Source organism: Pantoea sp. MHSD4 (assembly GCF_021043305.1).
Lineage (GTDB): Bacteria > Pseudomonadota > Gammaproteobacteria > Enterobacterales > Enterobacteriaceae > Pantoea > Pantoea eucalypti.
Genome location: NZ_JAJNDH010000005.1, coordinates 56,769 through 114,439, shown reverse-complemented (window position 1 = coordinate 114,439; position 57,671 = coordinate 56,769). Strand labels below are relative to the sequence as shown.

Annotated in this window: 50 protein-coding genes, 1 tRNA gene and 2 pseudogenes (1 of these 53 only partly in view); 19 read left to right on the top strand and 34 right to left on the bottom strand. The window is 52.9% G+C overall.

Annotated features, from left to right (window positions below):
- From LQK91_RS15985 to LQK91_RS15955, 7 genes are all read right to left on the bottom strand, one after another.
- Nucleotides 1–757: the 5' portion of a siderophore-interacting protein gene (locus LQK91_RS15985; protein WP_004571232.1), read on the bottom strand. Its footprint begins 26 nt before the window's first position; the window shows 757 of its 783 coding nt (coding positions 1–757); it begins with the start codon at nucleotides 755–757; its stop codon lies beyond the left edge, outside the window.
- A gap of 320 nt (nucleotides 758–1,077) precedes the next feature.
- Entirely contained in the window at nucleotides 1,078–1,272 is a 195-nt protein-coding gene (locus LQK91_RS15980; RefSeq protein ID WP_004571233.1) for a hypothetical protein, read from the bottom strand.
- Nucleotides 1,273–1,490: 218 nt separating this feature from the next.
- Complete coding sequence (locus LQK91_RS15975; protein ID WP_105099895.1) at nucleotides 1,491–2,360, bottom strand: helix-turn-helix domain-containing protein; 870 nt, start codon at nucleotides 2,358–2,360, stop codon at nucleotides 1,491–1,493.
- Nucleotides 2,361–2,578: 218 nt separating this feature from the next.
- Nucleotides 2,579–2,752 carry a DUF2474 domain-containing protein gene (locus LQK91_RS15970; protein WP_004571235.1) on the bottom strand — a complete coding sequence of 58 codons (174 nt, stop codon included), beginning with the start codon at nucleotides 2,750–2,752 and terminating at the stop codon, nucleotides 2,579–2,581.
- A 1-nt stretch (nucleotide 2,753) separates the two neighbouring features.
- Nucleotides 2,754–3,758, bottom strand: a complete 1,005-nt coding sequence (gene cydB / locus LQK91_RS15965; protein ID WP_008925697.1) for a cytochrome d ubiquinol oxidase subunit II — start codon at nucleotides 3,756–3,758, stop codon at nucleotides 2,754–2,756.
- Nucleotide 3,759: 1 nt separating this feature from the next.
- Nucleotides 3,760–5,172 (bottom strand): cytochrome ubiquinol oxidase subunit I, encoded by a 1,413-nt coding sequence (locus tag LQK91_RS15960; protein ID WP_008925698.1) that lies wholly within the window; start codon nucleotides 5,170–5,172, stop codon nucleotides 3,760–3,762.
- 780 nt (nucleotides 5,173–5,952) lie between these two features.
- Entirely contained in the window at nucleotides 5,953–6,333 is a 381-nt protein-coding gene (locus tag LQK91_RS15955) for a winged helix-turn-helix transcriptional regulator (RefSeq protein WP_004571237.1), read from the bottom strand.
- 97 nt (nucleotides 6,334–6,430) lie between these two features.
- Between LQK91_RS15955 and LQK91_RS15950 the strand changes: the two genes are divergently transcribed.
- Together LQK91_RS15950 and treF are read left to right on the top strand one after the other, a co-directional pair.
- Complete coding sequence (locus LQK91_RS15950) at nucleotides 6,431–7,288, top strand: SDR family oxidoreductase (RefSeq protein WP_105099896.1); 858 nt, start codon at nucleotides 6,431–6,433, stop codon at nucleotides 7,286–7,288.
- A gap of 356 nt (nucleotides 7,289–7,644) precedes the next feature.
- Nucleotides 7,645–9,303, top strand: coding sequence for an alpha,alpha-trehalase TreF (treF, locus tag LQK91_RS15945; protein ID WP_050540840.1), 1,659 nt, complete (start codon nucleotides 7,645–7,647; stop codon nucleotides 9,301–9,303).
- Nucleotides 9,304–9,375: 72 nt separating this feature from the next.
- Here treF and LQK91_RS15940 read toward each other — a convergent pair whose 3' ends face one another.
- The 4 genes from LQK91_RS15940 to LQK91_RS15925 all read right to left on the bottom strand — a co-directional run bounded on the left by LQK91_RS15940 (nucleotide 9,376) and on the right by LQK91_RS15925 (nucleotide 12,754).
- Nucleotides 9,376–9,882 carry a ferritin-like domain-containing protein gene (locus LQK91_RS15940; protein WP_004571240.1) on the bottom strand — a complete coding sequence of 169 codons (507 nt, stop codon included), beginning with the start codon at nucleotides 9,880–9,882 and terminating at the stop codon, nucleotides 9,376–9,378.
- A gap of 10 nt (nucleotides 9,883–9,892) precedes the next feature.
- Nucleotides 9,893–10,375 carry a ferritin-like domain-containing protein gene (locus LQK91_RS15935; protein WP_004571241.1) on the bottom strand — a complete coding sequence of 161 codons (483 nt, stop codon included), beginning with the start codon at nucleotides 10,373–10,375 and terminating at the stop codon, nucleotides 9,893–9,895.
- A 503-nt stretch (nucleotides 10,376–10,878) separates the two neighbouring features.
- Complete coding sequence (locus tag LQK91_RS15930; RefSeq protein ID WP_004571242.1) at nucleotides 10,879–11,043, bottom strand: general stress protein; 165 nt, start codon at nucleotides 11,041–11,043, stop codon at nucleotides 10,879–10,881.
- A gap of 745 nt (nucleotides 11,044–11,788) precedes the next feature.
- Entirely contained in the window at nucleotides 11,789–12,754 is a 966-nt protein-coding gene (locus LQK91_RS15925; RefSeq protein ID WP_078804952.1) for a sensor domain-containing diguanylate cyclase, read from the bottom strand.
- A gap of 918 nt (nucleotides 12,755–13,672) precedes the next feature.
- Between LQK91_RS15925 and LQK91_RS15920 the strand changes: the two are divergent.
- The 5 genes and pseudogenes from LQK91_RS15920 (at nucleotide 13,673) to LQK91_RS15900 (ending at nucleotide 18,873) form a co-directional block, all read left to right on the top strand.
- Nucleotides 13,673–14,163: pseudogene (locus LQK91_RS15920) on the top strand (STY4534 family ICE replication protein).
- Nucleotides 14,164–14,273: 110 nt separating this feature from the next.
- Complete coding sequence (locus tag LQK91_RS15915) at nucleotides 14,274–15,485, top strand: hypothetical protein (RefSeq protein WP_105099897.1); 1,212 nt, start codon at nucleotides 14,274–14,276, stop codon at nucleotides 15,483–15,485.
- Nucleotides 15,485–17,209: an ATP-binding protein gene (locus LQK91_RS15910; protein WP_105099898.1), complete on the top strand. Its 1,725-nt coding sequence runs from the start codon at nucleotides 15,485–15,487 to the stop codon at nucleotides 17,207–17,209. Before LQK91_RS15915 ends, LQK91_RS15910 begins: the two co-directional genes overlap by 1 nt.
- A 315-nt stretch (nucleotides 17,210–17,524) precedes the next feature.
- A pseudogene (locus LQK91_RS15905) lies at nucleotides 17,525–18,052 on the top strand (TIGR03759 family integrating conjugative element protein).
- 197 nt (nucleotides 18,053–18,249) lie between these two features.
- Nucleotides 18,250–18,873 carry a hypothetical protein gene (locus LQK91_RS15900; protein WP_105099899.1) on the top strand — a complete coding sequence of 208 codons (624 nt, stop codon included), beginning with the start codon at nucleotides 18,250–18,252 and terminating at the stop codon, nucleotides 18,871–18,873.
- Nucleotide 18,874: 1 nt separating this feature from the next.
- Here LQK91_RS15900 and LQK91_RS15895 read toward each other — a convergent pair whose 3' ends face one another.
- Nucleotides 18,875–19,177: a hypothetical protein gene (locus tag LQK91_RS15895; protein WP_146257626.1), complete on the bottom strand. Its 303-nt coding sequence runs from the start codon at nucleotides 19,175–19,177 to the stop codon at nucleotides 18,875–18,877.
- A complete protein-coding gene (locus LQK91_RS15890) occupies nucleotides 19,155–19,445 on the bottom strand; it encodes a hypothetical protein (RefSeq protein ID WP_146257627.1) in 291 nt (96 codons plus the stop codon). The genes LQK91_RS15895 and LQK91_RS15890 overlap by 23 nt, the downstream gene beginning before the upstream one ends.
- 142 nt (nucleotides 19,446–19,587) lie before the next feature.
- On the opposite strand from LQK91_RS15890, the gene LQK91_RS15885 reads away from it, so the two are divergent.
- Entirely contained in the window at nucleotides 19,588–19,770 is a 183-nt protein-coding gene (locus tag LQK91_RS15885; RefSeq protein WP_231001646.1) for an RAQPRD family integrative conjugative element protein, read from the top strand.
- Nucleotides 19,771–20,097: 327 nt separating this feature from the next.
- Here LQK91_RS15885 and LQK91_RS15880 read toward each other — a convergent pair.
- A tRNA-Phe gene (locus LQK91_RS15880) sits at nucleotides 20,098–20,173 on the bottom strand.
- 223 nt (nucleotides 20,174–20,396) lie between these two features.
- On the opposite strand from LQK91_RS15880, the gene LQK91_RS15875 reads away from it, so the two are divergent.
- Nucleotides 20,397–21,716, top strand: coding sequence for a methyl-accepting chemotaxis protein (locus tag LQK91_RS15875; RefSeq protein WP_105099901.1), 1,320 nt, complete (start codon nucleotides 20,397–20,399; stop codon nucleotides 21,714–21,716).
- A 27-nt stretch (nucleotides 21,717–21,743) separates the two neighbouring features.
- Here LQK91_RS15875 and mrdA read toward each other — a convergent pair whose 3' ends face one another.
- From mrdA to prfC, 10 genes are all read right to left on the bottom strand, one after another.
- Nucleotides 21,744–23,615, bottom strand: a complete 1,872-nt coding sequence (mrdA, locus tag LQK91_RS15870) for a penicillin-binding protein 2 (RefSeq protein WP_105099902.1) — start codon at nucleotides 23,613–23,615, stop codon at nucleotides 21,744–21,746.
- A gap of 220 nt (nucleotides 23,616–23,835) precedes the next feature.
- Nucleotides 23,836–24,549: a purine-nucleoside phosphorylase gene (gene deoD, locus LQK91_RS15865; protein ID WP_003848553.1), complete on the bottom strand. Its 714-nt coding sequence runs from the start codon at nucleotides 24,547–24,549 to the stop codon at nucleotides 23,836–23,838.
- A gap of 26 nt (nucleotides 24,550–24,575) precedes the next feature.
- Nucleotides 24,576–25,799: a phosphopentomutase gene (deoB, locus tag LQK91_RS15860; protein ID WP_039659340.1), complete on the bottom strand. Its 1,224-nt coding sequence runs from the start codon at nucleotides 25,797–25,799 to the stop codon at nucleotides 24,576–24,578.
- Between the two features lie 95 nt (nucleotides 25,800–25,894).
- Entirely contained in the window at nucleotides 25,895–27,223 is a 1,329-nt protein-coding gene (deoA, locus tag LQK91_RS15855; protein WP_003848550.1) for a thymidine phosphorylase, read from the bottom strand.
- Between the two features lie 61 nt (nucleotides 27,224–27,284).
- On the bottom strand, nucleotides 27,285–28,064 hold the full coding sequence (gene deoC, locus LQK91_RS15850) for a deoxyribose-phosphate aldolase (RefSeq protein ID WP_008925705.1): 780 nt from the start codon (nucleotides 28,062–28,064) through the stop codon (nucleotides 27,285–27,287).
- A gap of 248 nt (nucleotides 28,065–28,312) precedes the next feature.
- Nucleotides 28,313–29,110 carry a TatD family hydrolase gene (locus tag LQK91_RS15845; protein WP_039659343.1) on the bottom strand — a complete coding sequence of 266 codons (798 nt, stop codon included), beginning with the start codon at nucleotides 29,108–29,110 and terminating at the stop codon, nucleotides 28,313–28,315.
- The gene (locus tag LQK91_RS15840) at nucleotides 29,107–30,159 is read right to left on the bottom strand and encodes a patatin-like phospholipase family protein (protein WP_003848541.1); all 1,053 of its coding nucleotides are present in this window, start codon (nucleotides 30,157–30,159) and stop codon (nucleotides 29,107–29,109) included. The genes LQK91_RS15845 and LQK91_RS15840 overlap by 4 nt, the downstream gene beginning before the upstream one ends.
- 219 nt (nucleotides 30,160–30,378) lie before the next feature.
- On the bottom strand, nucleotides 30,379–30,540 hold the full coding sequence (locus LQK91_RS15835; RefSeq protein WP_003848537.1) for a DUF1328 domain-containing protein: 162 nt from the start codon (nucleotides 30,538–30,540) through the stop codon (nucleotides 30,379–30,381).
- 99 nt (nucleotides 30,541–30,639) lie between these two features.
- Nucleotides 30,640–31,254 (bottom strand): molecular chaperone OsmY, encoded by a 615-nt coding sequence (gene osmY / locus LQK91_RS15830; RefSeq protein WP_039659344.1) that lies wholly within the window; start codon nucleotides 31,252–31,254, stop codon nucleotides 30,640–30,642.
- A gap of 258 nt (nucleotides 31,255–31,512) precedes the next feature.
- The gene (prfC, locus tag LQK91_RS15825) at nucleotides 31,513–33,099 is read right to left on the bottom strand and encodes a peptide chain release factor 3 (RefSeq protein ID WP_105099925.1); all 1,587 of its coding nucleotides are present in this window, start codon (nucleotides 33,097–33,099) and stop codon (nucleotides 31,513–31,515) included.
- Between the two features lie 308 nt (nucleotides 33,100–33,407).
- On the opposite strand from prfC, the gene LQK91_RS15820 reads away from it, so the two are divergent.
- The 7 genes from LQK91_RS15820 (at nucleotide 33,408) to LQK91_RS15790 (ending at nucleotide 38,608) form a co-directional block, all read left to right on the top strand.
- On the top strand, nucleotides 33,408–34,259 hold the full coding sequence (locus LQK91_RS15820; RefSeq protein ID WP_078804970.1) for a MurR/RpiR family transcriptional regulator: 852 nt from the start codon (nucleotides 33,408–33,410) through the stop codon (nucleotides 34,257–34,259).
- Between the two features lie 250 nt (nucleotides 34,260–34,509).
- Nucleotides 34,510–35,337, top strand: a complete 828-nt coding sequence (locus LQK91_RS15815) for a transporter substrate-binding domain-containing protein (protein WP_105099903.1) — start codon at nucleotides 34,510–34,512, stop codon at nucleotides 35,335–35,337.
- Between the two features lie 3 nt (nucleotides 35,338–35,340).
- Complete coding sequence (locus LQK91_RS15810) at nucleotides 35,341–35,970, top strand: DUF1989 domain-containing protein (protein WP_033761428.1); 630 nt, start codon at nucleotides 35,341–35,343, stop codon at nucleotides 35,968–35,970.
- Nucleotides 35,954–36,601: an urea carboxylase-associated family protein gene (locus tag LQK91_RS15805; protein ID WP_105099904.1), complete on the top strand. Its 648-nt coding sequence runs from the start codon at nucleotides 35,954–35,956 to the stop codon at nucleotides 36,599–36,601. The genes LQK91_RS15810 and LQK91_RS15805 overlap by 17 nt, the downstream gene beginning before the upstream one ends.
- Before the next feature lie 6 nt (nucleotides 36,602–36,607).
- Nucleotides 36,608–37,258, top strand: a complete 651-nt coding sequence (locus tag LQK91_RS15800; protein WP_003848526.1) for an amino acid ABC transporter permease — start codon at nucleotides 36,608–36,610, stop codon at nucleotides 37,256–37,258.
- The gene (locus LQK91_RS15795) at nucleotides 37,258–37,923 is read left to right on the top strand and encodes an amino acid ABC transporter permease (protein ID WP_003848524.1); all 666 of its coding nucleotides are present in this window, start codon (nucleotides 37,258–37,260) and stop codon (nucleotides 37,921–37,923) included. The genes LQK91_RS15800 and LQK91_RS15795 overlap by 1 nt, the downstream gene beginning before the upstream one ends.
- A 13-nt stretch (nucleotides 37,924–37,936) precedes the next feature.
- Entirely contained in the window at nucleotides 37,937–38,608 is a 672-nt protein-coding gene (locus tag LQK91_RS15790; protein WP_105099905.1) for a DUF1989 domain-containing protein, read from the top strand.
- A gap of 44 nt (nucleotides 38,609–38,652) precedes the next feature.
- On the opposite strand, the gene LQK91_RS15785 is transcribed toward LQK91_RS15790, so the two are convergent.
- The 3 genes from LQK91_RS15785 to LQK91_RS15775 are packed head-to-tail and all read right to left on the bottom strand — an operon-like array spanning nucleotide 38,653 to nucleotide 40,892.
- Nucleotides 38,653–39,756: a M20 peptidase aminoacylase family protein gene (locus LQK91_RS15785; protein WP_008925715.1), complete on the bottom strand. Its 1,104-nt coding sequence runs from the start codon at nucleotides 39,754–39,756 to the stop codon at nucleotides 38,653–38,655.
- Between the two features lie 4 nt (nucleotides 39,757–39,760).
- Complete coding sequence (locus tag LQK91_RS15780; RefSeq protein ID WP_003848518.1) at nucleotides 39,761–40,234, bottom strand: YjiG family protein; 474 nt, start codon at nucleotides 40,232–40,234, stop codon at nucleotides 39,761–39,763.
- A complete protein-coding gene (locus LQK91_RS15775) occupies nucleotides 40,224–40,892 on the bottom strand; it encodes a nucleoside recognition domain-containing protein (RefSeq protein ID WP_003848516.1) in 669 nt (222 codons plus the stop codon). Before LQK91_RS15775 ends, LQK91_RS15780 begins: the two co-directional genes overlap by 11 nt.
- 488 nt (nucleotides 40,893–41,380) lie before the next feature.
- Between LQK91_RS15775 and ftnA the strand changes: the two genes are divergently transcribed.
- Entirely contained in the window at nucleotides 41,381–41,887 is a 507-nt protein-coding gene (gene ftnA, locus LQK91_RS15770; RefSeq protein WP_003848509.1) for a non-heme ferritin, read from the top strand.
- A 60-nt stretch (nucleotides 41,888–41,947) separates the two neighbouring features.
- Here the strand turns inward: ftnA and LQK91_RS15765 are convergent, their stop codons facing one another.
- Together LQK91_RS15765 and LQK91_RS15760 are read right to left on the bottom strand one after the other, a co-directional pair.
- Nucleotides 41,948–44,311: a TIM-barrel domain-containing protein gene (locus LQK91_RS15765; RefSeq protein ID WP_105099906.1), complete on the bottom strand. Its 2,364-nt coding sequence runs from the start codon at nucleotides 44,309–44,311 to the stop codon at nucleotides 41,948–41,950.
- Nucleotides 44,312–44,321: 10 nt separating this feature from the next.
- Nucleotides 44,322–45,632: an MFS transporter gene (locus LQK91_RS15760; protein ID WP_105099907.1), complete on the bottom strand. Its 1,311-nt coding sequence runs from the start codon at nucleotides 45,630–45,632 to the stop codon at nucleotides 44,322–44,324.
- A gap of 223 nt (nucleotides 45,633–45,855) precedes the next feature.
- On the opposite strand from LQK91_RS15760, the gene LQK91_RS15755 reads away from it, so the two are divergent.
- On the top strand, nucleotides 45,856–46,920 hold the full coding sequence (locus LQK91_RS15755; protein WP_003848500.1) for a LacI family DNA-binding transcriptional regulator: 1,065 nt from the start codon (nucleotides 45,856–45,858) through the stop codon (nucleotides 46,918–46,920).
- A 41-nt stretch (nucleotides 46,921–46,961) separates the two neighbouring features.
- On the opposite strand, the gene LQK91_RS15750 is transcribed toward LQK91_RS15755, so the two are convergent.
- Entirely contained in the window at nucleotides 46,962–49,811 is a 2,850-nt protein-coding gene (locus tag LQK91_RS15750; RefSeq protein ID WP_078804974.1) for a bifunctional diguanylate cyclase/phosphodiesterase, read from the bottom strand.
- A 272-nt stretch (nucleotides 49,812–50,083) separates the two neighbouring features.
- Nucleotides 50,084–50,695: a cupin domain-containing protein gene (locus tag LQK91_RS15745; RefSeq protein ID WP_003848496.1), complete on the bottom strand. Its 612-nt coding sequence runs from the start codon at nucleotides 50,693–50,695 to the stop codon at nucleotides 50,084–50,086.
- A gap of 309 nt (nucleotides 50,696–51,004) precedes the next feature.
- Between LQK91_RS15745 and LQK91_RS15740 the strand changes: the two genes are divergently transcribed.
- On the top strand, nucleotides 51,005–51,487 hold the full coding sequence (locus LQK91_RS15740; protein WP_003848494.1) for a YlaC family protein: 483 nt from the start codon (nucleotides 51,005–51,007) through the stop codon (nucleotides 51,485–51,487).
- On the opposite strand, the gene LQK91_RS15735 is transcribed toward LQK91_RS15740, so the two are convergent.
- The 3 genes from LQK91_RS15735 to LQK91_RS15725 all read right to left on the bottom strand — a co-directional run bounded on the left by LQK91_RS15735 (nucleotide 51,484) and on the right by LQK91_RS15725 (nucleotide 57,399).
- Nucleotides 51,484–52,887 (bottom strand): PLP-dependent aminotransferase family protein, encoded by a 1,404-nt coding sequence (locus LQK91_RS15735; RefSeq protein WP_105099908.1) that lies wholly within the window; start codon nucleotides 52,885–52,887, stop codon nucleotides 51,484–51,486. The genes LQK91_RS15740 and LQK91_RS15735 overlap by 4 nt on opposite strands.
- 129 nt (nucleotides 52,888–53,016) lie before the next feature.
- Nucleotides 53,017–55,161 (bottom strand): putative bifunctional diguanylate cyclase/phosphodiesterase, encoded by a 2,145-nt coding sequence (locus tag LQK91_RS15730; RefSeq protein ID WP_039659357.1) that lies wholly within the window; start codon nucleotides 55,159–55,161, stop codon nucleotides 53,017–53,019.
- Between the two features lie 153 nt (nucleotides 55,162–55,314).
- Complete coding sequence (locus LQK91_RS15725) at nucleotides 55,315–57,399, bottom strand: putative bifunctional diguanylate cyclase/phosphodiesterase (protein WP_105099909.1); 2,085 nt, start codon at nucleotides 57,397–57,399, stop codon at nucleotides 55,315–55,317.
- Between the last annotated feature and the right edge of the window lie 272 nt (nucleotides 57,400–57,671).

The window sequence follows — 57,671 nt, the reverse complement described above, 5'->3', positions numbered from 1 at the left end:
CCCGCACAAAATCACTGCTGAGGCCGCGCTGCACCGTGAAGTAGTCAGCCAGCGCTTTCACAAACTCACCTTCGCCAGTCAGCCAGATAAAGTAATCTTCCGCCGGAAGTGTGAGCTGATCCAGCCGGGCAATCAGCTGGCTGAGCTGTGCTTTCTGCATCTGACCGCTGCCCAACCAGTTTGTCGTTACGCCAGTCGTATCCGATAAATAGCCGTGGCCCGTCGCGTCATCGGTAAAGGCATAGAGATGCAAAGACTGGGCACTTGCGTCACGCTGACGACGCGCAAACGCTGGCAGCCCGGTTTCATCACAGACGTAAAGCTGAAATGCATAATCGGTCGGCACCACCAGCGAACCGCGTGGCCCACCGATAATTAATTTATCGCCCACCTGTGCCTGCGTTGCCCAGTCACTCGCCACGCCCTGCTGGTGAATATAGAAATCCAGGGTCAGAGAAGAGGCACCATCGAATTCAAGCGGCGTGTAGTCGCGCGCCTGCGGACGCAAACCTTCGGGCCAGACAATGCCCGCGTCGGTCATCTGCGGCAGAGCCAGTGTTTCACCTTCAGCGGAAGGGAAAAATACCTTGATGTGGTCATCAAAGCCTGGCGATGTAAAGCCCGCCAGATCGCTGCCGCTGAACCGTATGCGCCAGAATTTACCGGCAATGTTAGTTTTACTGGCGACCTGAATATGACGGAAACGCAGTTCATTACGGACGCGCTGGGGTAAACGCTGATTAGCTGATGCAGTCAAAATATCTCTCCTCAAGCTATGCCCGTGATTCAGGGGCATGCGCACTGTCATGAAAATTTCATGGAATAACAATCATTCTCATCTCAAGCCGGGAGATTAGCTATGATATATCTTAAGCACAAGAACGAAAAATGCGATCGGACTTGTTAAGATATATTTTACAGAGATGCAGGTGTGCGTATCGCAGGCGTGAAGCGACCCTGACAAGCGTTCAGAGAGAGGTATTTGCGGGTTTTTAAGGCAGGCAGAGAAGGTTAAATCTGACCGACTCCTGACGAGCCGGTCATGTTGCGCCGCCGGGTCTGGCAGCGTATCAGCATTTACAGCGTGTCGTTAAATCCGGAGAGGGAAGCGTTACTGCTGGTGTGTTCCGGCAGCTCACCGTCACCCAGAATTTCATGCTGGGAGGCCTGAGAGTGCGGATGCAGTCCGGCAGGCGGTGAGAAAGGCTCAGCCTGCTGCGCCATTGCCATAACAGGCAATGCCAGAATCAGTGAAATCATTAAGCGTCGCATAATTATCTTCGTTTTTCGTTTTGGCCGGAAAAGGCCTGAAATGCAGATGAATGTTCCAGCCCCATCACGGATGCACGATGATTCCGGTATGACAGGGTTTCGGAAGAGGATTTTACGCCAGAACGGCGAGTTAGTTTATAGAATCGTGCGGTTTGTCACAGTTTACCGCACAAAATATGCATTAACGGGGCCGGGAATCACTCGCCCTGCCCTGCTGGCTACGCCTGCATCACCGGAATTGAAAATACGCCGCTCAGCCAGTCAGGCTTGCAATGTGCAAAGTCGAGACGCAGCAGGTCTTTGCCAGGACGCCGCGCTACACCCAGTGCTGGCAGATGTTGATAATAAATATCCTCAATAAAACGCGTCAGTTGTTCCGGTCTGCCGCTCCAGCGAATCGACGCATAGAGGCCCGCCGCTTCACTCCAACTGCTGGTGTGGTCACTCAGCAGATCGGCATATTGCGGCTCCAGCGCCTGAAACAGGCTGATATTCTGCTGGTCAGCCGAACTCTGGCCGGGGCCATACTGAAAGCCTAACCAGCCCTGCGCAACATGGCTGCCAGCAAGCGCGACCAGTTGCCGCGCCTGATCAGCCACCTGGTGATCGCGATCGGCAAAATAATCACCGAACTTACACTCCCACTCCTGCGTCTCTCCTCGCAGATGCAGCTCTTCCTCGCGTTCCACCAGCGTTGCGCGCTCTGCCAGCGACCGCACCAGAATGCGGCCATGGAAGTTTTTGACCGGCAAATGGGGAATACGCCGAAACGCGCCCGGCGTCAGCGCAAAGTGGCCTTTGAATACCCGGGTAAAGTTTTGCTGGTTATCAAAACCAAAACGCACGGCGATATCGATCAGCGTCATGCGTGTCAGACGTAGCGCCATAGCCGCCATCGTCAGACGCCGTTTGCGGGTATACGCCGCCAGCGTCTGTCCGGTCATCTCCTTGAACATGCGCTGCATGTGCCATTTCGAATAACCTGATTTCAGCGTAATTTGATCGATATTGAGATCGTCAGTGAGATGGGCTTCAATCCACTCGACCAGATCGTTGATGTGCTTTTTTTTAATGGCCTGACTGAGCATGATGGCGATTTACGACGCGGGTTAAGACTGGGATTATCGTCACAAAAGGATAACAAATATGGCGAATCAGTGTAAGGAAAGGGTAAGCCGTGCACGTCCGTTCGGGGCAATTCCGCATTAATTGCTTAGGTTACTAACTAAAAAAGGCTGACTGCCGTCAGCCTTTTGATTCCTGATAAAAACTGCGCCTGATAACGGTGAGGCGGAGTCTGCGACAATTAATGACTACGCATACCCGCTGCCGTCATCATCATGCGGAACAGCGAGGCGACCACGCCCAGCGCCAGTACGCTGGCGGCATAGATAAACACCAGCCACATTACCCGTTTCCACCACGGCGCTTTCGTCTCTTCACTGTGATTGTGGTCTTTCATGCTGCTGAGGCTTTTCATATCAATGATATCCTTCATCTGCTTTGATTTTTCCACGGAACACGTAGTAGCTCCAGAAGGTGTAACCCAGAATCATCGGGATAATCAGCAGGCTACCCACCAGCATAAAGGCCTGGCTCTGCGGTGGCGATGCGGCATCCCAGATGGTTACGGATGGCGGAATAATGTTGGGCCACACACTGATGCCCAGACCGGAGAAGCCCAGGAAGACCAGCGCCAGCGTCAGCAGGAACGGTGAATAGTGCGCCTCACGCTTAATGGCGCGCACAATGCCCCATGAACAGAGCAGCACCAGCACCGGAACCGGCAGGAACAGGAACAGGTTTGGCTTGCTGAACCAGCGATGTGCGATGTCCTGATGCGTAAACGGCGTCCACAGGCTGACAATACCAATAATCACTAACAGCGCGATGACCAGTGGCGTCGCCAGCGCGGACATCTTACGGTGCAGCTCATTCTCGGTCTTCATAATAAGCCAGGTGCAGCCCAGCAGCGCATAGGCCACCACCAGACCCACGCCGCAGAACAGCGGGAACGGTGCCAGCCAGTCCAGTGCGGAACCGGCGAAACGGCGTCCCTCAACCGGAATGCCATCCAGAAACGCGCCGACTGCGACGCCCTGACTGAAGGTCGCTAAAACAGACCCGGCAATAAAGGATTTGTCCCAGAATGCCCGATGACCTTCAACCGCCTTGAAGCGGAATTCAAAGGCGACACCCCGAAAAATCAGGCCAATCAGCATGGCGGTCAGCGGAATCGACAGCGCATCGGTAATTACCGCGTAAGCCAGCGGGAATGCCCCGAACAGGCCCGCGCCTCCCAGAACCAGCCAGGTTTCATTACCATCCCAGACGGGTGCGACGGTGTTAACCATCATGTCGCGCTCGCCGGCATCTTTATTGAACGGGAACAGCAGACCAATACCCAGGTCAAAACCATCCATCACGATATACATCAGGGTTGCGAAGACGATAATCACAAACCAGATAACGGAATAATCGATCATCTTAGTGGTCTCCATCCTTAAAGGTGGCAGCGGAAAGCGGACGCGCTGGCGTTTTCTTCTGACCCGGTCCACCTTCTTCGGTGATATGACCTTCGCCGACAACCGGTCCCTGCTTAATCAGGCGCATCATGTAGTGGTATCCCACACCGAACACCGAGCTGTAGACCAGAATAAAGGCCAGCAGGCTGATGCTCATATGCATATCGCCATGTGCCGAGACCGCATCAATGGTGCGCTGCACGCCATACACCACCCACGGCTGACGACCGATTTCAGTGGTAAACCAGCCCGCCAGAATCGCAATCAGACCCGATGGCCCCATTAACAGAGCAAACCACAGGAAAGGACGCGACTCGTAAAGACGGCCTTTGAAACGCAGCCACAGGCTGACCACGCCCAGCGTAATCATCAGCAGCCCCAGCGCCACCATCACGCGGAATGACCAGAAAATCACTGTAGAATTAGGGCGGTCCTCTTTCGGGAACGACTTCAGCGCCGGAACCTGTTTATCCAGACTGTGCGTCAGAATCAGGCTGCCAAGGTAAGGAACTTCCAGCGCATATTTGGTGCGCTCCTGTTCCATATCGGGAATACCAAACAGGATCAGCGGCGTGGCCTCACCCGGTGGGTTTTCCCAGTGTCCTTCAATCGCCGCGATTTTGGCTGGCTGATGCTCAAGGGTGTTCAGACCGTGTGCATCCCCAATCATCGCCTGAATCGGCGCAACGATCAGCGCCATCCACAACGCCATGGAGAACATCTTACGGATAGCAGGATTGTTATTCCCTTTCAGCAAATGCCAGGCCGCTGACGATCCCACAAAAAAGGCACTCGCCAGGAACGCCGCCACTGACATATGGAAAAGGCGATAAGGGAAAGAGGGATTGAAGACGATTTTCAACCAGTCCTGCGGCACCACAATGCCATTCTCGATGATGAAGCCCTGAGGCGTCTGCATCCAGCTGTTGGAGGCAAGAATCCAGAAGGTCGAAATCAGTGTTCCCAGAGCAACCATGCAGGTGGCGAAGAAGTGCAGACCCGGCCCCACGCGATTCCAGCCAAACAGCATCACGCCCAGGAAGCCTGCTTCCAGGAAGAACGCCGTCAGCACTTCATAAGTCAGCAGCGGGCCGGTGATACTCCCGGCAAACGCAGAGAAGCCGCTCCAGTTCGTCCCGAACTGGTAAGCCATGACCAGCCCTGATACCACACCCATACCGAAGTTAACGGCAAAGATTTTCGACCAGAAGTGGTAGAGATCGCGATAGGTTTGATCGCGTGTTTTAAGCCACATACCTTCAAGTACTGCCAGGAAGCTGGCGAGACCGATGGTGATGGCGGGAAAGATAATATGGAAGGATACAGTAAATGCGAACTGAATCCTGGCCAGATGAAAGGCATCTAATCCGAACATTGCTTACCTCTTTGCCACATAGAACACCATGTATTTACTTATAATTAACAACTTAAGCCTGATGCGCTGACTTCTCTGCGCTTATTGAAATTCCCGCCGCAAATTTAGAGCTATTTGCGACGAGGAAAAAGAAACAGTGGGGTTAATGAAAACTATAACAGTCTTTATTGATTTTGGTCATTGTTTTTGGCGGGAAATTTTTATTTAAAAATAAGGCCGAAAGGTTAATCAGAGGGTGCTTATGTGTCGTTAATGTTACGTATTTTCTCACTTTAAAAGTCGAACGCGCGAAAGCAATGCCTGCACGTAAAGTATCGTCAACGGCCTGTTTTCAGGCACTTTTTTGCTATAAAAATCGGAGTTATTTAAGGTTATAAGTGAGAAGCAAAGATCTAAATACCATTATATTTTAAGAGGTTAAACCCTTAAACCCACATCTCTGCCGGTTTGTTTTCTTTTTTGTTTAATGCTTACTAATCCTGAGGTGAGTATGGATAAAATAAAGTAGAAAACACGAAGTTAAACACACATTAAGATGTTAAATAAATGAGTCAAAAAACGCCTCACTATTAACAGCGCTCAACACACTCTCCTATATTGCGACCCGAAGATTGATAAAACGACTTAATAATCAGCAACAGGACGAAAAGCCTGAAGGATCTATTTCCATTGCTATCGCATGGCTGCGGCATCAGAGAGGCAGTAAACAAAAGTGGGCTCAGAAATTTTCAGGTAAAAATATCGATGCCGTCACATTCTGACGGCTGAGACGGGGTAGCTTTACTCTGCTGCAGATTTTTCGCGCTGCGCCAGAATCCGGCCCAGGTTTAGTTCCAGCCAGTCTGCCAGGCCCACAACCTGCTCACCGACTTCACGTCCAAGCGGGGTCAGGCGATATTCCACGTGCGGAGGCACCACGTCGTAAGCAATTCGCTGCACGAAGCCATCTTCTTCCAGGTAACGCAGATTCTGAGCCAGCATTCGCTCACTGACGCCCCCGACCGTGCGGCGCAATTCACTGAAGCGCAGCGTTTGATCCTGAAGGGCCAGCAGAATCAATACACTCCAGCGACTGGTCACGCGTTTCAGCACATCACGCGACGGACAATTAACGTTAAGTAATTCACCGCGACTAAATTTTTCACTCAATTTATCAGACATTTAATCAGCACACCTTAACTAACATTTCTGTAAGTACTTACTAAAAATTAGTTTATATCTTAGTCTGGATTTCAACAACAGCCACAGGAGTCATAGCATGATTGCAATAACAGGTGCCACCGGCCAGCTGGGCCGTTTCGTTATCGAAGCTTTACTGAAAAAAGTGCCGGCAGAAGAGATCGTCGCTGCTGTCCGTACACCCGCCAAAGCGGCCGATCTTGCGGCGCAGGGCATCACGGTCCGACAGGCCGACTACAGTCAGCCAGAAACGCTCAGGGCCGCTTTTGCAGGCGTCGATAAACTGCTACTCATCTCCGGCAGTGAGGTGGGTCAGCGTGAAGCGCAGCATAAAGCCGTTATTGAAGCGGCACAGGCGGCGGGCGTAGGCTTCATCGCCTATACCAGCCTGCTGCATGCGGACACCTCACCACTGGGCTTAGGCGTTGAACATCGCGCCACAGAAGCGCTGCTGAAAGCCTCCGGCATCCCCTTCGCCCTGCTGCGTAATGGCTGGTACACCGAAAACTATGCCGCCAGCATTCCACCTGCGCTGGCGCATCATGCATTTATCGGCGCGGCGGGTGAAGGTCGCATCGCGTCTGCAGCCCGTCAGGATTACGCTGAAGCGGCGGCTGAAGTCATGTCCCGTGAGGATCAGGCGGGCAAAGTGTATGAACTGGCAGGCGACGACAGCTACACGCTGGCGCAGTTTGCTGCAGAGATTGCCGCGCAGAGTGGTGAGAAGGTTGATTACGTCAATCTGTCTCAGGCTGATTTTGCCGCCGCGCTTAAGGGTGCTGGCCTGCCAGAGGGTCTGGCGGAGATGCTGGCAGACTCGGATGCCGGTGCAGAGAAAGGCGGTTTGTACAATGACTCCCGCCAGCTGAGCAAACTGATTGGTCGCCCGACCACGCCCTGGCAGACAGTCGTTCGCGCGGCGCTGGCGAACACCTGATTCTGCTGTCAACGAGCGGGCAACCAGGCCCGCTTAGTTCCCTGCTCCTTTCTGCGCGGCGTTCCGTTACGTATGCCATTTTCTGCACCCTTTTCGGCCCGGCTATCTTTTACAAAATGTGAATAAACGCCAGTTTTCTTCAGTTTGAATTTTTTTATCCATTCCGTTAAGAGATTCATCTGAAATGTATTTTTTGTGAACACTGCTATATTTGGTTGAATTGTCTGGGATTTATCAAAAAACCTAGATTAATAGACAATTTTTATTACGTTCATAGATATTCTGCATTGTTGTTCCGCTGAATGAGAGGTCTATAATTTGTCTTTTGTGCAACCACGACCGCTCAGGAGGCCGTTATTAATACCCATCGCCAGCAACAAAATGCACTTGAAGAGGTTCGTGCCGGGGCGGAAGTTGAGTATCAATACGATCCCCATGAACTGAAACTGGAACGCATGCAGGATTCTGAGCCCGAGCCGGAGTTGATTGAAGGCTTACCGGCTCCGGATGCACTCACCCCTGCCGATCGTTATCTGGAACTGTTTGAACATGTCCAGATGTCGCGGATTTTCGAGGATAGCAAAACCTTCCCCGACTGTTCGCCTAAGTACGATCCGCTGGATGTGCTGATGCGCTATCGTCGACAGAAACGCAGCAGTGATTTCGACCTGTCGCGTTTTGTCGCCGATCATTTTTATCTGCCTGGCGTAAACGAAAGCTTTTATGTCTCTAACCCGGATAAAACCCTCAACGAGCATATTGATGACCTGTGGCCGGTTCTGACCAAAATGCCGCAACAGCATATGCCGCACTCATCACTGCTGCCGTTGCCGAAACCTTATGTCGTGCCAGGGGGACGCTTTGGCGAAACGTATTACTGGGACTCCTACTTCACCATGCTCGGCCTGGCAGAATCAGGCCGCGATGATCTGCTCCGTCACATGGCGGACAACTTTGCCTGGCTGATCGATAACTACGGTCATGTGCCAAACGGCAATCGTACCTACTATCTCAGCCGTTCTCAGCCGCCCGTGTTTGCACTGATGGTAGAGCTGTTCGAAGAAGATGGCGTGCGCGGTGCGAAACGCTATCAGGAACAGCTGATGAAGGAGTATCAGTTCTGGATGGATGGCGCGGGCTCACTGATGCCGAACCAGGCTTATCGTCACGTGGTGCGGATGCCAAACGGCTCCCTGCTTAACCGCTACTGGGATGATCGCGATACGCCGCGTGATGAGTCGTGGATGGAAGATGTCGAAACTGCCCGCGAATCTAAACGTCCGGCCAGCGAAGTCTATCGTGATCTGCGTGCTGGCGCGGAGTCAGGGTGGGATTACTCATCTCGCTGGCTGCGAAATCCTAAACGCCTGTCGAGCATCCGAACGACTCAGTTTATCCCCATCGATCTGAACGCATTCCTGTACAAGCTGGAGCTGATGATCGCGACCCTGTCGCACGCCAAAGGTGAAGAGCTGACGGCGCTGGCGTGGCAGAAAAAGGCGGAAGCGCGTAAACGTGCGATTACCCGTTATCTGTGGGACAGCACCGCCGGTGTGTTCCGCGACTATGACTGGCGTCGTGAGCGTTTCGGTGCCTTTACCGTAGCTTCAGTGGTTCCGCTGTTTGTGGGCCTGGCGACGCCGCATCAGGCGCATCTGCAGGCGATCTCGTTGCGTCATCTGCTGCTGAGCAACGGCGGTCTGCTGACCTCAATGGTCGAAAGCGGGGAGCAGTGGGATCGGCCTAACGGCTGGGCACCCATGCAGTGGATGGCAATTGTTGGCCTGAATAACTATGGCGAAGAGACGCTGGCAACAGAAGTGGCTGTGAACTGGCTGAATACGGTCAATAACTTCTATCAGTTGCATCACAAGCTGGTAGAGAAATATGACATCAGCGGTGAGCGTGCGCGTCCTGGCGGCGGCGGTGAATATCCGTTACAGGATGGCTTTGGCTGGACTAACGGCGTGACGCGTAAGCTGATGACGATGTATGGACATTTAATGGCTGACTGAATATCACCAGCCTGAAAAGCACTAACGCAAAAAGCCGGGAATCCCCGGCTTTTTCATGCGCGCTATTCAGCACTACTTCTTCGCTTCCACGCCCGGCTGTGACGCACGCTGCAGAAACTGCTGAGTGATCTCTGGCAGGTTCTGCAGCAGCCACTCAGCCATCGCCACTTCCTGGTCACGGATCTCGTTAAGTATGCGTACGCCCTGCGTATCACCTACCTGCTCTGCCGCGGCAATCAGGCTGGTGTAGCTGGCGATCTCAGCATTCTCGAAGACATAACCACTGATAGCGCCCTTCACGACTTCATCCGAATTGAACATACCGCCAACAGCCTGACCGGCCGCCGCCATTTTGCCCATCGCATCTTTCATCACAGAGTGATCGATACCGTGAGTGTCGAGCAGCTGCTCCAGCAGTGTCAGCTGATGTTTAGTCTCTTCCAGATGCTGCGCCAGACGCTGTTCCAGCGCCGGATAGTGCTCAAGACGGCCAGCCATCTTGCTCAGCATACTTTCAGCCTGCTTTTCCATGGCATGCGCATCGCGCAGCCAGTCATGATAATGTTCTATAGCAGTCATGTATTACTCCTTAAGAGACGGTAATAGACTCGGCTACCTGGGTGAGTTTCTCATCCGTTTGCTTCTCTTCGTTCAGAGTAGCTTCCAGTAGCTCTGCCGCTTTGGTGTAACCCAGCTTCAGTGCCAGCGCATGCAGAGTGCCGTAGGTCGCGATCTCATAGTGCTCAACTTTCTGTGCAGCACCAATCAGCCCCTGATCGCGAATCTCACCTTTTTCAACCGAGTCGATAATTTCCTGTGCTTCTTCAACCAGACCTTCAAGCGCATGACATTTCATTCTTTTAATTTTGACTTCAGGTGTCACTTCCACCAGCTCGTCGAGTCGTTCAATCTGCGCACGGGTCTCTTCCAGATGCTGATTAAACGCAGCGATAAGATTTTCGTCACTGGCTGCACGCGCCATTTTAGGTAATGCACGGGTTATCTGTTTCTCAGCGCTGTAAACATCGGATAGGTCATGGATGAACAGGTCGTTTAACGTTTTCACTGTCATAAGATAGCCTCATTGTTTAAAACGCTGCGTCGGTAATAACGCAACGCCAGTCATATCGTTGACACCTGAAAAGTCTAGTGGAGATTTTTAATATCGCACGCTGCGTCAGTATGAATTTAAGACAAAAGTGGCATGTAAAATGCATTTTCCTTTTTACAGCAGACATTTAGCTGGGGAATGTTTTTATGTTTGCGGCTTCGCTAGCTGCATCGTAATTTGTACAAAGTAATAAAACACTGTATACATTTTTTCAGATTAACTGCATAAAAAAAGAACCAGTCAAAACTTAGTTGTACACGGTTTTATTAAATCGTATAGCTTTAACCTATCGGAAATAAAAAACCGGAAGAGTAAACTCTTCCGGTTCAATTAACAGCTCCCGCTATTGCCAATGATGGAGCAATGACATAATTCAGGGAGTAATTATCTTCGCGAGGAACTAAACAGATTCAAAATGCCCGGCTAACAGAGTAACCCTGCCGTCACAGCAGTGTTAAAGACTTTCAGCTCCGGCGGCTAACCTTACCTCCTTTGCGCCCCGCTTCAATGGCACGTTCAGGATCGTTCTTAAAGTTACCGCCGCTTTTCTGGCCTCCTTTGCGTCCTGCTTCAGCAGCACGCTCTTTGTCGGCCGCAAAATTCCCGGCCCCACCGCGATATTGAGTCATATGCGTCCTCTTTGAATATTAAAAATTGGAATTTGCACAGTTAACACTTCATCAGGCCGATTCAGCAACATAAATGTAGTCAGAAAAACGGACCAATCAAGTGAGATAAATAAAAAACCCGTCACAGTTCTGGTTTATTGCTCGTAATACCCTCAACCGGATTGATAGCGGATTTCAACCAATGCTCCTTTCTATTGATAAAAGAGCCGCGGCATGAAAAAGCTTTATAACTAAAATCGCCGCGCCCTATTAATCGATCATTTTCAAAAAATGTCCAATTGAAAAAAATATAAGCGAAGCGGTAAGTGGATAGTTTAATCAATATCAGGTAGTGAATATGATCAACAAACGATCAATTTCACTAAGCGAAGCGATAAATAGGATTTTAACTTCCCCTTCTTATCGTTGTAAATAAGCGAAGCGTAAACCTTGATCACGATAGCTGAAAACAGCCGAAATTGATCATTAAATGATCAATTATCCTGATTTGAATAAATTTTTTAATTTGAAAGAGACTCGGATTTAAGTCGGATATTGCACTTTAACCGAAGCGGTAAGACTTACATATTCTGGCAGTGAAATTGAATTTTCAGAATAGTACTAAAAGTGATTTTTGCAGCGATACGCGGAAATTGCACACGCAGGCGCAAAACAAAGTACAAAATGTTGTGGGTGAGAGTAGGCAGTAACTGAAGATAAAGTCTTTCAACAGGAGCTGGCAAAGCCTATGCCGGGTTAATCGGAGTCAGAGTGGATCCGGGAAAGCGTGATCAAACGCCACGCCGCGCTTGCCGTTTTTCTTAATGCGGTACATCGCTTCATCAGCGCGCGCAAGGGCAGTATCAAAATCATCTCTTCCCTGTACCTGTGACACCCCGACAGAAGCCCCTATCAGGGCGTGACCATTTGCCATATCAAATGGGGCAAGCACGGCGTCAAGGCAGGCATGGGCCAGTTGTCTGACCTGCGGATGGTCAATCGCAAACGGCAATAACAGTACGAACTCATCACCGCCGAGCCGGCCAATCATCACTTCTGCTGGCGCGAGTTCGGTAAACCGATGGCTTAGCTGGATCAGCACTTCATCACCGCTGCGATGACCCAGGGTGTCGTTGACGTGTTTGAAGTTATCCAGATCGATAAAGATGACACAGAGTGGCCCCTGTGCTTTCAGCTCACAGAAATAGTTCTGCAAAGCATGGCGATTGTTAAGCATCGTCAGGGGATCGTGAAGCGCCAGCAGGGCAAGCTGCTCTTCATATTGCTTCTCTTTGGTCATGTCGATATGCGTGCCAATGACTTTGACAGGCTCGCCATGGGCATTCCACTCACTGACCCGCCCCCGATCCAGCACCCACGTAATACTGCCGTTTTTGGCAATCATGCGGTGAAGTGCTTCGTAGTAAGGCGCTTTCCCGGCGATGTGATCGTTAAAGGCTTGCAAAACCTCATCGGCATCCTCGGGATGCAGACTCTCCTTCCAGGATTCGAAATTGGCGTCGGTCTCTTTCGGCTGGAACCCGAGCATCGCTCCCCAGCGCCGGTTGAAGATCACCAGCTTGCCACTGGGAATATCAAGCTGCCACAGGAACAGTCCGGTACCATCGAGCGCCGCGTTAAGCTTTGTACGGGCGTCATGCGCTATACGCTTCAGACGCGCATTATGCTTTTTCAGGTTCTGTATCTGCAGACGCAGCGCTTCTTCTGACATGACCGTGACGGAGCTGGAAAAAGGGCTATTGTGCCTGTCAGGTTGATTCTGTAAAGGGTGCCTTATAAAACACGATTAGCCCCGGTCAATTGCAGGCTGGACAGGATTTCAGGCGGCAACGCTCTTGCAATGCAGCACAGAGCCGGGACGGCAAAGTGATTTCGACGTGAAATCTATTTGTATTGCTACTGAATTAAGAACTGGAATGAGCGACTATAGACGAAATTCGGATTGTTCGGGGATGTTCCAGGATGTAGCGGGTATATCAAACCAGGAATCTGGGGATTTCTATCCCCTGCTACAAAGTTTAGGTATGATTTTACCGTCTTCAATGCAGCAACCTGACATTGACTAAAACTATCAGTTGTACACCCGAGCATGCCTTCGGATGCCCACAGAAAATACATCCCGTTACGGTGACAGAAAATCATCATCACGGCAGGCAAATTACCGCACATCTGATTTGGTCTGTAAGGTCCACGTCATTCGTGAAAAGCGCGCCGGAGTTTAAACTCCCGGAGTAACGAATAGACTAACGGTCTGCGTGCAGGCCCTAAGCGCTGGCAATTGCTGGCGCCTTTTTATTTTCATCTCTACAAAACTATTTTATCGCCGACAGCCGCTTTTAGCTGCAGGACACTAAAACATAGGCTTGTTGTTTCAACAACAAGCCTATGTTTTAGCTGCTTGAGAGAGAAGTTTACACAGTTGCCATTTAAACTTGGTGATCTGAGAGAAGGGCTGCTTTTGCAGTAGTGGAGCCGCTAAACCTCTTAATACGGATGTCACCAGTTTGATGAGGTTCTTTGTACTAACCAGCCAGTGCGGCATAGCTATCTGCGCTTCATGACGGAAAGAACTTATCCGTCAGGGATGAATGTTTCTCCGTCAGTATTTCTCACTCCTGGAGTAAACATCATGACTGCTACCACTACCAACAACGCTGCAAACAACACCAATACCACTGTTTCCAAAGCTCAATACTTCAACCTCAACATCAAGGATCTGGTTATCTGAGCAACATTCGCAGAATTGAAACCCGCACTGGCAGCTTCCTCAGCGTGGTGATTAATGCGCTGAGCGGCCCTACAGGCAACCCTGCCTATGTGCGCTTTGATGCCACTGTCGCTGGTAAAAAAACAACGCACCTTACAAGCCTCTGCCAGAAAGCAGTAGACGAAGACCAGAAAGTGCTGCTTGGATTTACTCTCAGCAACCTGACGTCTGACATTTTCACGCTCAACAAAGGTGATCATGCAGGCGAACAGCGCGTTAGCTTGAAAGCCAGACTGATTAAGGTCGATTGGATTAAGATTGGTCAGGCGATGGTTTATAAGGTTGAAAAGACTGAGTTTATACCACCTAAAAATCGAGACAATAGAATCGACTATGCTGCTAACTCGTTTTAAACATCAAGCCTCAACTAAGTTGAGGCTTTTTTATTGCGCCAACCATAAAAAAATGCTAATGGTTTTTATAAATAATAGAATCAACTTTTTGAAGCCTCAAGGAGATAGTCATGGAGGATGGTGGGTACTACGCAATTAAAGGCTTTAACTTTCAATTAGATAAGGCAATTAGCGAGATTTTACTAGCAAAATCAGATACGCAAGAGTTTTTTATTGAGAACATCCAAGACATCAATTCTTCTAACATAGTTTATCAAGTTAAGCATAAAGAAACACAAAACTTTAGTTACAGTAAAATTCGAGAACCTGTAATAAAGTTAATTAATGATCACATAGATAATCCTAATTGTGACTTTTCACTGTATTGTTACTTTGCAGATAAAGAACCAAATATTTTAAAACTATCAGATTCTGATCTTGATGAATTATTGAATATTAACTTAACAGTTAAATCGTCTGATAAGTTAAAAAAACTCGCTGGTTTTGTGGCTAATTTCACTCCAAAAATAAGAAGCGATTTTAACAAAAATTTTGAAATAGCATTTGCTCCTAATTATGACTCTCAATATGAATCCTTGATAAAAATATTAATTAAAATAGGTCTAGCAGCTAATGAAGAAGAAGCTCAAATCTATTATTGTTTAATGGCTGAGTATTTAAGAAATCTTGTGATCACTAATTCTGATCCTTCTACACGAAAGTGTAGTCGGGAAGGACTTATTCAAGGAGTAAAATTTGCACGTAAAACGATTTTCCATTCTCTAGCTGACTATCATCAGAAACGAGAAAGAATATTAAAAATATATAAAAAAGAATTGAACCTGCCAACAATTGATAAAGACATCCATGTCTTTTTAGGTCGTGAGTTATCAAAAGATGAAAGCGGACTTTGCAAGTTAATTACCAATGTTATAGAGGGGCACTATAATCGCGCTACGTATGATGTAAAACCCATTACATTTATTTTAGACTTCGAAATCCCTTTGTATTTAAAGAGGCATCTTCTACAACAAAAATTATATTACAATGATGGCTTTGAAAGCGTAGAATTTAATGTTGATTATTTTTCAAAGCAACATTTTTTTACGAGAAAAACGACATCGAGAGGAAAGGTTACTGAATCACTCGACCAAATCTCATTCAAAATGAAGTTAATCACCATGGATAATTATAAGAGCGCAAGCCATTTATTTTTACCTAGAATATCAATTGCATTTGATTGTTCCTCTGCTAATGAACAATTTAAAAAAAATGGAGGCTTAATCACTTCCTATTTTGGGCTATCAACTGAAGAAATAACTCACTTACTCAGGAGGAAATAATGGAGTCTGATAACTTCAAGATTGTTAGTGTCTCATTTGATAAAGTTTCAATTGAGATTTTAGAACCCTCATCATTCGAGGGAGAGTTTAGCATAGGGAGCTATGTAGCAATCCCATGCCGAAGTACGATAAAAAAAGATGCAATTGGTATTATTGATAACTATAAAATAAAAGACATGGGAGGTGGCGATGCCAATTCCTATTCCATAACATCATTTATCCTTGAAGTGAGTCTTATTGGGACACTAACCCATAAGACTGATAGAAAAATATTTCTTCGGGGTGGTCATGGCATCCCTTTACCACCAGTAAATGACATTAGAATACTTGAAAGTGACGACCTCAATATCATTTTTAATACCGGGTTAAATAAAAGCGATAAGTTTGATTTTTCGTCTTTATCCCAAAATACAGAAATAAGAACCCCAGTAAATGGGAATAAATTTTTCAACAAACACTTTGCAATTGTAGGATCTACGGGGTCGGGGAAGTCTCACACAGTTGCGCGAATCATTCAGTCTGCAACAGCTGTTAAATCAACTGACTATAGTGAATTAAACAATTCCCATATAGTTATATTTGATATTCATGGTGAATATCGTTCTGCATTTCCAAATTGCAACTATGTTGATGAAAAAAACATAAAAATACCATATTGGCTTTTGAATGATGAGGAGCTATCTGAACTCTTCATTGAAAGCTCAGAAAACAACTCACACAACCAAGTATCCCAGTTTAGATATGCAGTAACAAAGAATAAAGAACTTCACAACCCAGGGCAAAAGGTTTATTTCGACTCGCCTCACTATTTTGATATAAGAGAAGTGGTCACCTATTTAAAAAACATGACCAATGAACTCATCAGTAAGAAGGATGGAAAAAAACCTGTAGCGAATTCAACCTTAGTAATTAATGAGAGATTGCCATGTTACTTCAATGAGGAGTTTGATTTCGTCAAGGAAAGCAGTCTTGTTAATGGTCCATTCAATGGAGAGTTTGATAGATTAATTATTCGATTAGAAAACATCCTGAATAATGGACGCTTACGATTTTTATTTAATGATGTTAATTATATTGGGCTTGATGAAATATTAAAGCAATTCATCGGTTATATGGATAAAAAATCTAACGTTACAGTAATAAACCTTAGCGGCATTCCATTTGAAGTAATTAGTATAACGGTTTCTTTGATAACCAGAGTGCTATTTGAATTTGGGTATTACACAAAGCGTTGCTTACAAGAGAGCAAGGTTTCAGACGTACCTCTATTATTAGTTTATGAGGAAGCACATAAATATATCCCTAGAAGTGATTTGGGAAAATACAGAGCATCAAAATTCGCCATTGAAAGACTTGCAAAGGAAGGCAGGAAATATGGTGTAACTTTGGCTATTGTGAGTCAAAGGCCATCTGAAGTTTCAGAAACCATATTCTCGCAATGTAACAACTTCATTTCCATGAGATTAACCAACCCAGAAGACCAAAGAACAATAAAGAAATTAATGCCGGACACTGCTGGGAATATGGTTGATAACTTACCAATATTAAAATGTGGAGAGGCTTTGCTCATTGGAGACTCAATAACATTACCCTCTAGGGTTATTATTGATAGCTGTAATCCGGAACCAAGCTCGACTGATATACCATTCTATGACATTTGGTCAGAACAATGGAAGTTAGTGAATTTTGAAAAGATAATTCAGACTTGGAAGCCAAAAGAATAGTGTCACCCCCTCTGTTAAAGAGGGGGGAGTTTTCTATAAGGAAATCTATTTTAACGGTTAGAGTGTTCGCCATCTTATATACATATATATTTTTTTGCATGAACACTCTAACGGTGAAGTAATATGAAACCAATTGGATTGAAAAGCATAGTAACCTTCCTGATTACTATACCGTTTACCTCAAGCGCAGATTATCTAGAGCACAAAAGTAATAAGGGTGGAGTTGCATTACTCCAAGCGAAAAAATCCAACGCTGAGGATTCAAATTTAACTACATGACTTACTGAAGAAGAATATTCTCGATATAGATTACTAATGAACGGTGTTAGAGGAGCTCAGTCTCCTTCGCTTGGCCCATTAAGCACTCCAGGAATTGAAGCCCGCAACGACACCGAGCGCCGTCACTACGCAGAACATTGGGTAAAACAGGAATACGAGCGCACCGAAAAAGAACTTAAATTCCAGCGTGAAGTTGATGCTGCCTGGAAGCGCCTGATGCCCAACATGCTACCGGTTAACATGGGCAACGCCGCAGGTATCTCGCATGACTCCGGTGGTCGCTTAGCGCTGTTCGTGCGCGAAGCAAATTGCCAGCGCTGCGATGCATGACTCTCCGCTTTTCTCGCCGATAAACGCCCCGTTGATATCTACCTTGTCGATAGTGAAGGCAGCGATCAGAAACTCCGCAACTGGGCGCAGCAGCATCGCATTCCTGCCGAACAAGTCCGCGAACGACGCATCACCCTGAACCACGACGGAGGCCGCTGGATGCGCTACGGCAACGGCATCCTGCCTGTTCTGCTCCAGCAGGGGGAAAGCGGATGGCATATCGCTGTGTTCTAACCGTCGCTTTGTTGTTGAGTGCCGCCAGCTCTGTGGCGTCAACCAGCTTGCAAAGCGTGCCATCAGGTTATCAGAAAGTCGCTAAGTAGCATGACGTTCCAGCTGAGTCGCTTTACTCGCTTACTACTGGATTTTCCATTAAAATTTTTATACCTTTTTACAATCCTAACAAAATTCAAATGGAAGTTAAAAGCATAATGACACTATTAATATCTTTTGTATTACCTTTATTGGGTATATTGGTAAGTTATTTTGTGTACACTAATAGCGTGAGGAAAGACAAAAGTTCCATAGTTATTGAACTAGCTAAAGAAATTGAAAAAAGCACTCCTAATAAACTCCTTGTTGAATTTTTATTTTCTTCGGCATTTAAATGTGAACCAATGCCATTTAGTGATATAGCTGTATTACTAAAACACCACCATCCATATATGGCAACAGAGGAATATTTAAAAGTAAAAAGATATGTCAACGCATTCAAACTAAGATTTATTAATGGGATGGTTCGTGTCGATTTGAATGCCGGTTGGAATTCAAGCAAGAAAATAAAAAAGATGAGAGTGATGAATATGTCCTTTGCGCTTACCTGTTATTTCATATCGGCAATTTTTATTAATAATCATTGGGGAACTAACCCGCTAGCAAACATTGATGAAACCCTCCATTCAGGACAATGGTTTTGGATAATTATTAACGGCATTCTTGATGTAGGGTTTCCAATCATGCTTGTATTTTTCACATTTACATTTTTACGTACCTGGCATGCCATTGGCCGGATAGAGAGCTCAGTGATTTTTCTAAAAACCAGCAATTATGTTTGAATCACTTAACTCTTTTCATTAAAGAATCAAAATTGCTCCCATACGGATTAATAGTTCTAAAAGTTATGGAATCTTTTCTTTCCTCGACTACCTCGTACTGTTGGTTTTTTCCTGTAGCCCTCACGTCTTCTGGGTAATACTTCTTCATTGCCTCACTCTTTTCGATTATTTCTTTTGGGATTTCCTTGCCGTTCAATTGAAGCTTAATGGGGAATGACTTCATGTTATCCATTGAAGTTATTATTTTATTATCATATCTTACCCACGTACCTGTAGCATCACTATGATAAGTGACTTTCACCATGTCTCCCGCCCCCCCCTTCAACAATCAAATTTCCGGAAAAATTATATTTCCCATTGGCAAAGTATGATGTTATCCCTGTAACTCTTTCAGAGTATTCCCCATAACCATATTGATAATCAACTCGCCAGTCGCCAATCAAATTTCCGCCAATTTCACTACTTGGTTCTGTCGGGTGCAAATAACAATAAACCCCAAAGCCATTTGACAGAATAAAACTCAAGGTAAATATTCTTCTTCGACTTGATAAAACAGGCTTAAAAATATTCATGAATTTCCTCTTTTGATTTATCAGAAATATATACTATTTTAGGCTGTATGTAATACTCAGCCTTAATAATGATTGTAAATAAATATCGTTAAGAGGGTGAATACATGAAATTTTATCTTTATCTAAGGCCACACGAACTGTGGTGGGTAATTTTTTAATATTCACATCATTCTTTTCCGCAACTTCTGAACTCGACGAACTCGCCACCACCCAACGCCTACTCGACCAAGCCCAGCCCTCTCTCGACCGCGCCCGTACCGTCGCCGCGCAGTGCGATCCCAATAACCGTCGTCGTTATCTGTTCAACTACAAAAACGCCAATTAAGACCTCAACACCAAGCGTGCTGGCATCGACCACTACACGCAGCCTTCCCGTGCGTAGCCGCTGGATCACGGCAAGGTTAGCGGCGACTACACGCGAGGCCGTTCGCTAGGGCGATGACTGCCTTGCAGATCAACGCTTTTATAACGGTATCCGGCAACATCAATATTAGCGTTCTGTGTCCGTTGGGCTACTACTGTGCGTGCTGTTTCTTTGGGCAGTAAAGCCGTCGGCATTGATTGGATTAGTGGTTGAAGTAAATCAAACAGCGGATAAGCAATGGTGATTGCCATAAACGCAAAAACCCGCCAGAGGCGGGTTCTTTAAAGATGGTGCCCGAACCCGGAATCGAACCAGGGACACGGGGATTTTCAATCCCCTGCTCTACCGACTGAGCTATTCGGGCAACGGGCCGCATTAAACCAAAGCGGCCCGGCAGCGTCAAACGCTTTTCGCCGAAACTCACTCGATTGACCGCTTTTCCATCAACTCAATGACTGGTTTTGAGCCGCCGCAAAAACCTCACGGCCAGCCGGATAAATTTCACTCAGCGGAGCGAGTTAAGGCTGCATTGTGCCGCGATTTTGCCGATATAGGATGCGAGACCAACACTAATAATAAGGATCGCCATGTTTTCCACCATTACATCAGGCATCGCTTCGCGCCATAGCTGGCAGAAGCGCTCACACTCAGTTGCCACGCTGAGCTCTCTCAACGGCTCCATCGCCATGATTGAGTTCTCTCCCGATGGCACCATTCTTAGCGCCAACGCGCTGTTTCTGGCGCGCATGGGCTACACGCTGGCTGAGATTGAAGGCCAGCACCACAGCCTGTTTTGCACTCCGGAACAGCTGCAGTCGCGGGAGTATCAGGATTTCTGGCTGCGACTGAACCGGGGCGAAAGCTTCAGCAATAAGTTTCTGCGTATGGCAAAAAACAGCCGCCCAATCTGGCTGGAAGCCAATTATGTGCCGGTACAGAACCGTCATGGCCGGGTGATCAAAATCGTCAAACTGGCGACCGACATCACCGGTCATATTAACGATGCGCATGAGCAGCGCGCCATCACCACCGCCATTGAACGGTCAATGGCAGTCATCGCCTTTAACCTTAAAGGTGAAGTGCTGAAAGCCAATGACAACTTCCTGAAAACCATGGGATACCGTCGTGAAGAGGTGGAAGGCATTCATCACAGTCGCTTCTGTTCGCAGGCCCTGCGTGAGAGCCGCGAATACAGTGAATTATGGCAGCAGCTGAACCGGGGAGAATTTGTCTCGGGTCAGTTTCCCCGCGTGAATAAACGCGGTGAAACGGTCTGGTTGCGCGCCACCTACAATCCGGTATTTGACGAACAGGGCAGGCTCTACAAGATCGTGAAATTCGCCACCGATGTCACCGCGCAGGTGGAAAAAAACCAGCAGGAGCATGACGCGGCACAGCGGGCTTATCACACTGCGCTGCAAACCGATCAGAGCACAAAGCTGGGGGCGGATGTTATCGCCAGCAGTGTGCAGACCATGAACGCCCTGGCCGGTGAACTGCAGGGGATCTCGGGTGATATCACTGGCCTGAGTGAATCCTCCGATCGTATCGGCGCGATTGTGGAAGGTATCCGCCGGATAGCCGATCAGACTAACCTGCTGGCGCTGAATGCCGCAATCGAAGCCGCGCGTGCCGGAGCTCATGGCCGCAGCTTTGCGGTGGTCGCTAACGAAGTCCGCACGCTGGCGGCGAACATCAATCGCGCCACCAGCGACATTGAAAATCGGGTACAGCAAAACCACCTGCTGGCGAACCGGGCGCTGAAAGGGATTGAATCGAACCTGAAACGCGCCGATCAGGGCGTGCAGCTGGCCCAGGAGGCGGGCGGCGTGATTGCGGAAATCCGTGAAGGCGCAACCGACGTCGTGCGCGCCATCAGTCAGGTGACTAAAACACTTAAAGCCTGACACGTTGAGGGGGCAATCGCCCCCTTTTTACGGTGCAGGCTGAGCAGGTGCTTCGGGTGCTGAAGGAATAAAGATGTGATCCAGAATCGCCCGCATTACGGGTGCCGCAACAATCCCTTCATTACCGCCATTCTCCAGAATCAACGCCACCGCCACTTTCGGGTCATTAAACGGCGCAAAAGCGGTGTAGAAGATATGGTCACGCAGCCGCACCGGGATCATCTTCGCGTTATAAGTCTGGTTCTGGCGCAGGCTGAACACCTGCGATGTCCCACTCTTTGCAGCGATGCCATAAGGTGCCGTATGGAAATATTTATAACCTGTGCCATTTGGCGCGTTAGCCATGCCAAACATCGCGTGTCGAACCAGCGACCAGTAGGGTGAATGCGGATCGCCAATCTGCGCCTCGCGCTGCGCGGGATGGTAGTTCTCAACCAGCGTGCCGCGCTGGGTTTTTTCCAGCAGATGCGGTGCAATGACCCGACCATTATTAATCAGCGCCACCATCGCCTTCACCATCTGAATCGGCGTCGCAACCCAGTAGCCCTGCCCGATACCCACAGACACCGTATCGCCCTGATACCAGGTCTTTTTATGGACCTTCTGCTTCCATTCACGGCTCGGCAGTAAGCCGCTGTACTCTTCATTGAGGTCGATGCCGGTCGACTTGCCATAGCCAAACTGGCTCAGCATGGTGTGAATCCGGTCGATGCCCATCATGAATGCCACCTGATAGAAGAAGGTATCGGCAGACTCTTCAATCGCCCGGGTAACATCCAGCATGCCGTGCCCGCTCTTTTTCCAGTCGCGATAGTGCCGGTCGGTGCCTGGCAGCGTCCAGGTCGGCGCGCCAAAGAACTGCGTTTGTGGCGTAATAACATGGGTCAGCAGCGCCGACATCGCCATATAGGGTTTCACCGTGGAGGCAGGCGGATAAAGGCCCTGCGTGACGCGGTTAATCAGCGGCAGGTCTTTATCCTGCAGCAGCTTTTTGTAGGCCTGATAGCTGATGCCTTTTACAAAGGGGTTGGGGTCGTAACTGGGGCTGGAAACCATCGCCAGCACTGAGCCGTCGTGCGGATCTTCAACCAGCAGCGCCGCACGCTGTCCCGCCAGCAGACTCTCTATATATTGTTGCAGATGCAGGTCCAGCGTCAGCGTCAGGTTTTTACCCGCCACCGGCGGCACCTCTTTCAGCACCCGCACAATGCGGCCGTGGTTATCCACCTCCACTTCCTGATAACCCGGCTTGCCGTGCAGCAGCGATTCGTAATAGCCCTCAATCCCCTGCTTACCAATATTGTGGTCAGCGGCATAGTTTTCGGCGATGCCTTCTTCGTTCAGCCGTTTGTAGTCGCTGTCGTTGATTTTCGACACATAACCGAGCACATGTGCCAGATCCGCGCCATAGGGATACTGGCGATCCTGATAGGTTTCAAGACTGGCCCCGGTAAAGCGAAACTGATTGACCGCAAAGCGCGCGACCTGCTCTTCCGTCAGCTCCTCTTTTAGCATCACCGGCTTATAACGACTGGTCTGTTTCAGGGCGTGGCGGAACGTATCAATCTCATCGGGCGTCAGATTAATTAAAGGTGTCAGCGCCCGCAGTGTGGCGTCCATATCGGTGATTTTGTATGGGGTCAGCGTAATGGCGTACCAGCTGACGTTGCGCACCAGCGGAATACCGTTGCGGTCATAAATCAGCCCACGTGTCGGGGCGATGGGGATCATCTTGATGTCGTTCTGGTTGGATCGCGTCTGGTAGTAGCTATGATCGCGCACCTGCAGGCGATAAAGGTTTACGCCAAGAATGGTGAAACAGATACAGACCAGAGCAAAGGCTATTGCGGCACGACGGGCAAACAGCTTCTCTTCAGCATCAAAGTTACGAAAGTTCATCAGGAGGCATATCAGGCGATTAATTTTTATCTGTTATTGCGCACTATGATAAGGCCCGGATGCAGAGGTGCCAGCGCGAAGATGCACAAGCCTCAGCAAAAGTGTGTCATTTGATGTGAATGTTACCGGGACGGCGAGGCGGGAAAATCAGATCCTCCCGCAAAGGAGGATCTGAACAGGGGATCGGACAGCGGGCGGGAACGATTACCCGCCGCGCGGATTAATCACCCAGCAGGACAGACTCCAGCGCAATCTTAATCATGTCGTTGAAGGTGGTCTGACGCTCAGCAGCAGTGGTCTGCTCGCCGGAACGGATGTGGTCGGATACAGTACAGATGGTCAGCGCTTTTGCACCGAACTCAGCGGCCACACCATAGATACCCGCAGCTTCCATCTCTACGCCGAGGATGCCATATTTTTCCATCACGTCGAACATCTGCGGATCCGGGGTGTAGAAGAGATCGGCAGAGAAGATGTTACCCACGCGCGCTTCAACGCCCAGGTTTTTCGCCGCATCAACCGCGTTACGCACCATGTCGAAGTCAGCAATCGCAGCGAAGTCGTGATCTTTAAAACGCATACGGTTTACTTTGGAATCGGTGCAGGCACCCATACCAATCACGATATCACGCAGTTTTACGTCGGCACGTACGGCACCACAGGAGCCCACACGGATGATCTTTTTAACGCCGAAGTCCGTGATCAGCTCTTTGGTGTAGATGGAACAGGAAGGAATACCCATTCCGTGACCCATTACAGAGACTTTGCGGCCTTTGTAGGTGCCGGTGTAGCCCAGCATGCCGCGCACGTTGTTCACTTCAACCGCGTTTTCCAGGAAGGTCTCTGCGATGTGTTTTGCACGCAGCGGATCGCCAGGCATCAGTACGACGTCAGCGAAATCGCCCATTTCAGCATTAATATGTGGGGTTGCCATTGTTTAATCCTTATTAAAGTGCTGATTTACAGCATGTTCTTGCCATAGTCCATCTCGGACAGGCCAAAGTAGTGTGCAATTGTCTGACCAATATCGGCGAACGTTTCACGGTATCCCAGTGAACCCGGCTCCACTTTCGGTCCGTAGATCAGAATCGGAATGTGCTCACGCGTGTGTTCGGTGCCATGCCAGGTCGGGTCACAGCCATGGTCAGCCGTCAGTATCAGAATGTCATCTTCGCCAACCAGCGCCATCAGCTCAGGCAGACGGCGGTCAAACAGCTCCAGACCACCCGCATAACCGGCTACATCGCGACGATGTCCCCAGGTTGAGTCGAAATCAACGAAGTTGGTGAAGACTATCGACTGATCCGGCGCGATTTTCATCTCCTGAATCGTCGCATCAAACAGCGCATCCAGACCGGTCGCTTTGACCTTTTTGGTGATGCCCTGCTCAGCATAGATATCCGCGATTTTACCCACGGAGATCACATGACCGCCCTTCTCGTCCACCAGCTTTTTCAGCATAGTGGCAGATGGCGGCTCAACGGCCAGGTCGTGACGGTTGCCGGTACGTTCGAACTGACCCGCTTTGTCACCCACAAACGGACGGGCGATAACGCGGCCAATGTTGTAGCCACCTTCAGTCAGCTCTTCACGGGCAATTTCGCACAGCGCATAGAGACGATCCAGACCAAAGGTCTCTTCGTGACAGGCGATCTGGAACACCGAGTCGGCAGAAGTATAGAAAATCGGCTTGCCGGTTTTCATGTGCTCTTCGCCCAGTTGGTCGAGAATCACTGTACCGGAAGAGTGGCAGTTACCGAGATAGCCCGGCAGGTCTGCACGCTCAACCAGCTTGTCCAGCAGGTCCTGCGGGAAGCTGTTCTCTTTGTCGCTGAAGTAGCCCCAGTCAAACAGCACCGGCACGCCAGCGATCTCCCAGTGGCCTGACGGTGTATCTTTACCTGACGAAAGCTCGCTGGCGTACGCGTACGCGCCAGTGATCTTCGCTTCAGGATCCAGGCCTGGCGGGAAGCGGCCGGTAGACAGCTCTGCGGCTTTGCCCAGACCCAGCGCGGTGAGATTAGGCAGATGCAATGGACCTTTACGCCCCTTGTCTGCTTCACCGTTAAAACAGGCTTCGGCGATATGACCTAAGGTATCTGAACCCACGTCACCGAATTTATCGGCATCTTTACTGGAGCCAATTCCAAAGGAATCGAGCACCATAATAAAAGCACGTTTCATGCAAGTCTCCTGCGCTATGGCGCGTGACAAGTCAAAAAAAAGCGATCAGATCAGTATACCCGAATGCATCACGGCTGGCACCGGTTACTGGTCAGTTAGCTGATATCGCTCACACGGCGATAGACAACCGGCGTCTCAGCTGGCGCGGAATCCCCGAGTACCAGTGCGGCTTTAACCGCAGCGGCAGCCTGCTGCCATTTGTCTTCGCTGCTGGCGTGAATCATCGCCAGCGGACGCTGCGCATCGGCACGCTCGCCCAGGGTGATCATCTCACTGAAGCCAACGCTGTAATCGATGCTGTCGCTGGCACGCTGACGTCCGCCGCCCATCGCCACAACCGCCAGGCCCAGCGCACGAGTATCCATGCTGCTGACGATGCCTGGCTGGTCGGCGTAGACCGGTTTACTCAGCATCGCCTGGGGCAGATAAGTGTCATAGCGTTCAATGAAATCAGCCGGTCCCTGCTGGGCAGCCACCATGCGACCAAACACCTCGGCGGCTTTGCCGTTATCCAGCACCGTCATCAGCTTCTGACGTGCTTCGGCATCGCTGGCAGCCAGTTTGCCGGAGATCAGCATTTCACTGCAGAGCGCCAGCGTCACTTCCAGCAGGCGCGGATTGCGCTGCTCGCCGGTGAGGAAACGAACCGCTTCACGCACTTCAAGTGCGTTACCGGCTGAGGAGGCAAGAACCTGATTCATGTCTGTCAGCAGCGCGGTGGTCTGGCAGCCGGCACCATTGGCGACGCCCACAATCGACTGCGCCAGACCCTCTGATGCTTCATAGGTGGGCATAAACGCGCCGGAACCCACTTTGACATCCATCACCAGCGCATCCAGCCCTTCTGCCAGCTTCTTCGCCAGAATCGAAGCGGTGATCAGCGGAATGGAATCAACGGTGGCGGTTATGTCACGCGTGGCGTAGAAGCGCTTATCCGCCGGTGCTAGCGAGCTGGTCTGGCCGATAATCGCCACACCAACCTGCTTAATAATTTCGCGGAAGCGGTCATCGCTGGGGAAGATATCGAAGCCCGGAATCGCTTCCAGTTTATCCAGCGTGCCGCCAGTATGGCCGAGGCCGCGACCGGAGATCATCGGCACATATCCGCCGCAGGCGGCGACCATCGGACCTAACATCAGCGACGTTACATCGCCGACGCCGCCGGTCGAGTGCTTATCCACCACTGGCCCGTTAAGGTTGAGTGATTTCCAGTTAAGCACCGTACCGGAATCACGCATTGCCATCGTCAGCGCGACCCGTTCTGGCAGCGTCATATCGTGGAAGTAGATGGTCATCGCCAGCGCGGCGATCTGACCTTCCGAGACGGTGTTATCACGCACGCCATTAATGAAGAAGCGAATCTCCTCTTCAGTCAGCGCATGGCCGTCACGTTTTTTGCGAATAATTTCTTGTGGCAGGAACAAGGTAGCCCCCTGGTCAGGGAAAACAGGATGGGGAACAGGCGGTCACCGACCGCCTGAGGGATCAGTAACCCGCTTTGCTGGTGTCGCTGTCGTGACCCAGCGTGTTAAGCAGGCTCGCCAGCAGGCTTGATGCACCAAAGCGGAAATGGCGCGCATCGGCCCAGTCGGCACCCAGCGTATCTTCTGCCATTTGCAGATAGATCGCGGCATCTTCAGCGGTACGTACGCCGCCCGCAGGTTTAAAGCCAACCTGCTTACTGACGCCTTTGTCACGGATCACATTCATCATGATCTGCGCCACTTCTGGCGTAGCGTTAACCGGCACTTTACCGGTGGAGGTTTTGATGAAATCAGCGCCGGCATCAATGGCAATTTCGGAGGCCTGACGGATCAGCGATTCCTGCTTCAGCTCACCGGTTTCGATGATCACTTTCAGCAGCACGTCCGCTTCAGCACAAGCGGTTTTACAGGCTTTCACCAGATCGAAACCGACCTGACTGTTACCGGCGATCAGTGCGCGGTACGGGAACACCACGTCCACTTCATCGGCACCGTAAGCGATAGCGGCGCGGGTTTCGGCCAGTGCAATGTCGATGTCGTCATTGCCGTGTGGGAAGTTGGTCACCGTGGCGATGCGGATCTCCGGGGTGCCCTGCTCGCGCAGCGTTTTACGCGCGATCGGAATAAAGCGCGGATAGATACAGATTGCCGCAGTGTTGCCTGCCGGGGATTTAGCCTGATGACACAGGGCGATCACTTTTGCATCGGTGTCGTCGTCATTCAGGGTGGTCAAATCCATCAGTTTCAGGGCGCGCAGGGCAAGGTGTTTGATATCGGTCATGAGGCTCTCCAAAGGATTGGGGTGCAACCCACCGGCTTGCCGGCGGAATGTTATAATAATAACACTCTGAAGCGGCCTGATATGTGCCAGCAGTCACATTGGAATAAGAAAATGGTGCAATCCTGCCACATGAAACGTGACTGAAATCGTAAATTACACTACCTGAGGACGATTATACGCCAGCAGGTACAATGTTACTATTATCACATTTTAGCGCAAGGGGTCGCGTTCAGGCGAAAGGCGGACAGTCAGTTACGCAGCGCCGGGAAAGCGGGATCGAGCTGAAACAGCTGCTGGCTGTTGTGCCACAGCGCATCGGCAATCTCTTCAGGTGACTCATTCCGCAGGCTGCAGAGCACTTGCCACACCTGACGCGCCCGTTCCGGACGGTTTGGCTGGCCCTGGAAACCCTGCAGCGGCATATCGGGTGCATCGGTTTCCAGCAAAAGCGAAGAGAGCGGCAGTTGCGCCACGGTCTGACGGGTCTTGCTGGCGCGTTCATAGGTAATGGTTCCGCCAACGCCAATCGCATAACCCAGCTTAATAAAGGCCTGCGCCTGTTGCAGGCTGCCAGCGAAACCGTGCACCACGCCACGGCGCGGCAGATCGTGACGACGCAGAATCTGTGCCAGCTTGTCATGGGTCCGGCGCGAATGCAGGATCACCGGCAACGCATAACGCTTTGCCAGCTTAAGCTGTGATTCAAGAAAGCGCTGCTGCTTATCAAACTGCGGATCGTCGCGATAGAGATCCAGCCCGATCTCACCGATCGCCACCAGTTTACGCGGCCGCTGTTGCAGTAAGGTTTCCAGCTGATCGAGATGGGCGTTCTGATGATGTTCGATGACAATCGGATGCAGGCCCAGCGCCGCGTACAGCGGCGGATGTGCTGCGGCCAGCGCACAGACCCGTTCAAAACGGCTGGCATCAATCGCCGGGATGATGATCTTCTCCACGCCCGCCTCAGCGGCGCGCGCCAGACTGGCGGCGATATCCCCTTCGAACGGTGGAAAGTCGAAGTGACAGTGCGTGTCGATAAACCTCATGCCAGCGATCCTTTGTCGTAATCCGCATCATTGTCCGCCAGCGGAGGTGTGATGATCAACCGGGTATCGGGCGCATTCGCGACCGGCGCAGGCGGCGTAACGACCCGCGCTGAGACCATCGGTTCTGCATCACTCAGCCACTGGCCCAGCGTAGCGAGGAAATAGCGACCACAGCGCCGTCCCAGATGGTAATCCTGATTCAGTGCCGCGATGCTGCTGCCCAGCGCACTGCTGGCCAGTACGTGGGGCGGGAAAATTTCAATGATGCGTAAATCATCGGGGGGATTCTCAATAAACTGCTGAATTTCCCCATAGCTCTGCTCATGCTTATTCAGGACGTTAATCATCGGCTGCAGCGCGCCGGTGCTGAGCCAGCGCTCCATGCGCTTAAACCATTTCGGGGTATAGAACATCTGCGACGGCACGGTGCGGATCACCACAATCGTATCGGCCCCGCGTCGGGCGGCTTCACGCACCGGAATGGCATCGCTGATGCCGCCATCGTGATAACTGATCCCTTCCAGATTGACGCCCAGCCGGTAAAAACCGGGAATGGCACTGGAGGCTTTAATCAGATCCAGCCAGTTATCTGCCGTGGGATTAAAATAACCGGGCGTATAGTCATCGCTGCGGCAGGCGCACATATAGAACTCACGGCCGCTGGAGAACAACGGTTCCGCACTGCTCATCGCCAGCGGGAATTCACTGCGGGTGATATCGATCAGCCAGTCGAGATCGATCAGATTGCCCCCACGCACAAAGCGCAGCGGATCAAAAAAGAGTTTACTGGTTGTGTATCGGGTAATGACACGACGGGCATAGCCATGCTGGCCACAGACAAACGCTGAGAGATTTTGCGCACCGGCAGAGGTGCCAAGCATCAGATGAAAGGGATTAAATCGGGCGCGCTGGAATTCGTCTAAAACGCCTGCGGTGAAAATGCCGCGCTGACCGCCGCCTTCACACACCAACGCAATTTTCTGAGATTTAAAGGGTGTCAGGGCCAGAGGTTCAATGGTGCCGAGTGTAACAGGAATGCGTATACCCACTGTGCGAACCTCAAAAAGGGTTCCGGGTATGCTGGAGGATCGATCCGTTTATGACGGCAGCATGCCGGAGAACCAGTCAACTATTCCTTTAACCGGCAGGCCAGCGGTGCTGGCTTACCTTGCAGCGATGTGAAAGTGTCCCTCTCTTCACGTCAGTCGCTACAGATGACTGGTCTCCGCTCTATGCTTTGCGTTGCATTAGACTGCAGAACTCATCGGCTAAAGCTTTTTACGGCCGGTAAACAGGCTGATGAGGAACAGGATAATACCAACGACGAAGACAACTTTAGCTGCCCATGCTGCTGTGCCCGCTAAACCGCCAAAACCTAATGCTGCAGCGATCAGTGCGATCACCAGAAAAATAATGCCCCAACGAAACATAAGCCTCTCCTTACCCTATTTAAAAATCGAACTGCTTAGTTTATCCCCGGATGGGTATCTTTTATTCGTGTGGCCACCTGAGCGGCCACACGTTAGCTATTAAGATTTAACCGTCAGGTCATTCTTAACGCTTTTCACGCCTTCAATGGCTTTAGCGATGCTTTCTGCACGATCTGACTGTGCCTGATTAGCAACATGCCCTGAAAGCTGAACAACACCGTCGGTAGTCTCAACTTTTACGTTGCGCGACGGAACAATGTCATCTGCTAATAGCTTAGCTTTAATTTCGCTGGTCGTTGCGGCATCACCGGCATAACCTTTCACTGAAGATGATTTGCTGTCTCTGACGTGTAGTTTGTCGCTGACGGATTTAACACCTTCGATTTTCTGCACCACAGCGACCGCTTTTTCAGCCTGGTCCTGTGAGGTGACGAAACCGCTTAAGGTCACGACGCCGCTATGCGTTTTTACCGAGATATCCGTGCTTTTAATTGCGTCGTCATCTACCAGCGCTGCTTTAGCTTTGGCAGTGATGCCGCTGTCATCCATATAACCATCGACTTTTTTCATAGAACTATCGATTTTCGAACCCGCGTTGTCGGCTGTCTGTGACGCTTTCTGCGACATTGATTCGTCAGCCAGTGCGCTGCCGCTGATCAGTGCTGAGCCAATCATGGCGGCCATCAGGGTTTTAGCAATCTTAGTCTTGTTCATCGATATCTTCCTTCTATCAGTTAACTCACCCAAAACTGTGGGCGAAACAGAGGCAACAAAGGCCGCTGCGTAACAGGACGTAAGGACAAGAGAAGTCTCTTCCGCCGTCCGATAGAGTAATCATAGACGGCATTTTGCAATTTGCCTGGCTAACTGGTTGATCACACGTCAAAACAGAAGAAAAACAGGGTTTTTAGGAGGAGTCTGGAAGGGTGAAAACAGGGCCATTCCCAGCTGGAATGGCCCGGAAACAGGCGATTAGTGCTCGCGCGTTTTGCGGAAACGGACGTCAGGATAACGTTCCTGAGTAATATTAAGATTAACCATGGTTGGTGCGATATAAGTCAAATTATCACCGCCATCAAGCGCCAGGTTAACTTCATTCTTACGCTGGAAATCATCAAACTTTTTAGCATCGTCGCATTCAACCCAGCGCGCCGTTGAGACGTTAATCGCTTCGTAAATGGCTTCAACGTTATATTCGCTTTTCAGACGTGCCACTACCACATCGAACTGCAGTACCCCGACCGCGCCAACGATCAGATCGTTGTTATGCACCGGACGGAAGACCTGCACGGCACCCTCTTCGGACAGCTGAACCAGCCCTTTCAGCAGCTGTTTCTGCTTCAGCGGATCGCGCAGACGAATACGACGGAACAGTTCTGGCGCGAAGTTCGGAATACCGGTGAACTTCATGTTCTCACCCTGCGTGAAGGTGTCGCCAATCTGAATCGTGCCATGGTTGTGCAGACCAATGATATCGCCGGGATAGGCTTCCTCAACGTGTGATCGGTCGCCCGCCATAAAGGTCAGGGCGTCTGAGATCACCACATCTTTGCCGGTACGCACCTGACGCAGCTTCATCCCTTTTTCATATTTACCGGAAACCACGCGCATAAAGGCCACACGGTCGCGGTGTTTCGGGTCCATATTGGCCTGGATCTTAAACACGAAGCCGCTGAACTTCTCTTCTTTCGCTTCTACCCTGCGGGTGTCGGTGTCACGCGGCATCGGACGTGGCGCCCACTCAACCAGTCCGTCCAGCATATGGTCAACGCCAAAGTTACCCAGCGCGGTGCCGAAGAAGACAGGTGAGAGTTTGCCGCTCAGGAAAGCTTCCTGCTCAAATTCGTGCGAGGCGCCCTGCACCAGCTCCAGCTCTTCACGCAGCTGTGCGGCCAGCTCTTCACCGACGGCAGTGTCGAGATCCGGATTATCCAGCCCCTTCACGATGCGGACATCCTGAATGGTGTGGCCTTTACCGGTCTGGTAGAGATAGGTCTCATCTTTGTAGAGGTGATAAACCCCTTTGAACAGCTTGCCGCAGCCGATAGGCCAGGTGATCGGTGCGCAGGCAATTTTCAGCTCGCTTTCCACCTCATCCAGCACTTCCATTGGATCGCGGATATCACGGTCAAGTTTGTTCATAAAGGTCAGGATCGGCGTATCGCGCAGACGAGTGACTTCCATCAGCTTACGGGTACGATCCTCGACGCCTTTCGCGGCATCAATCACCATCAGACAGCAGTCAACGGCGGTCAGCGTACGATAGGTATCTTCCGAGAAGTCTTCGTGACCTGGGGTATCCAGCAGGTTTACCAGGCTATCACGGTAAGGGAACTGCATCACCGAGGTGGTAATGGAGATACCACGCTGTTTCTCCATCTCCATCCAGTCCGACTTGGCGTGCTGGTTAGAGCCACGGCCTTTTACGGTACCGGCGGTCTGGATAGCCTGTCCGAACAGCAACACTTTTTCGGTAATGGTGGTTTTACCGGCATCCGGGTGCGAAATGATCGCGAAGGTGCGGCGGCGTGCCACCTCTTCTAAAAAGGGATTAGACATGGAATTCTTCTCAATAGGCAGCGCAACGTACTGGCGCTGCTGATAAATCACGGTGGCCGGCAGAACCTTACCGGCGGGTAAACGGTGCCAAAAACGATCTTTTATCGTTGGCGGGTCAGCGCGACGTTACATTGGCGTGAAGTCCGGTTACCTGGTCAGCTTTAAGGCGGCATAGCATACAATATTTTGCGCGCGGCGGCGAACAGCGGCGGAGGAAATTGTTGCCTGCCTGCGCGCAAAGGTCAAAACAGATGACAACCCGGCACACACTGTGCAGGATAAGGTTTTTCATTTTCAGGGAATCCCCCATGAGCGCCAAACCGGTCCCCCTCGAGGGCCGTATTCGACAATACTGGGATGAGCTTTCCCTTCACGAACAACGGCTGGCGGAGGTGCTGCTCGCGGCTCCCGGCCAGCTGGCGATGAATACAGCCACAGAACTGGCGCAGAGCGCAGGTGTCTCCAAAGCCACCGCTACCCGTTTTTTTCGTCATCTCGGCTATGAAAGCTACGAGGCGGCGCGTCGTCAGGCGCGCGAGATGCAGAACAGCGGATCGCCACTTTATCTGCACTCCGGCGTCAGCGCTTCCCCACTCGACAGCCTGATGCAGCAGCATCTTGAAAAAGAGATTGCCAATCTGGTCAATACCTTCCGCTCGCTGGATGGGGAAACACTACAGGCGTGCGTTGAGGCGATAGCGCAGGCGCGCCGCGTCGTGGTGCTGGGCTGGCGTCACAGTCAGACTATTGCTGCCCTGATTTATCGCAATCTGCTGCACGTTCATCCCGGCGTTACGCTACTACCACGCGCGGGCGATTCTCTGGCCGAACAGCTTGCGACGCTCGGCCCGCAGGATATGGCAATCTGCGTCGGTCTCCGCCGCCGTATGCCCGCGCTGGATACGGCAATGGCAGCACTCAGCGTGCAGCAGGTTCCCATGCTCTATCTCTCCGATGCGCTGGCGGGAAAACCTGCACGCCACGCGTGCTGGACACTGCGCTGCCATACCGATAGCACTCTGATTTTTGACAGCACGGTGGCGCTCTCCGGCGTCTGTAATCTGCTTTGCTCGCTGGTAGCACGCCATTCAGGTAAGGCCGGTAGCGAACGCCTTGCCGCAATTGAGGTGCTGCACCAGCAACTCGACGAGCTGGAATAGTGCGCTACGCTGACGCATTTTTGTTCATCTGACGCCCTGTAAAGGTGCGCCGCTGTCCGGCGTGCCAGCCCTCTTAACCTCCTCACAGAAACAAAAGAAAAATAAATATCATTATATGAAACTCATGTTTCTCACTGATTCTGTTTACAAAAGCAGGTAGCGCATCAGCCATCTGCTTCATCACTGTTACAACGTGGCACAAAAACTGCTCAGGTACAGGTGACCTTCACCCATACCAGGGACCACCATAATGAAAAAAATTGCACTGCTCATCGCCGCACTGCTTGCCGTCAGTGCGGCGCAGGCTGATACGCTAACGGACATTAAAAGTGCCGGCAAAATCACGGTCGGCATCGACCCGACCTTCCCGCCCTATGAATACACCAGTGATAATGGCGAGGTCACCGGTTACAGCGTGGCCATCATGCGATCGTTTGCCGACGATCTCGGCGTGAAACTGGTGTTTCAGAAAACCGCCTTCAGCGGCATTCTTCCCGGTCTGATCTCAGGATCTTTTAACGCGGAAGGATCATCACTCAACGTCACCGCAGAGCGCGCAAAGAAAGTGCTGTTTACCGTGCCCTACAGCAAAACCGTTAACGGTGTCCTGATGCGTAAAAGCGACGCCGAAAAGATCAGCAAATCCGGACTCTCTCCTGAGCGCCTGTCAGGACTGCTTGGCGCAGTGAAGAGCGCCAGCGTGCCGGAGCAGTTGCTGAAAAGCTTGAATGAGGCGCTGAAGAAAGCAGGTAAACCGCCCATTACCATCATCAGTGTCGATACCCTGGATCAAACCGTCAGTACGCTGATGACAAAACGCGCTGACTTTGTGCTGGATGATATTGCGGTGCTGGCACCGATCGTGAAGAAGTATCCCGACAAATTAGTACAGGCCGGAGAAGTAGGCCCTTCGCAGTGGATGGCCTGGGCCACGCGTAAAGAGGATCTCAGCCTGAACAAGGCAATCAGTGATCATATTCTGGCCATGCAGCAGAGCGGTAAACTTGCCGCACTGCAGAAGCACTATCTCGGCACCACTTTTACCGTGCCCGCCACCAACTTCATTCCCGCGGAGTAAGCGATGAGCCCTCTCTCTTTCACCATACCCGCCGGGCACGGCCGCACTTTTCTGGTTCGTAAAGGCCAGCTGATTACCATCATCGACAGCGAGGGCCAGCAGGCTGCCGATTTCGTTGCGGTGAATGCAGCGAATCATGATGAGAAACTCTCGCCGGTGCATACCCGCCAGCATCTTCGCTCGCTTTTCTTCAGACCGGGGGATTCACTCTGGTCCAGCGAAAATCGGCCGCTGCTGCGCATCGTCTCCGACACCATTGGTATTCACGATGCCAACGTCCCGGCCTGTGATCGCACCCGTTTTAGTGTCGATTTCGGTGTGGAAGGCCATCGCAACTGCGTCGATAACCTGCTGGAAGGGATGAAGGCGCACGGCATCACCTATTACGCATTGCCGGAACCCTTCAACCTGTTTCAGAACGGCCCGGTGACGGCCGATGGCCGCATGGAAGTTACCGATCCCCACAGTCAGGCCGGTGACAGGATCGTCTTCGAGGCGCTGTGCGATCTCATCTGCGCCGTCTCATCCTGTCCTCAGGACATCATTCCCGGTAATGGCCTGCAGGTCACGCCGATCGCCATTGAGATCCATGACAGCGAACCTGCGGAGGTCACCCATGCTGCTTATGCGTGAAGGTTTTACAGAAGATGCACCGCGTTCGGTTGCCGCCCCGCTCACCGTCGCGGCGGGCAGTGTGGGTTCGATTCAGGTTCTGCGGGGCCAGCTGCTGCGCATCAGCGCGCTGGCACCGGGTGCTGTGGCATCGCTGTTCGGGTTCAGCCTTGTGGATCCGACGGTATGGCTCTCTGTTCATCACACCCGCGTATTCAGCAACAGTTATCTGCTCGGCTCCGGCATGCGCCTGGTAAACAATCGCCGCCGCCCGATGATGGTGCTGGGCAAAGATAGCGTAAAGCGCCATGACCTGCTGCTGCCCGCCTCAACGCGCGACTTCCTGGCCTCGCGGGGGTATCAGGATGAGGGGTGTGTGGAGGCAGTCAGTCGCGAGCTGTCGCGTCTCGGCATCCGGGCACCGAAGCTGCCAGACCCCATCAATCTCTTCATGCACGTCAGACTAACGCAGGCGGGAGAGATACTGCCCGAACCCAACCTGACCCGGGCTGGCGACGCGATTACCTGCCGCGTCACCATGGATATGCAGTTTGTCGTTTCTGCCTGCAATACCGGTATTGAGGGTAACGACCAGCCTGCGCCGCTTCGTATTGCCGTTGCGGAAAATCTTTTCGATTTTAACGAGGATTAGTGGGTGATGGGGCTGAATGAACAGGTGGTCAGCGCTCTGCCCGAACTGGGACATGGTCTGCTGATGACGCTCTCACTCACGCTGCTGGCGGCGCTGCTTAGCCTTGTGATGGGCCAGCTTGGCTGTTTTCTTCAGCTGCGCCGCTTCTGGTTGTGGCGCTGCGCAGGCCGCCTCTATATCAGCCTGATGCGCGGCACTCCCGCCATCGTGCAGCTGTTTGTGGTCTTTTTCACCCTGCCACGTCTTGGTCTTGGTGGACATCCCATGCTGGCGGCGGTGATCGCCATTGGATTCAATAGTGGCGCTTACGTGGCAGAGATTCTGCGCGTGAATCAGAGCCTGGTGACGCGCGGTCAGCGCGAAGCGGCACGCACACTGGGACTGAGCCGGTGGCTGACCTGGTGGTATGTAATCAACCCGCAGGTCGTGCGATCGAGCCTGCCGATGCTGGTGAGCGAATTTACTATTCTGCTCAAGACCACGCCACTGGCGTCGGTGGTGGCGCTTACCGAACTGACCTACGCCGGACAGATTGTGATCGCACGTACCTATGAGGCAACCCAGGTATTACTGCTGGTCGCGGCGGGCTATCTGTTAATCGCGCTGCCGCTGATGCGCATTGCCCGCCGGCTGGAACTCAGAGGGAAACGCCTATGATGGACTGGCAGGCGATTCTTACAGCACTGCCCTCACTGGGCGAGGGGATGGCGGTGACGCTGCAACTCTGCGCCGTCGCTGCATTATGCTCGTTATTGTGGGGCATCATTATGGCGATCGGTATGCTGCGCGCTCCCCATTTCTGGCGAAAGCTGTTGCGTTTATACAGTGCGCTAACCCAGGCGCTGCCGTTGCTGGTGGTGATCTATCTGCTCTATTTCGTGTTGCCAGACTATAACATCACCCTCAGCTCGCCGCAGGCAGGCGTGCTGGCGCTGACGCTCTACTACGCCCCTTACGTTGCCCAGGTTATACGCAGTGCGATTGAGACGCTGCCGCGCGGTCAGTGGGAGGCGTGTCGCGTGCTCGGGCTGAGCCGGATGGAGCAGTTGCGTGATGTGGCACTTCCGCAGACGCTGCCACAGATGCTCTCCCCGCTGGTCGGGTTGCTCATCGGTCTGATCAAGGATTCCGCGCTGCTCTCCATCGTCTCAGTACAGGAGTTTATGTACGCAGCTAAGGAAGCGATCTCCGAGACCTATGCTCCGCTGGAGATCTACCTCACCGTAGCGCTCAGCTACTGGGCACTCAACAGCCTGCTCGACGGGCTGATCCGCCGCATTGAATTTCGCATGACGCGCTACCGGCGCACCTTGCCACATTAGTCAGGAGAATCTTATGTCAGCTGAATATCCGCAGCGCGATACGCTGCTTATTCCCGCGCGTCACGGTAAAGCCGTTTTACTGCGCAAAGGCGAAGCGGTGCAGGTCATTAATCTGCACGGCACACAGGTCGTGGATTGCTGGGCGTATAACGCAAACGACCTGACTGAATATATGTCGATGGAGGCGACACGCGTCTGGAACCAACGCCTCAATCCTCACGTTGGTGACAGTTTTATCACCAGCCAGCGCCATCCTATCCTGACGCTGGTTGCGGATACCTCGCCGGGCGTACACGACACCTTTATGGCAGCATGCGATGCACGCCGTTATGAGCTTCTGGGGTGTACCGAACCGCACCGAAACTGCCATGACAATCTGTTTGAGAGTATGGCGGCGCTGGGCTTAAAGCTGCCGCACGGCAATCTGGCGTCGTTTAATATCTTCATGAATATTCAGGTGCAGCCAGACGGCATGACGCTAAAAACGCTGCCGGTTGTGACGCGTCCGGGAGACTACATCATCCTTCGCGCCGAGATGGATTGCTATGTCGCCTTTTCCGCCTGCCCGCAGGATATCGTCAGCATTCAGGGGGCGGGCGACAATACCCCACGTGATGCGGAACTGCGTATTCTCACAGGAGGATTTCCGCAACCCCAACTGGCCGGACCGTGGGTGCCAGCCTGACAGAATGATGTTGCCCGCCGCAAGGAGACGGGCAACGTTAATCTCTATCCCAGCACCTTTCTGACACAGGCTTTAAAGATCTGCACGCCAATTTCCAGTGAGCTGAGATCAAAACGCATATCAGGATGATGCAGTCCTGGCGTCAGGTTGGTACCCAGCCCCCAGAAGCCCGCTTTCACACCCGGACGCTTCACCGGATAGTAGAAAAAGTCCTCGCTGCCCGGCGTGGTGCGGGTCGACAATGCGCCCTCTTCGCCCAGCACCTCGACGATGGCGGCGCGGATCACCGCCGTCGCCTCATCATCAATCTCGGCGGCGGGCATCTCTTTCAGCACGCGGACCTCCGCGGTGGCACCCAGTGCCGCCACGCTGTGAGTGATGGCACGCGTAACCTGCTCTTTCAGCAGCGTCATCGGCCCGTTCTCCTGCGAACGCAGATCCCAGACTACGCGCGCTTCATCCGGCACCGAGTTGGTGACACCCGCATCGCACAGGAAGCGAGTCGCTTTGACGCTCCAGGTCAGGCCGGGCGAAAGATGGATAGCGTTAACCGCCTGCACTGCCTGTACGGCCGCATCCAGCGCATTCACACCCAGATGCGGACGCGCCGCATGGGCGGGCTGGCCTTTGATGGTGGCTTCGAGCGTGCTGCAGGCGGAGTACAGTACCGCAGGCACCGCCTGGCCGACGACACACTCCTCCAGCGGACGCAGGTGGAAGCCAAGAATCATCTCCACATCATCCAGAGCGCCACCTTCGATCATTGCCAGCGCCCCGGCACCCAGCTCCTCGGCGGGCTGGAACAGGATCTTCAGCCGGCCACGTTTCACCGTGCCCTCCTGCAGCAGCGCCGTCGCCGCCGTCAGCACGACCGATGAGTGGCCGTCGTGACCGCAGGTGTGGCGCGCGCACGGCACGCCATCAATGATGTGGCCCAGTGCATCCATATCTGCGCGCAGTGCCAGCACCGGCCCCGGAACACCACTGTCGATCTCCGCCACAATACCAGTGGTGTTATTGATGTTACGCGTTACCTTCAGGCCCGCTTTCTCCAGCTGGTCCGCGATATAAGCCGAGGTTTTCACCTCCTGAAAACCCAGCTCCGGAATTTCATGCAAATAGTGGTAATGCTCTAAAACCTCAGACACAGCGTTACTCCTGAATAAACAGACGCATAACAGACATTGCGATCAGCGCGTTAATGATGCTCACCAGCATCAGCAGCGGCCAGTATTTTTTGGGCACATCAGCCACGCCCAGCAGCCGCCCCATATATTGCAGCTGCGATCCCATCAGGAAAATCGCCGGGGCCAGAATCGTAATATCCGCACCGGTCAGCAGTCCTTTGGTCAGCAGGCTGACCGCGACACCCGTGCCTGCCGACGACGAGAGCCACGCGGTGAGCAGCACAGTAATCGCCTCACCCGGCAGACCAAACAGCCCCATCACCGGCGCAAAAACATGCCCGAGAAACTGCATGATGCCGAGCAGATTCAGCACCTCAGCCAGCACATACGCCATCACCACATTCGGCATGAGATTATGAATGGCGATGTGAAAGCCTTTACGCGCGCCGGTTACAAACACATCAAAGGGATTACTGCTGGTTGCGATTTTATTTTCCATCAGCGAAATCCTTCTTATAAACACTGTTTAACACAGCGCGCGTTATCGCCGCACCGACAAATTTAAGAACAAACATTAATAACAGCGGAATAATAATCGGCAGGGTCATGGAGGCGAACAGCGCTGAACCGATGGCGAAGTAATTATTGATTAACCCGGCACCGGAATATTGCCAGGCACTCATGACGACCACCTCTTTTTTGCTGATCTGCTTTTGATCAGCCATCTCTTTGGTTAATGCCGCGCCCGCATCTGTGCTTTGCAGGTCGGTGATTAACGCCAGACCGCAATGGCCAGGTAATCCCATCAGCGGTTTAAGCAAAGGTGTCAGCAACCGGTGCGCTGCGCGAATCGCGCCATAGTGGGTGAAGATTTCCAGCACGCCCAGCGCCAGCATCACCGTGGGCGTCAGCGACAGCGCAAACAGGAAACCCGCTTTGGCGCTGAGTCCGCCTGCGCCCAGAAAGGTGTTACTGGCGGGATCTTTCATGGTACCAAAGCTGCCGCCCAGGGTGGTGAAGTCGAACGCACCCAACCATGAAAGGCCCTCGACGTGATAAAACAGCCCTGAAAAAAACAGAATGGCAAAAATTAACGACACATAACTGCCTTTGGTCGCCGTCATTTTCACCGGATTAACCACACTCTCGTCTGACATTTCTTTCTCCTGATAACTGCCTTGCCGAAAATTCCCTGGCATTGCAAATTTCAACGTTGGGAAGTGAGTTTCAAGCAGGATTTATGCCAGAGCAGTTGTGAATATGATTATTAGTGTCTCGTCTGTCGCGATGGGACGTTTTATTCATGCCGGCTATATACTTTTATTCAGAATAACGTTGTTATACCGCAACGTTATATTTTCGGGTCGTCATCAGAATGCGGTTATTTGACCTGTTGCTGCAGCGCCTGCACCAGCATGAACACCCCCGGTCGCACTATCATGGTGCTGATTACCCTGAATTAATTGGCCAGCAAAGTATGATGCAGGATGAGAATTGGTCGCATTCAATTTCCGAAATAATTCTATTTAAATCAATCAGATAAAATAGCTTATTTTGCCGAAAAGGCTTCACATTACGCACATGTTTGATGCATAATTCACCGACTTTACATCTGTATTTAACATCTTCTTAAAAGGACTCGGCCATGCTGACTGCTGAAATGACTGGGCGTTTAAACGACCAGCTGAACCTGGAATTTTTCTCTGCCAATCTTTATCTGCAAATGAGCGCCTGGTGCAGCGACAAAGGCTTTGAGGGTGCCGCTTCCTTCCTGAAGATGCATTCACGCGAAGAGATGCAGCACATGCAGCGTCTGTTTGACTACCTGAGCGATACCGGCGGCATGCCGGTGCTGGGTACCATTGCCGCACCACCCGTCGCCTTTACCTCGCTGAATGAAATTCTGCAGCAGGCGCTGGAGCATGAGCAGCTGATCACCAGCAAAATCAATGAGCTGGCCCACGCTGCTATGACTTCACAGGACTACTCTACTTTCAATTTCCTGCAGTGGTATGTGGCTGAGCAGCACGAAGAAGAGAAGCTGTTCAAAACTGTGCTGGATAAACTGGCGCTGGTCAGCAACAGCGGCAACGGTCTGTTCCTGGTCGATAAAGATCTGGGCCGCATGAGCACCGAGAATCACGCAGAATAATGTTTATCGGCCCCTTTTCGGGGCCGATCTTATTTCCGTCTTGCTGACACTACTGCACCGCTATTCCAGCCGATAACTTGCCGCTTTCTCGCCATTCACACACAGCTCACGATGTTCGCCTTCAGGCAATAACAGCGCGATCTCGCGCCAGGCGGGCTGGTAATCGCCACGTTTTTCCACCGTCAGGTCGATTCGGCTAGCGCTGCTGCACAATGTCCAGCTCAGCCACAGTGCATTGCCCTGCTGCCAGCCATGGCTCTCGCCATCATCATCAAACATTTCGCCCTGAGTCGTTATGCCTTCTGGTGCTGGCCACAGTTGCCACTGCCGTACCGTGTCGCGGCGGGCATCCGTCGTGGTTTCACACTCGCCCAGTGGGATGATCGCACCAGCCCGCACCAGCAATGGCAGCCGATCCAGCGGTGCATCCAGCGTGATGGTTTCGCCGCCCGCAAACGCTTTACCGCTGTGCCAGTCATACCAGCCCCCACGGTTACGCGGCAAATAGACATCGCGGCTGCGCGCACCCTGCTCTACGACGCTGGCAACCAGCAGATCGCGACCCAGCATAAAGTCATCACACTCCTGATAAGTCTGCGGGTCCTGTTCATGATCGAGGAAGGTCGGGCGCAGCATTGGCTCATCTTCTTCGCTGGCCTGCCACGCCAGATTGTAAAGGTAAGGCATCAGCCGATAGCGCAGGCGGACCGCCTCGCGGATCATCGGTGTCACTTCCGGATACATCCACGGCTCGTTCACCGTGTGATCGTCATTCCATGAATGGATGGTAAAACGCGGATGCATCACGCCATTCTGAACCCAGCGCACAAACAGCTCGGCATCAGGCTTATCGCCAGAGAAGCCGCCGACATCGTGTCCGACGTTAAACAGCCCGGACAGGCTCATGCCCAGCCCCATGCGGATGTTGTAGCGCAAAGTCTGCCAGCTGGTGCGATTATCGCCGCTCCAGGTCTGCACATAGCGTTGCATTCCGGCACAGCCGGAACGGGAGATCAGATAAGGGCGTTTGTCTGGCGCAAACTGCTGCTGGGCTTCCATCGAGGCGCGCATCATCAGCAGCGGCATTACCGGACGGATATGCTTGATAGCAATCGGCTGACCGAAACCGTGACAACGCGCTTCGCCATCCCATACCTCATATTCGTTGTTGTCGTTCCAGGTGGAATCGATGCCCTTTTCCAGCAGCTGTTGAGTCACATTCTCCTGCCACCAGCGCACCGCCTGCGGATGGGTGAAATCAAGGTGCGATCCCTCGTCATCCCAGAACACCGATCGCTCCGGGCGATCCTGCTCAGAGTCACGAATAAACAGCCCCTGTGATGCGACTTCCTGATAGCGAGGATGATCCTGCAGCAGACAGGGCTTGATGTTGGCCGCCAGCTTCATGCCGGCACGATGAAACGCGTCGCTCAGCGCATTGGGATTCGGGACTTTGTCGTAGTTCCAGTTGAAGACGTAGCGCTTGTTATTAATCGAGGTGTAACCGGATGAGAGCTGGAACGAGTCGCAGGGAATCTCATGCTCGCGACACAGACGGATAAAGGATTGCAGCTGCTGCTGTGCGTCCGGCGCGTCGGTGTAATGCATGGTTGAACCGCTGTAACCCAGGCTCCACTTCGGCTGAAACAGCGTGCGTCCGGTCAGGCGTACAAAAGCTTTGGTCACGTCGAGCAGCGTCGGGCCGAGCATCATGTAGTAATCGAGATCGCCCGCCTCGGCGCGGTAACGGCGATAAGGCAGATGGTAGTTATCCAGCTCATTCCCCAGATCGAGCCAGCTGCTGCTGAGATTGTCGTAAAACAGGCCGAAGCTGACGCCATCGCGCTGCGTCAGGGTAAACGGAATATGTTTGTAGAGCGGATCGGTACTGGCGGCGTTGTAGCCCATGGCGTCGAGATTACGCATCTCAAAGCGACGGTTAACGCGGTTCAGGTCGCCACTCTTCTCACCCAGACCATACACCCGATCCTGCGGCTGACGACGCTGATAGTGCTCGACCCCGTCGCCGTGTGCATTCAGCAGATAAGCGCCGGTGTGCCGATCGGCTGTCAGGGGCTGCCAGCTCGCGCCGTCAAACTGCTCCCAGCTCAGGCAGAGCGGCTGATGCACGGTGACGCGCAACTGTTGCGTGCTGAGACGCAGTTGCTGCGCATCGTGCTCCACCTGAAACGTCGGTAATGTAAAACCATCCAACGCCTCGCGGTCACGTCCTTCCCAGGGCACATCCTGACCGGGCGCAATACTCCAGGTGCGGTTCAGCGCCAGCTCACCGTCGCGTTTCAGCAGCACACGCATCAGCTTCTCTTCCAGCACATAAAGCCGCAGGAAATGACGATCGTTGACCTTGAGCTCAACAAAATGATCGGCCTGCTGATGCAGCGTCCAGTTCTTCAGGGTTTTCATCGCGATATCCTTATGGGTTAGCAGGGCGCTGGCGGCGTTCGGCGATCAGCATCACCAGGAAAACGGCACCAATCAGGTCAAAGAAGCCCATCGCCACAAACAGCGGATTAAAGCCGATGGTATCGGCGGTGACACCGATAATCAGCGAGAAGATAAAACTGGCGATCCAGGCGCAGGAGCCGCGCATGCCGTTGACAGTGGCCATCTGGCGGCGATCAAAACGCTCGACCACCAGCGCACTCAGCATGCAGGAGATCACCTGATGGCCAAAGCCACCAACGGAAATCAGGGCAATGGCCAGCCAGGGATCTTTCACCAGCGTCATCAGCGCCAGCGAGACCATCAGCAGGGCGCCGGTCACCGAACTGGCGACGATCGAGTTGACGCGGGTCATGCCAAACCAGCGCACATAGATTTTGGTCAGATAACCGCTGGCGACGCTGCCGAGGTCGGCAGCCAGGAATGGCAGCCAGGCGAACATCACGATCTGCTTGAGATCCATGCCGCGCTCATTGGCCAGATAGAGTGGCACCCAGAAGCTCAGCACCGCCCAGGCCGGTTCGGCCAGAAATGCAGGAATCGCGATGCCGTAGAATTTCTTCTCTTTACCAATCACTTTCAGCGCGGTGAAAAACGGCAGTTTTTCACCGATGGCTTCATTATCCTGATTAATAAAGGCACGCTCTTCATCAGAGAGACGAGGATGGCTCTCCGGCGAGTGATAGCCCCACCACCAGAGTCCCACCCACAGCAGGCCCAGGCCGCCGGTCAGCAGAAACGCGCCCTGCCAGCCAAAAGTAATATGCGCGACATAGATAATCGGGGGAGCCAGCATGGCACCAATCGAAAAGCCGACGCCCGCCCAGCCCGCCGCAACCGGACGCTCCTTTTTGGGAAACCAGTCACCAATCGCTTTGGCATTAGCCGGTGTGGCCGCCGCTTCCGACGCACCCATGACGAAACGCAGCAGCGCCAGATGCAGCCAGCTTCCCGCACCGGCGTGCAGCAGACAGGTCACCGACCAGATAAGCGCACAAATCAGGAACCCCATCTTCAGTCCGATCACATCGATCAGCCAGCCGCAAACAGGCTGAAACAGGGTGTAAGCCAGCTGAAACGCAGCGACCACCCAGGAGTACTGCTCGGTACTCATATGCAGACTGTTTTTCAGTTCCGGTGCCAGAATGCCGAGCGAGTTGCGGGTGATGTAGTTGACGGTCACACCCAGCAGGAACATTCCCAGCATCCACCAGCGTAAATTTTTAATCACGCGCGCCGTGCGTGACGCACTGATGGGTTTCGTTGTTGATTCGAGGCTCATTGTGCCACTCCTGATTACCATTGATGACGCACACCGCCAGCTGGCGTACCGCGTGTCCTTTTCACGAACTTAGAAAAGTGCGAAACGTGGGTACAGCCACTTTTTTGCAACGATTTTCATGGCAGGCTTTAACCCGACAGAAATGGGCACTGAAACGCTTATCTGACGCGATTCAGCAGACTATGAAAAATTTTTCATTAGCAGATTTGAAGGCGATCACAGAATGAAACAAAGGCTGAAAGTGGGTGAAATTGCGGCACTGAGCGGCGTCTCGATCAGCACGGTGTCGCGCGTACTGGCGGGTAAAGCCAATACCCGGCCCGCCACCCGCGATAAAGTGCTGGCCGTGGCGCAGCAGCAGGGCGTGCTGACCAATCTGCATAGCGGTCGCCTGCTGCTGAATAACCTGATGGTCTTTGCCCCGCCCCGCGCCTTCGATGTACGCAGTGATATTTTTTATTACAAGGTCATTCAGGGGATCAGTCAGGCGGTGGAGCCGCATGAAGTGCGGCTGCGCTACTGCCCCCTGGAAGAGGTGGAAAGTGATGCGGCATTGTTTATCGATAAGATGCAGCAGACCGAAGCGGCGCTGCTGATTGGCATTGATGATGAGCATATTCATCAGCTGGCGGCAGAGATGAACAAACCCTGCGTGCTGATTAACGCCCGAGATCGTCGTATGCGCCTGCCCTCGGTCTCGCCGCATCATCAGCTGATCGGAGAGTTTTCAGCGCGTTATCTGTTTGAGCAGGGACACCGGCAAATTCTCTCGCTGCACTGCCTGCGCCGCTACACCATGGAGCAGCGACTTCAGGGCGTCCGGGACGCCTGGCACGCCATGAACCTGCGCTTTGACAGTCGTCAGCATCTGCTGACCCTCAACAGTTTCAGCAGCAATGAGGCAGCGGAACGGCTGGGTGAATATCTGCGCCATTGCCCTGATGCGCTGCGCCCTACGGCGATTCTCGCCAGCGGCGATTACATTGCAGCAGGTGCCGTCACGGCCCTGGAGCAGGCTGGTTTACGGGTACCGCAGGATATTTCGGTGATGAGCATGGATGGGTTTAACCTGGCCGCTATCCACGATATTCCGCTGACCTCGGTGCAGGTGCCGCGTGATGAGCTGGGTGCGGCGGCAGTGAGAATGCTGCAGGAGATGCGGCTGAATCCCGGTACGCCGACCGGCAGTCTGCTACTGAATGGCAGGCTGGTGGTGCGTGAGTCGGTGCGACGCATCCGCGATAATCTCAGCCATGCGCCGGTCCAGCAGCATGGCCTTTATGATTGATCCAGCATTGATTATCCCAGCGTCGACTCATTCCGCGCGGGTTAACCCAGCGTTTTCAGCCGCAGTTCCGATGGCTGAGGCCGTCCAAACAGGAAGCCCTGGAACAGCGTACAGCCTTCGTCGCGCAGCTTAGCAAACTGCTCATCGCTCTCTACCCCTTCGGCGGTGATCTGGATATCCAGACTGCGGCTCATGCCGGTGATGGCGCGGATAATCGCCAGCGCCTCGCGGCTGTCGCCCATATCGTTGATAAACGATTTGTCGATTTTAATTTTGTCGAACGGGAAAGAGCGCAGATAGCTCAGCGACGAATAGCCGGTGCCGAAATCATCCAGTGCAATCTGTACGCCCAGCGCTTTGAGATTTTGCAGCGTCCGGATGTTTCCCAGTGAGTCATCCAGCAGCACCGATTCGGTAATCTCGACTTCCAGCCGCGCCGGATCAAGACCCGACTCCTTCAGCGCACCTTCCACCACCGGCACCAGCGAGCTGTTTTTAAACTGCAGCGGAGAGAGGTTGACCGAAACCGACTGCTCCCCTTCCCAGCTCGCCGCTTCACGACAGGCTTCATAGAGTGCAAACGCCCCCAGCATATGAATCAGGCCGGTCTCTTCCGCAATCGGGATGAAGTCATTAGGCATGATCAAGCCACGAATCGGATGATGCCAGCGCATCAGCGCCTCGTAGCCAATAATGGTGTGATGATCGCCGTTGGTGATGGGCTGATAGTAGAGCCGAAGGTGTCCGCCGCTGATCGCATCACGCAGATCGTTTTCAATCAGGCGCCGACTGCGCGCCACATCATCCATCTCCAGCGTAAAGTGTTCATAACGATTGCGGCCATTGCGCTTGGCTTCATACAGCGCCATGTCAGCACAGCGCAGCAGCTGCTCCGGCGTATTAGTGATGGTGGTGCTAAGCGCAATGCCCACGCTCAGCCCCACCGACAGATTATGGCCTTCAATGTTAACCGGTGGACGAATCGCCTCGATCAGGCGCTGAGCTACTGCGCTCGCCTCATCATTACCGGCGACGTGAGGCAGCACGATGGCGAACTCATCGCCACCAATACGCGCCAGCGTATCCTGATCACGCAGCGCGTTGCGCAGACGCTTAGCCACGCTGCGCAACAGCTCATCGCCAATCTGGTGACCCAGCGCATCGTTCACATTTTTAAAGTTATCAAGGTCAAGGCAGAGCGCAGCAGTCTGGCGTTGCATCTGTCCAGCGGTGCGTAAGGCTTCGCTCAGACGCTGGCGGAACAAAATGCGGTTAGGCAGGCTGGTCAGGTTGTCATGATGCGCCATATGGTGAATTCGGGCATCGGCTGCGCGCTGGTCGGTGACATCTTCCACTAGCAGCATTAAGTAGTTACGACGTGCATCCTGACCATTAATCGCGGTCGCGCGGGTATGCAGGATACGCTCGCCGCTGGCGGTCATCAGCAGTTGCTCACGCTCATGCATGCCCTCACTGCGCAGCGCAACATCGGCCAGATTATTGAAGTAGTCACTGAGTTCAGGGGACATGCATTCGTGCGGGCGCTTGTTGACGATCAGTGATTTCGACAGGCCGAACAGCTGCTGAGTGCGGTCGTTAACCAGCAGAATTTCACGTGTGATCGCATCTTCCACAATCACGCAGGAGGGAATGTTCGCGATGATGTTATCGAGAAATTTGGACAGCGCGGTTTTCTGAGTGCTCTGAGCTTCAGCCAGATCGCGGGCGCGCAGAATCTGCTGCTCCTGCTCACGGCGTTCGGTGCGATCACGCGTGATTTTGGCGAAACCGACCAGCTTACCGTCATCATCGTGGATGGCGTCGATCACCACATGCGCCCAGAAAGCGCTGCCATCTTTGCGGTAACGCCAGCCCTCATCTTCAAAGCGGCCAGTTTTGAGCGCGATACCGAGGTTAGCTTCCGGCGTCCGGTTCAGCCGCTCATGGGAACTGTAGAACAGTGAGAAGTGCTGACCGACCACTTCTTCTGCCTTATATCCTTTGGCGCGCTCGGCACCGGCATTCCAGTTCACCACCACGCCGTCGACGTCGAGCATATAGATGGCGTAATCAGTGACGCCCTCTACCAGCAGACGGAAACGCTGCTCCTGCTCCCGCTGCTCACTGCGAATGCGCTGCTGTTCGGTGCAGTCACGGGTGATTTTGGCGTAGCCCAGCAATTGGCCCTGATCGCCGCGGATCGTGTCGATCACGACATGCGCCCAGAAGGCGCTGCCATCTTTGCGATAACGCCAGCCCTCATCTTCAAAACGGCCGGTGCGATACGCGGTTTGCAGGTTCTGCTCCGGGACATGGTTCAGCCGATCCTGCGCGCTGTAAAAGCGGGAGAAATGCTGACCGACGATCTCTTCTGCCACATAGCCTTTGGCCCGCTGTGCACCCGCGTTCCAGTTCACCACGTTGCCGTCATGATCGAGCATGTAGATGGCGTAATCGGTGACGCCTTCCACCAGCAGACGGAAGCGCGACTCCTGCTCCCGCTCTTTGTGTTGCTGCTCCTGCTGCCGGGTACAGTCACGGCAGATAGCGGCGAATCCGACCAGCCGGGCCACTTCATTGCGGATCGGATAGATCACCACATGCGCCCAGAAGGTGCTGCCATCTTTACGACAGCGCCAGCCTTCGGTTTCAAACCGTCCGGCGTTCGCCGCAATATCGAGTTCACGCTGCAGCTGACCGCGACGACGATCCTCTTCGTTGTAAAACAGGGTGGCGTGCTGACCAATAATTTCGTCTGGCCTGTAACCCAGGACGTGCAGGCCTCCGCCGTTCCAGCTGGCGACGGTTCCGTCCGGTTTAAGCATGGTGATCGCATAATCGATCACGCTTTGTACCAGCATGCGATAGATGACATCAGAGTTATTATCCATTGTTATTTGCCTGCTGCTCGATAGCCGGGTAGTGGCTTAGGAATGTTCTTAATAAACTGGCCGAGACTAAAGCGGAAAAGGTCTGCAAACACAAGCGCATTAAGAAGAATAACTAATATTAGCAGGTGATATATCGGCAGCGGCGGACAAATATTCAATGGAATGACAACAGGATTAGGCCCATGGCATTAACGTTTAAAAGAGATTTCAGGCCAGAAAAGCAAAGCGCGAGCCGTGCTCGCGCTTAACCATTTCACGACGGACGCAGGTCTCTACAGGTCCATCTGTTGCTGTAAATGCATGGCGGCAATCGGCTGCCAGATCTCCGTCAATGCGCCCTCTTTACCGGTGAAAGGGTCCTGCGTCGGCAGTGGCACTTTTTTTACCTGTTCCTGGGCCATTTTCAGCTTAGCCGGTTCATCACGCAGCGTCTCCGGCGACATGCCGTGCGGATAGGCACCAATCACCATGAAGTCGTCGCTGGCGCTGACCTGACGATGGCCGACGCCTGCCGGAATCAGCACCGCATCACCGGCGCGCAGCGTCACCATCCGGCCACTGTCGCCGCCAAACAGTACTTCTGCCCAGCCCTCCGCCACGCCCAGCAATTCATGGGTGTTGGGATGAAAGTGGGTGTAGGGAAAAATCGGATAGCGCCAGGCGGGTGGCCAGCCGTTCTCTTCAAACGTTTTCTCAAACCACGTCGCGATTTCCTCATCTTCCGGCACCACGCGCGGCCAGATAATCAGAGGTAACGGGTTATTCGGGACGCCACCCGACGGGATGCCAAGCATAAGATGCTGAGGATTATCAGAAGCCCCTGCCGAGAAAGTGCCTGCGGCAAAGGACATCATTAACATCAGGCTGGAGGATGAGGCACACATACAGGTTCTCCGGTTTTTTATTAAGTGTGGCAAACCCGCGGCACAATGCAATGTGCGCCAGACAACACATTTTGGATAATTGACTGATATTGCTGCCTAAAGCCAAATGTGTCGTTAACAATAGGGCAAGAGTGTGCATGGGTGGCAGAGGGTAGCGGTTTTTACTGCGGCAAAGTGTTGCAAAATGTCAGGTGGGAGGATGGCCAACAACTGTTTTATCAACTGTTATATAAAAAATGCACGAATCTGTTTCTGATATGCTTGACTGTTATCTGTTGTAATAGCTAACAGATGACAGTGAGGTAACAAATGGACGCTATTAAACAAATCCTGATTGACGAGATCGCTACGCTTAATCGCGAAGAACGTCGCGACAATTTGCCGCGCTTTAGCCTCTCGTTTCTGAAAAAACACCCCGGCCTCTGGGCAGTCATGTATCTCTGCTACGGCCTGTGCGTGGCGCTGATTTTCTCTACCGAGATGCTCGGCTGGCCCGCATTCTGGTTTGCCACCGCATTTGTGCTGGTCATGAGTGTTCTGATGCTGCTGGATATCAATCCGAAATATCGCTTTGAAGATATTGATGCACTCGATCTGCGCGTCTGCTACAACGGCGAGTGGTATTACATTCAGCCCGTGCGCGAGCAGGCTATCTCTCGCATTCTGTCGCTGCCTGAAGCACCGGAACGGGTGAAGACAGGCATCCAGCGTCTGCTGACGCAAAAAGGGGAAGTGGACTTCTATGATGTCTACTACCTGACCTGGGGTCACCAGGAAGCGGCGCAGGTTTAATCTGCCAGCGGCTTCGCCATCAACTGACCCAGCGTTTCTATTGCCGCCTCGGCCCGGCTATCCCACGGCCAGGCGGTATTCAGCCGAAAACAGTGGCTGAACTGCTCTCCTGCCGAAAATAACTGCCCCGGTGCAATGCTGATCCCCTTCGCCAGCGCCTGCTGATAGAGCCGGGTCGTATTAATATGGTCCGGCAGTGTCACCCAAAGAAAATAGCCCCCGCGCCCTTCACTGACCGTTGACTGCGGTGGCAGTACTTTCAGTAATGCCTGGCGCACCATTTGCTGTCGTTTCGCCAGAATCTGTCGCAGCCGCTTAAGATGGGTGTCGTAACGCCGCGTAGCGAGGAAATCGGCCAGCGCCAGCTGCATTGGCGCGCTGGTAGAAAGCGTGCTCATCAGCTGAAGCCGCTGAATGCGCTGCGCATGTTGCCCTGCCGCAACCCAGCCAACGCGAAATCCTGCCACCAGCGACTTTGAAAACGAGCCGCAATGCAGCACGTTCCCCTGACGATCCCAGGCTTTAGCCGGCAGCGGCGCAACATCACCCGCCCAGAGTTCGGCATAGACATCATCTTCAATCATCGGCACCTGATAACGCGCCAGCAGCTCGACCAGCTCTTGTTTACGCTCCGGGGTTAAGGTCACGCTGAGCGGATTTTGTAGCGTCGTCATCAGCCAGCAGGCTTTCACCGGCCAGCGCTGCAGGGCCTCCTCCAGTTGGGCAAGGTCGATGCCCTGCTTTGCATCGACCGGAATCGCCAGCGCCTTGAGTTTGAGCCGTTCAATCGCCTGCAGCGCACCATAAAAACCCGGATGCTCAATTATCACGTAATCGCCCGGCTCGGTCAGGGACTGCAGGCTGAGATTGAGTGCCTCCAGTGCCCCGCTGGTGATGACAATTTCATCCGGCGACAGCGTAATGCCCTGGCGCGCATAGCGCTGGGCCAGCAGCTGTCGCAGCGTGGCGTTGCCAGGCGGCAGATTGTGCAGCGCATCCGTTGGGGTGAGATGATGAGAGACGTTTGCCAGCGAGCGCATGAGCTGGCGCTGCGGAAAGAGCGCGGGATCAGGGAAAGCAGAACCAAACGGCACGATGGCGGGATCGCGCGTGGCCTGCAATACATCAAACACAAAGTCGTTGATATCAACCTGTTCGCTGATCGCCACGCTCAGCGGTGCGGGCGCCAGGGCACGCGGTGCCACGTAGTAACCTGACTGAGGACGAGAAACGATCCAGCCCTGGCTTTCCAGCAACTCATAGGCATGCAACACGGTCATCAGGCTGACACCCTGCTGCGCAACCTGCTGACGCAACGAAGGTAAACGGGTGCCTGGCAGCCAGATGCCGGCCTCTATTTGCTGCTGAATCTCATCCATCAATCGCTGGTATTTCGCCACGGGTCGCCTCTCCCTGTTTTACCGTGAATAATCTGGCCGCGAGACTTTACCACGGCAGGCGATCAATGACAGGCGGTGCGAATCGCTTATCGTCTCAATTCACGCAGATGCTACGCTGTGTCAGGTGTGTCAGATCGCAGCAACCTGCGGTGTCAGCAGCGGTTCAGCTTCACTCATCTGGCGGATATCCGTAACGACCTCTTCGTCTTCTGCTACCACAAAGTTAGCCAGCTCCGGCACCTGTTCCGCGGGAACCGGCCTGCCCAGCAGGAAGCCCTGCAGCGTATTGCAACCCAGGCCGGTCAGAAAGGCCTGCTGTTCAGCGGTTTCAACGCCCTCGGCCACCACTTTCAGTTGCAGTGACTGCGCCAGTGCCACAATCGCCGACACGATGGTGGCATCTTCCGGCTGATGCTGGAGTTCATTCACAAAGGCCCGATCGATCTTAAGTTCGCTGGCCGGTAGCCTTTTCAGGTAGAGCAGGCTGGAGTAGCCGGTGCCAAAGTCATCAATCGAGGCTTTCACCCCAAGCTGAGTCAGCTCGGTGAGAATACGCACACTCTCATCGGGATCGCGCATCGCGGTGGTTTCCGTCACCTCCAGCGTCAACAGTTCGGCCGGAATCTGATGTTTTGCCAGCGCATCTACCACTGTCTCTACCAGATTCGATTGCTCAAACTGCAGCGCCGACAGGTTCACCGCCACTGACCAGTCCGTATGGCCCTGCAAATGCCACTGGCGCAACTGGCGACACGCTTCATTAATCACCCAATTGCCGATGTTGACAATCATCCCGGTTTTTTCCGCCATTGGCAGAAATTTGTCAGGCGATAACAGACCCCGCTTTGGATGTTCCCAGCGCAGCAGCGCTTCGAAACCAAGAAGCGGGCCGCGTGGCGCGCAATATTTTGGCTGATAGAACAGGCGCAGCTCATTGTTATCCAGCGCCTGCCAGAGATCATTGTTCAGCTGAAGCTGGCTCTGCGCCTGAATGTTCATTGAGGGCTGAAAAAAGGTGTAACCATTGCGGCCATTATTTTTGGTGTGATACATCGCCGCATCGGCGTTGAACATCAGTTCACGCTCATCCTCGCCATCGCCAGGATAGACGGCGATGCCGAGGCTCAGCGAGACCACCAGCTCATAGCGTGAGATATCAAACGGACGGTCCACCGCTTTCACCAGTTTATCGGCAATGGCCGCTGCATCGTTGGGATCGTCGATCTCCACCAGCAGCACAAACTCATCACCGCCGAGTCGCGCCAGCGTGTAATAGCCAGCCATCTGCTGGCTCATACGCTCGGTCACACCCACCAGCAGACGGTCGCCAATGTGATGCCCGAACGCGTCGTTAACCGCCTTAAATCCGTCCAGATCCATAAACATCAGGGCAAACAGCGTCTGCTCACGATTGGCTTTGTTGATCGCCTGTTCCAGTCGATCTTCCAGCAGAATGCGGTTTGGCAGGCGAGTCAGATTGTCGTGCAGCGCCAGCTGTGCCAGCTCGCGGTTCGCTTCAGCCAGTGAGCTGGCGAGAATGGAGGTGCGCGCCTGCATCCGCGCATCCAGCATCGAGACCAGCAGAGTAATCCCCAGGATTGAGATAGTGACTACCGTGACCAGAATCGCCAGCCAGTTACTGTTAACGCCCTGCCCCATCGAATGGCTGTGAGCGGGAAACTCTGCCGCCATCATGCCGGTGTAGTGCATGCCCGCAATCGCACAGCCCATCACTACGGATGCGCCAATACGCAGCAGGGTCACCCGGCCAGTCTGACCTTCACGCAGGTTAAATGCCAGCCACAGCGCTGCGCCAGAAGCGGCGAGCGCGATCACCACCGAAAGGCCTATCCAGCCCCACCGCCAGACAATACCCGGCGAGAACATCAGGGCTGCCATCCCGGTATAGTGCATCGCCACGACGCCGCTGCCGAGAATCAGTGCGCCGCCCGCCAGGCGCGGCAGGGGCAAATCGCCACTGCAGACCAGCCACAGGGCAAATATCGATGCGCAGACCGCGATGGCAGCGGAGAAGGCGGTCAGCCCGGCGTTGTAGCTCATCACCATCTCCATGTTCATCGACAACATGCCAATGAAGTGCATCGCCCAGATGCCGATGCCCATGGAGAAACCGCCGCCAAACAGCCAGACCAGCGCGACTTTGCCCGTGGAGTGCACCACCCGTCCCGCCATATCTAAGGCGGTAAACGAAGCCAGCATCGCGACAAGAACGGAGACGATGACGATAAAAGAGTCGTATGAGGTTGCTAACATAGTGCGTTCCCGCGAAAAGCCGTGCTTGTGTTTAGGTAAGGGATTTTTAAAACTTCTTTTCTTAATTATCGGCACTGCCCGGCGGTTAATGAGCCGCGAACCCTGCATCTTTCCACTCACTCTGAGTGCTGAAATCTATCGTCAGCTTCAGCGTCAGACGGATGCTGATGCCAGAGGCGGTCGCAGTCCGGGAAAACGAAACGCCTCTATGCGATCCGCTGGCGTCGGCTTGCCCAGCAGATATCCCTGCAGCGCATCAAAGCCCAGGCTGGTGAGCAGGTGCTGCTGCTCTTCTGTCTCAACCCCTTCCGCCACCATGCGCAGGTTAAGACTCTGCGCCAGGGTCAGCATGGCGCTGACCACGGTCGCATCTTCACTGCCGGGTCGCAGGCAGTTAATAAAGCTGCGATCGATTTTGAGTTCGCTGGCATCCAGATCTTTCAGATGCAGCAGGTTGGCATAGCCGATGCCAAAATTATCAATGGCCACACTGACGCCCGCCTGCTGCAGTTCACGAATACGTTGCTGGCTGAAGAGGGGATCACGCATGGCAATCGCTTCCGTGATTTCCAGCATCAGTGCGCTGCCTGACAACTGGTAACGCGCCAGCGTCTGCATCAGCGTGTGGAGTAAATCACGCTGGTGAAACTGCAACGCGGAGAGATTGACCGAGACCGTCCAGTCGCTGTTGCCCTGGTTATGCCAGATTTTCAGCTGACGGCAGGCCTCATCAATCACCCAGTTGCCCAGTGCAACGATCTGGCCGGTTTTTTCGGCGCGCGGCAGAAACAGCTCAGGCGTCAGCAACCCGCGTTGCGGATGCTGCCAGCGCAGCAGTGCTTCAAATCCCATTAGCCGTGTGCCGCCGGAACGGAATTTGGGCTGATAAAAGAGTCGCATCTGTTGCCGATCGATCGCCTCCCACAGATCGTTTGCCAGCGCCAGCTGATGCTGCGTTGCATCACTCATCGCCGGCTCAAACAGGCACCAGCCGTTACGTCCGCTGTGTTTAGTGTGGTACATCGCCGAGTCGGCATTGAATAACAGCTCCTGCCGGTTACGACCGTGCAGCGGGAATATCGCAATGCCCGCACTGAGGGAAACGTGTAACACATAGCGATCCAGTTCAAACGGCGTACTGATCACTTTGACCAGTTTTTGCGCCAGCTGACGGGCTGGAGTGACATCGCATGCCTCCGCCATCAGTACAAATTCATCGCCTCCCAGACGCACCAGCAGCATCGTGTTGCTGAGCTGGCTACGCAGCCGTTCCGACACAGCCACCAGCAACCGATCACCGACGTGGTGTCCCCAGGTGTCATTGACCGCTTTGAACCCATCAAGATCCATGTAGATCACGGCAAAGCGATTTTCGTTGAGCATAGCCTGTTTAATCGCCAGATCGAGCTGCTGCTCCAGCATGGCCCGATTGGGTAGCGCGGTCAGATTGTCATGCATCGCCAGCTGACGCAGTTCCTGGTTAGCGTGTCTGAGTCGGGTCGCCAGTCGCGCGGCACGCAGTTGGGCATCCAGCATGGAACTCAGCAGCGTAATGCCCAGAATAATCAGCGTAATGAGCGTTACCCAAACCGCCAGTCCTGGATTGCTCACACCACCCGGCTGCATCATACTGCTCTCGCTGAATCGGGCTGCCGACATGCCGACATAATGCATACCAGCAATGGCCATCCCCATCACCAGTGAGGCCAGTCCCCGCATCAGCAGCAGATGATGGTCGCCCTGGCGCAGATGAAACGCCAGCCACAGCGCCACGCCCGAAGCAACAAACGCAATGATCACGGAGAGCGCCACCCGCAGCACATTCCACTCAGGTCGCGGCTCAATCAGCAGCGCATACATGCCGAGGTAGTGCATCACGACAATCCCTGAACTCAGGATCAGTGTGCCGCGCAGTAACCGATAACGGGTGAGATGCAGGCCGCCTACTGTCTGGCCAAAAGCAAACATTGACGCCATGATCGCCACAAGCAGCGAGAGTATCGTCAGCCGCGTGTCATAGCGCATCGTCATCGGCATCATCATCGCCAGCATACCAATGAAATGCATTGCCCAGACGCCAATCCCCATCGCAGTTCCGCCTGCCAGCAACCAGAATCGGGCGCTCCAGCCACGGGATACCGCCACCCTTCCGGCAGTATCCAGCGCTGTAAATGAGGCAATAAACGCGACGATCAGCGAAACGCAGATCAAAACGCTATCCCAGGTGACAAGCAACATGTGCAGCTCCTCACCACCCGCTGAGAAACGGGTGCTGTGTAAAGTCAGAAAGTGATTCAAAAAACACCCGTTGGGTGAAAGTCATTAAATTTCGGTTTTTTGTTATCCCGGAGGCCCGGTAAAGCGCGCCCCCAGACGCAGGGCATTTTAAACCTGCATCTTATTTCCCGCCTGCTGAGACAGCCGGTAAATCGTTATTATGTCTGATTGGTAAAGGAACATATCACCGAAGCGGAAAGCATGCCAGAGACCGAAAAAACAAAGAGTTTTCT

Bases quoted from the DNA above. Each gene is read 5' to 3' on its own strand.
- LQK91_RS15980 (WP_004571233.1), bottom strand. From the start codon at position 1,272: ATGCGACGCTTAATGATTTCACTGATTCTGGCATTGCCTGTTATGGCA.
- LQK91_RS15975 (WP_105099895.1), bottom strand. From the start codon at position 2,360: ATGCTCAGTCAGGCCATTAAAAAAAAGCACATCAACGATCTGGTCGAG.
- LQK91_RS15970 (WP_004571235.1), bottom strand. From the start codon at position 2,752: ATGAAAAGCCTCAGCAGCATGAAAGACCACAATCACAGTGAAGAGACG.
- cydB (WP_008925697.1), bottom strand. From the start codon at position 3,758: ATGATCGATTATTCCGTTATCTGGTTTGTGATTATCGTCTTCGCAACC.
- LQK91_RS15960 (WP_008925698.1), bottom strand. From the start codon at position 5,172: ATGTTCGGATTAGATGCCTTTCATCTGGCCAGGATTCAGTTCGCATTT.
- LQK91_RS15955 (WP_004571237.1), bottom strand. From the start codon at position 6,333: ATGTCTGATAAATTGAGTGAAAAATTTAGTCGCGGTGAATTACTTAAC.
- LQK91_RS15950 (WP_105099896.1), top strand. From the start codon at position 6,431: ATGATTGCAATAACAGGTGCCACCGGCCAGCTGGGCCGTTTCGTTATC.
- LQK91_RS15940 (WP_004571240.1), bottom strand. From the start codon at position 9,882: ATGACTGCTATAGAACATTATCATGACTGGCTGCGCGATGCGCATGCC.
- LQK91_RS15935 (WP_004571241.1), bottom strand. From the start codon at position 10,375: ATGACAGTGAAAACGTTAAACGACCTGTTCATCCATGACCTATCCGAT.
- LQK91_RS15930 (WP_004571242.1), bottom strand. From the start codon at position 11,043: ATGACTCAATATCGCGGTGGGGCCGGGAATTTTGCGGCCGACAAAGAG.
- LQK91_RS15925 (WP_078804952.1), bottom strand. From the start codon at position 12,754: ATGTCAGAAGAAGCGCTGCGTCTGCAGATACAGAACCTGAAAAAGCAT.
- LQK91_RS15915 (WP_105099897.1), top strand. From the start codon at position 14,274: ATGGAGGATGGTGGGTACTACGCAATTAAAGGCTTTAACTTTCAATTA.
- LQK91_RS15910 (WP_105099898.1), top strand. From the start codon at position 15,485: ATGGAGTCTGATAACTTCAAGATTGTTAGTGTCTCATTTGATAAAGTT.
- LQK91_RS15900 (WP_105099899.1), top strand. From the start codon at position 18,250: ATGACACTATTAATATCTTTTGTATTACCTTTATTGGGTATATTGGTA.
- LQK91_RS15895 (WP_146257626.1), bottom strand. From the start codon at position 19,177: ATGGTGAAAGTCACTTATCATAGTGATGCTACAGGTACGTGGGTAAGA.
- LQK91_RS15890 (WP_146257627.1), bottom strand. From the start codon at position 19,445: ATGAATATTTTTAAGCCTGTTTTATCAAGTCGAAGAAGAATATTTACC.
- LQK91_RS15875 (WP_105099901.1), top strand. From the start codon at position 20,397: ATGTTTTCCACCATTACATCAGGCATCGCTTCGCGCCATAGCTGGCAG.
- mrdA (WP_105099902.1), bottom strand. From the start codon at position 23,615: ATGAACTTTCGTAACTTTGATGCTGAAGAGAAGCTGTTTGCCCGTCGT.
- deoD (WP_003848553.1), bottom strand. From the start codon at position 24,549: ATGGCAACCCCACATATTAATGCTGAAATGGGCGATTTCGCTGACGTC.
- deoB (WP_039659340.1), bottom strand. From the start codon at position 25,799: ATGAAACGTGCTTTTATTATGGTGCTCGATTCCTTTGGAATTGGCTCC.
- deoC (WP_008925705.1), bottom strand. From the start codon at position 28,064: ATGACCGATATCAAACACCTTGCCCTGCGCGCCCTGAAACTGATGGAT.
- LQK91_RS15845 (WP_039659343.1), bottom strand. From the start codon at position 29,110: ATGAGGTTTATCGACACGCACTGTCACTTCGACTTTCCACCGTTCGAA.
- LQK91_RS15835 (WP_003848537.1), bottom strand. From the start codon at position 30,540: ATGTTTCGTTGGGGCATTATTTTTCTGGTGATCGCACTGATCGCTGCA.
- osmY (WP_039659344.1), bottom strand. From the start codon at position 31,254: ATGAACAAGACTAAGATTGCTAAAACCCTGATGGCCGCCATGATTGGC.
- prfC (WP_105099925.1), bottom strand. From the start codon at position 33,099: ATGTCTAATCCCTTTTTAGAAGAGGTGGCACGCCGCCGCACCTTCGCG.
- LQK91_RS15820 (WP_078804970.1), top strand. From the start codon at position 33,408: ATGAGCGCCAAACCGGTCCCCCTCGAGGGCCGTATTCGACAATACTGG.
- LQK91_RS15815 (WP_105099903.1), top strand. From the start codon at position 34,510: ATGAAAAAAATTGCACTGCTCATCGCCGCACTGCTTGCCGTCAGTGCG.
- LQK91_RS15810 (WP_033761428.1), top strand. From the start codon at position 35,341: ATGAGCCCTCTCTCTTTCACCATACCCGCCGGGCACGGCCGCACTTTT.
- LQK91_RS15805 (WP_105099904.1), top strand. From the start codon at position 35,954: ATGCTGCTTATGCGTGAAGGTTTTACAGAAGATGCACCGCGTTCGGTT.
- LQK91_RS15800 (WP_003848526.1), top strand. From the start codon at position 36,608: ATGGGGCTGAATGAACAGGTGGTCAGCGCTCTGCCCGAACTGGGACAT.
- LQK91_RS15795 (WP_003848524.1), top strand. From the start codon at position 37,258: ATGGACTGGCAGGCGATTCTTACAGCACTGCCCTCACTGGGCGAGGGG.
- LQK91_RS15790 (WP_105099905.1), top strand. From the start codon at position 37,937: ATGTCAGCTGAATATCCGCAGCGCGATACGCTGCTTATTCCCGCGCGT.
- LQK91_RS15780 (WP_003848518.1), bottom strand. From the start codon at position 40,234: ATGGAAAATAAAATCGCAACCAGCAGTAATCCCTTTGATGTGTTTGTA.
- LQK91_RS15775 (WP_003848516.1), bottom strand. From the start codon at position 40,892: ATGTCAGACGAGAGTGTGGTTAATCCGGTGAAAATGACGGCGACCAAA.
- ftnA (WP_003848509.1), top strand. From the start codon at position 41,381: ATGCTGACTGCTGAAATGACTGGGCGTTTAAACGACCAGCTGAACCTG.
- LQK91_RS15765 (WP_105099906.1), bottom strand. From the start codon at position 44,311: ATGAAAACCCTGAAGAACTGGACGCTGCATCAGCAGGCCGATCATTTT.
- LQK91_RS15760 (WP_105099907.1), bottom strand. From the start codon at position 45,632: ATGAGCCTCGAATCAACAACGAAACCCATCAGTGCGTCACGCACGGCG.
- LQK91_RS15755 (WP_003848500.1), top strand. From the start codon at position 45,856: ATGAAACAAAGGCTGAAAGTGGGTGAAATTGCGGCACTGAGCGGCGTC.
- LQK91_RS15750 (WP_078804974.1), bottom strand. From the start codon at position 49,811: ATGGATAATAACTCTGATGTCATCTATCGCATGCTGGTACAAAGCGTG.
- LQK91_RS15745 (WP_003848496.1), bottom strand. From the start codon at position 50,695: ATGTGTGCCTCATCCTCCAGCCTGATGTTAATGATGTCCTTTGCCGCA.
- LQK91_RS15740 (WP_003848494.1), top strand. From the start codon at position 51,005: ATGGACGCTATTAAACAAATCCTGATTGACGAGATCGCTACGCTTAAT.
- LQK91_RS15730 (WP_039659357.1), bottom strand. From the start codon at position 55,161: ATGTTAGCAACCTCATACGACTCTTTTATCGTCATCGTCTCCGTTCTT.
- LQK91_RS15725 (WP_105099909.1), bottom strand. From the start codon at position 57,399: ATGTTGCTTGTCACCTGGGATAGCGTTTTGATCTGCGTTTCGCTGATC.